Consider the following 41751-nt stretch of genomic DNA (forward strand, 5'->3'; position numbering starts at 1 on the left):
AACGAAGTGCAGGTTGTCTGCACCGTCGTTTCCACCAGCAAGAAGACCGATCCGGACATCGCTGCGATGATCGGTACCTCGGCTGCCCTGGCCATTTCCGGTATTCCTTTCGATGGCCCGATCGGCGCTGCCCGTGTTGCGTTCCACGAAAGCACCGGCTACCTGCTGAACCCGACTTACGAACAACAGAAAGCTTCGAGCCTGGACATGGTCGTTGCCGGTACTTCGGAAGCCGTTCTGATGGTTGAATCGGAAGCTAAAGAGCTGACCGAAGACCAGATGCTGGGCGCAGTACTGTTTGCTCACGACGAGTTCCAGGTTGTGATCAACGCGGTTAAAGAACTGGCCGCTGAAGCTGCCAAGCCAACCTGGACCTGGGCTCCTCAGCCAGAAGCCACCGCACTGCTGGGCGCTATCCGCTCCGAGTTCGGCACCGCTATCTCCGACGCCTACACCATCACCATCAAGGCCGACCGTTACGCTCGCCTGGGTGAGTTGAAAGACCAGGTTGTTGCCAAGCTGTCCGGCGAAGAAGGCCAGCCTTCTTCCAGCGAAGTCAAAGCAGCGTTCGGCGAAATCGAATACCGCACCGTTCGCGAAAACATCGTTAACGGCAAGCCACGTATCGACGGCCGCGACACTCGCACCGTACGTCCGCTGAACATCGAAGTCGGCGTTCTGCCAAAAACCCACGGTTCGGCCCTGTTCACCCGTGGCGAAACCCAGGCTCTGGTTGTTGCAACACTGGGTACTGCCCGTGACGCACAGCTGCTGGACACCCTGGAAGGCGAGAAAAAAGACCCGTTCATGCTGCACTACAACTTCCCTCCGTTCTCGGTAGGTGAGTGTGGTCGCATGGGTGGCGCTGGCCGCCGCGAAATCGGTCACGGCCGTCTGGCCCGTCGTTCGATTGCAGCCATGCTGCCTGCCGCCGACGTGTTCCCGTACACCATTCGTGTTGTGTCGGAAATCACCGAGTCCAACGGTTCCAGCTCCATGGCTTCGGTCTGCGGTGCTTCCCTGGCTCTGATGGACGCCGGTGTACCGATGAAGGCACCGGTTGCCGGTATCGCCATGGGTCTGGTTAAAGAAGGCGAGAAGTTCGCCATCCTGACCGACATCCTGGGTGACGAAGACCACCTCGGCGACATGGACTTCAAAGTAGCCGGTACCGCCAAAGGTGTTACCGCGCTGCAGATGGACATCAAGATCAAAGGCATCACCGAAGAAATCATGGAGATCGCTCTGGGCCAAGCCCTGGAAGCGCGCCTGAACATCCTCGGTCAGATGAACCAGATCATTGGTCAGTCCCGTACCGAACTGTCGGAAAATGCTCCGACCATGATCGCGATGAAAATCGACACCGACAAAATCCGTGATGTTATCGGTAAAGGCGGCGCGACCATTCGTGCGATCTGTGAAGAGACCAAGGCTTCGATCGACATCGAAGACGACGGCTCGATCAAGATCTTCGGCGAAACCAAGGAAGCGGCTGAAGCGGCACGTCAGCGCGTCCTGGGCATCACCGCTGAAGCCGAGATCGGCAAGATCTACGTCGGTAAGGTTGAGCGCATCGTCGACTTCGGCGCATTCGTCAACATCCTGCCTGGCAAGGACGGTCTGGTACACATCTCCATGCTGAGCGATGCTCGCGTTGAGAAAGTGACCGACATCCTGAAAGAAGGCCAGGAAGTGGAAGTGCTGGTACTGGACGTGGACAACCGCGGCCGTATCAAGCTGTCCATCAAGGACGTAGCAGCAGCCAAGGCGTCGGGCGTTTAATCACCCCGTTGCTGTAAGCTGAAAAAAGGACTCTTCGGAGTCCTTTTTTTATGCCCGTAGGAAAGTGTCGCGAAATCAGGCGTTTAGCCAATCTCAAAAACCGCAACTTGCATGCAGTTACGGTCGTCTTCATGCAAGTTGCACGATTCCGAAAATTGCCTGTTTTCATAACATGTTGTTTTATAAGGATTTAATTGCTAATCTCGAGTTGGCACACTGCCTGCAATATCCCTGTTAACGCTGCAGCATCAAGGTTTACGTACTGCAGACTTTTAATAAAACAGGAGTTACTCGTATGAAGAAGTTCGCTCTCGCTACTGCTACCGCTCTGACCCTGGCCATGGGTGCTAACGTAGCCTTTGCTCAGACTTCCCAAGCCCCAATGACCTTGGCGGCCGGTGAAGTCACCAAGGCTAAAGAGTCCACTTCGGATACCTGGATCACCACCAAAGTCAAAGCTGACCTGCTGACCGAGAAAGGTATTCCTGGTTCGGACATTAAGGTTGAGACCAACAAAGGTGTGGTTTCCCTGTCCTCGACAGTCGCTATCTCCGACGCGCAGAAAGCCACTGCTGTAGCGATCACCAAAAAAATCAAAGGCGTAACCGCAGTATCGGCTGACGGCCTGATGGCTGGCGGCGCTACCAAGGCTGATAACGTAGACAAAACCAAAAGCGCAGCTGCTGATGCCAAAGAGTCCACCTCGGACACTTGGATCACCACCAAAGTGAAAGCTGACCTGGTAACCGAGAAAGGTATTCCTGGCACCGACATCAAAGTCGAAACCAACAAAGGTGTAGTTTCCCTGTCGTCGACCGTCGCAGTGACTGAAGCGCAGAAAACTACCGCGGTGAACATCACCAAGAAAATCAAAGGCGTTAAAGCTGTATCGGCCGACGGCCTGAAAGCAGAGTAACGCTTAACGAATCGCCTGAGCTAGGCGGAGGCGGCCACGAGCGAGTTAGATATCCGCTCAATGCACCTCACAGGTTCATGCGACCGACCACACGGATGTGGTCATTACAGGCCCCGGCACTTGTGTCGGGGCCTGTTCTATTGTGGGCGGGAAATTGTAGGAGCGAGCTTGCTCGCGAAAAACCTGAGAGCGCCACGGTAACTCAGAAAGCACCCGTTATCGTTGACGCCCTTCGCGAGCAAGCTCGCTCCTACAGGGGATGTACACCGTTTGAGTTATTCGGCATCCAGATGCATCGGGGTCACCACCCGACCATCTTTCTCCGCCTGTCCAAGATTGGCGTCGATAAAGTAAACCCGATCATCTTCCAGTTGGCCCTTGTCCACCAGGTAGTCCTTGATCGCACTGGCGCGGTCCTGGCCCAGTTGGCGCAGCAACACGTCACTGCCACTCCAGAACTTGATCACACCGTCCCGTAGCTTGGCGGTGCGCTCGTCATTGCTCAGGTCTTTCCACTCGGCCGGCGGCTGTTGTTTCAGGCGGGTACGGTAGATGCCTTCCAGCAGCGGCGCCTTTTCCTTTTCCGGGACTTCAAGCAGTGACGCCTGGGCCGGGACCTTATCGCCACGGCGCTGGAGGATCTTGTAGTAGTTGTACTGGTATTCGCGTTCCAGCCGCTGTGCGGCCAACAATGGGCCGTCACTGCTGGCAGCGGCGGTGCCTTCGATCTCCAGGCGCAGGGCAGGGCGCTCCTTGAGGGCCTTGGCCAGGCTGTCCAAGGCCGACTGGGAGTCCTTGCTCAACTCGCTGGAACCTGCGGCGAACGACACGTTGCCAAGGTCTTGCGCACCACCACCGCTAATCAACCCGCCAATGAACTTGAAGGGCGCTGTGGCCGCGCGTACCACCAGGTTGCGCAGGGTCTGCCAGACAATCGGCATCACGCTGAATTGCGGGTTGTTCAAGTCGCCGGTCACCGGCAGCTCAATGGAGATCTTGCCGTCGGAATCCTTGAGCAGCGCAATCGCCAGGCGAATCGGCAGGTCCACGGCATCCGCACTGTCGACCTTCTCACCCAGTTGCAGTTGCTCGACCACCACCTTGTTCTCGGCCTTCAACTGGCCCTTGGTGATGACGTAATGCAGGTCCAGGTTGAGCCGGCCCTTGCGGATACGGAACCCGGCGAACTTGCCCGAGTAGGGCGTCAGGGTGGTCAGTTCGACACGTTTGAAGCTGGTGGCGATGTCCAGCGCGGCCATTGGGTCAAACGGGTTCACGCTGCCCTTGATGGTCACCGGCGCATAACGGTCGACCTTGCCCTTGATGTCGACGCTCGCTGGCTTGGCCTGGCGACTGTCGATGGTGCCGATCTGGCCGTTGAGCTGTTGAATCGCCGTGGCGAAGTTCGGGGTCAGGCTGAAGTCGGCGAAGTTGGCCGAACCGTCGTTGATCGCAATTTGACCAATATGAATACCCAGCGGCTTCTCTTTGCTGGCCGCAGGTTTGGCCGCGGACTTGGTGCCGCTGTCGGCCGGCTGTGGGATCAGCAGGTCATCGATGTTGGTGGTGCGGTCATCGTTGATCATGAAGCGCGCATAGGGTTGCAGCAGGTTGACCTTGTCGATCGACAGGCTGTCGCCATGTTGATAATTCACGCCTTCCAGCACCAGGCGCTGCCATTTCAGGAAGTCGCGGGTCTTCATGGTGTCCAGGGTGTGCAACTGATCGACCTGTGCCCGGCCAGTCACTTGGAACGCCAAAGGCTCGGTGCTTTTCAGGTTCACGTCGAGGTTGCTGCCGAGCATGCCGCTACGCAGTTCCAGGCGGATAAACGGGCTGATGTAGGACTGGGCGACGCGCAGGTCGATGTCCTTGGTATCCACTTTCAGCTTGGCGTTGACCGGGTTCAGGTTGACCTGGCCGGTCGCCTGGAGCTTGCCCTGTTTGCCTACGCCGGTATCCAGCTTGAGGGTAAACGGGCTTTGGTTGAGGCTGTCGAAATCCTGCAGGTCAAGGTTAAGCGGCCCCACTTCCAGGGCGACGGCCGGCTTGGCGGAACGGTCCGCCAGATGCACTTGATAGTTGCGCAGTTGCACGTCCTTCAGCAGCACTTGCCATGGTTTGCTCGGCGCTGCCGGTGCAGGCTTTGGCGAGTCGGCGGTGGCGGGTGCGGTGGCTGGCTCGGCGGCGGGTGCAGGCTTGCTCGGTTGGCTGGCGAACAGTTTCTGCCAATCCAATTGGCCGTCTGCTTCAAGGGCTGCCCAGGTTTCGAGCTTGTTGCTGCGGATCTTGCCGACTATTACCTGCTGCTTGGCCAGGTCTACAGTGGTGTCGCTGACGTCCAGCTTCTCCAGGCGCGCGAGTGGCCGGCCGTCCGGAGCCTTGATCGCAAACGGCGCGACACTCAGGGCAACGTTGGTCAGGTTCAGCTCGGTTTCCTTGGCCAGGCTCATCTTGTAGTCGGTGCTGAAGTTGAGGATGCCGTCTTCCAGAACCAGCGGCACCGCATCACGTACATACGGCCACCAGACTTTCATCTTGCCGTCGGTAACCTTGAGTTTGCCCTCGGAGGCAATCGGGATGAGGCTGAAGTTACCGGTCCAGTCGATCTGCCCACCTTCAGGTCCGGCCGCAACCAGGGTCATATCAGCGTTGTCTTCGGGCAGCGTGCTGAGGTTTTTCAGCTCGAAATCCAGCTTGTCGTAGAGAAACTCGATCGGTTCGCTGGGGCGCAAATCCTGGAAGTGCACATAGCCGGCTGCCAGCTTGATGTTGTCGATGCGCAGCGGGAACGGCTTGGCGTTGGGATCGGTGGGCGTCGGCTCGCTGGCTGGCAATTTGAACAGTTGCGCCAGGTTGAGTTGGCCGGACTTGTCGAACAGCAGCTCGGTCTTGGGCTTGTCGAGCTGTACGTCAGCCAGGTGCAGGGCGCGGGTCCACAGGCTGTCGATCTGCAGGTTGGCATAGAGGCGTTCAAAGCCCACTTGCTCCTTGCCAGGCTCACCGATATTCAGGCCCCACACGGTCAATTCGAGGCTGAACGGATTGAACTCGATACGCTCGATACGCGCCGGCACGGTGGCGTAATTGGCCAGCTGTTGGTTGGCCACGCGAAGGGCGATGCCGGGGAGAATAAGGAAGCCCAGCAAACTGTACAGAGCAAGGGCGGTCAGCAAGGCGCCAGCGGCGCGAATCAATCCTTTGGGCATATGTGACGCCATCTATGTCATTCAAGAGTGCCTTGGAGTATGGCACGGGTTTACGGTTCCGAAGAACCGGGCCTTTATTCCTGTGGCCAGGCGCTTTTAGGACAGATCTTACAGCTGCAGGATCAGCGTCTTCAGCGGGGGCTGCTGGTCTTGCGACGGGAAGTCTGCGCCAGGGGGCATGATCTGCCAGTCACGGACCGGGCGGCCGGCCTTTTCGGCGCAGCGCAGGACCTGGTCGCGCCAGTCGTCCATGCTGACTTTTGCCAGGTTGTTGCAGCAGATCAGCACGCCGTTGTCGGCGGTGGCCAGCAGTGCAGGCTTGAGCAGGCTCTGATAGTCGCGCAGCAGGTCGACGGTGCCGAAGGCGCTCTTGGCCCAGGCCGGAGGGTCAAGCAGTACCAGGTCGTATTGGCGTTGCTCCAGGCGTGGATAACTCGGCAGTTTCTGGCCGCGACGCTGGCTGATGGGCAGGCCGGCCAGTTGGCGGATTGCCGGGAAGTAGTCGGACTGCACGAATTTCATCGTCGGCAATTTCGGATTGAGCAGGCCGTTTTCGCGACCGACCGCGAGGTTGCCCTCGGCAAAGTCCAGGTTGCACACCTCACGGGCGCCACCGGCAGCCGCGCTCAGGCCGACGCCACAGGTGTAGGCAAACAGGTTCAGCACGCTTTTACCGGCGCTGTGTGCCTTGACCCAACCACGGGTGTTGCGCAGGTCGAGGAACAGCAGCGGGTCTTGCCCTGCATGGCGGCCGCGTACGCGGTAGTTGAGGTCCCATTCGTGGCCGATCAAGTCTTCCAGAGCCGCAGGTTCGGCGCGGTACACCGTGTCTTCACGGTCGATGCGCGAGTTGCCCCGGGAGCGGTCGTTGTAGACCAGCAGCAGTTCCAGCCCCAGGTACTGGTTGATCGACTGGTGCAGTTGCAGCAGGTCGTCGCTCTCCAGCGACTGGTGAAAGCTTTGCACCAGCAGTTGCGGGCCATAGCGGTCGATTGTCAGGCCGCCGGCGCCTTCCTGGCTGCCGTGGAACAGCCGATAGCAATCGGTGCCTTGGGCATGCAGCTCAGCGAGCAGGTCTTGGCGATGATCGAGGGCGGCGCGCAGCGCCTGATTCAAGGAAGACATGTTGCGCGCCTTGCAGAGTAATGGGGGCGCGGGAGTTTAACAGTTATGGCTCCAGCAGGCCCATTCGCCTGTGGGCCCGTTGCACCGAACCGTTGCGCATGGCCCAGCGTAGCAACGGCGCGCTGCGCTTGACCCCGGCGCGAATCATCTGGCGTTGCAGCGGGCGTTGCTTCTGCCCGAGCATGTCGCTGGCCCAGTCCGGCAGCAGGTCGATGCCGGCCTGCATCATCAGCGAGCCAAACGGCTTGGCCAAGGTGCTGGGGGACGGCGCATTGAGCAGCAGACGCAGCACTTCGTGGCTGCGGTCGTCACACAGTAGTTGCGGGCGAATGCGCTCAAGGTAGTCGGAAATTTCCTGACGTGAGCGCGGCACATGGCGCGCCCCCAGTTGCTCAGCCACCAGGGCGATTTCGCTGTAGTACCGGTCTTGATCCCTGGGGGATAGATCCGGGTTGCAATAACGCAGGTGGGCCGCAAGAAAGTTACTGACCTCTGCCACATGCACCCACGTCAGCAACTCCGGATCGCTGGCCGCATACGGTCGGCCATCAGGTGCATGGCCGACCACTTGCAGATGAATGGTGCGCACTTTCTCGATCAGCCATTCGGCGTCGCGGCGCGAACCGAATGTGGTCCCGGAGATGAACTGCGAGGTACGCCGCAAACGCCCCAGCATGTCTTGCCGAAAGTTCGAATGGTCCCACACGCCGGCCAGGGCCAGCGGGTGCAACGCCTGCAACATCAGCGCGCTGATGCCACCAATCAACATGCTGCTGAAGTCGCCATGGACCTTCCAGCTCACCGAGTTCGGGCCAAAGAGGCCTGGATCGCCCTTGGGGTTTTCCAGGTCGAGTTGGCCGAGCGACAAGCCAGTCAGGCTCATCAGCTGGTTTTCGATGCGGCTGCGAATGAGTTCCATGGGATCCTATCGGTTGAGGCGTTTATCGATCAGGCCATCCACCACGCTCGGGTCGGCCAGGGTGGAGGTATCTCCCAGGCTGTCCAGTTCGTTGCAGGCAATCTTGCGCAAAATCCGCCGCATGATCTTGCCTGAGCGGGTTTTCGGCAAGGCCGGTGCCCATTGAATCAGTTCGGGCTTGGCGAAGCTGCCGATTTCCTTGCTCACCAGGTCCAGCAAGTGTTTTTTCAGCGCATCGTCGGGCTCGACCCCATTCATGGGCGTGACAAAGGCATAGATACCCTGGCCTTTGACGTCGTGGGGATAACCCACCACGGCGGCTTCGGCGACCTGATCATGCAATACCAGGGCGCTTTCCACCTCGGCGGTGCCGATACGGTGCCCGGACACGTTGATCACATCATCGATGCGCCCGGTGATCCAGTAGTCGCCGTCCTCGTCCCGCCGCGCGCCGTCGCCGGTGAAGTAGTAGCCGGGGTAGGGTTTGAAATAGGTGTCGATCATCCGCTGCGAGTCGCCGTACACGCTGCGAATCTGCCCCGGCCAGCTGGATTTGATTGCCAGCACGCCACTGCCTGCGCCGCTGATTTCCTTGCCTTGCTCATCAAGCAGCACCGGCACTACGCCAAACATCGGCTGGGTAGCGCAGCCGGGTTTGATGCGCTGGGCGCTGACCAGCGGGCTGAGCATGATGCCGCCGGTTTCGGTCTGCCACCAGGTGTCGACAATCGGGCAGCGTTGTTCGCCGACCGCGTTGAAGTACCAGTCCCAGGCCTCCGGGTTGATCGGCTCGCCGACACTGCCCAGCAGGCGCAGGCTGGCGCGAGAGGTATTTTCCAATGGACCGTGGCCTTCACGCATCAGCGCGCGCAAGGCGGTAGGCGCGGTGTAGAAGATGTTGACCTTGTGTTTGTCGATCACCTGCCAGAAGCGCGAGCTGTCCGGATAACTCGGCACACCCTCGAACATCAGCGATGTGGCGCCATTGGCCAGCGGCCCATAGACGATGTAACTGTGGCCAGTGACCCAGCCGACATCAGCGGTGCACCAGAACACTTCGCCGTCGCGGTAGTCGAGGACGTACTTGAAAGTCATCGCGGCCTGCAACAGGTAACCACCGGTGGTGTGCAGCACGCCTTTGGGTTTGCCGGTGCTGCCGGAGGTGTAGAGGATAAACAGCGGGTCTTCCGCGTCCATCGGCTCGGGCGGGCAGTCATCGCTGGCTGCGTCCAAGGCCTGTTGATACTTGAGGTCGCGCCCTTCAGTCCAATTGACCGCCGCGCCGGTGCGCTGCACCACCAGCACCGTGCTGACGCCTGGGCAACTGGCCAGGGCCTTGTCGACATTCTGTTTCAGCGCCACAGGCTTGCCACCGCGTACGCCTTCATCGGCGGTGATCACCGTGCGGCAGTCGGCGTCGAGAATGCGGTCGCGCAGGGCGTCCGGCGAGAAACCACCAAACACCACCGAATGCACCGCGCCGATCCGCGTACAGGCGAGCATCGCGTAGGCCGCCTCGGGAATCATCGGCATGTAGATACACACGCGGTCGCCTTTCTTTACGCCACGGCTTTTCAGCACGTTGGCCAGGCGGCTGACGTTTTGGTGGAGTTGGCGGTAGGTGATTTTGGAAGACTTTGCAGGATCATCGCCTTCCCAGATGAAGGCCGGCTGGTCGGCACGTTGCGCCAGGTGACGGTCGATGCAGTTGTAACTGACGTTCAGTTGGCCACCGGCAAACCATTGGGCGGCGCCGGTCTTGATGTCGGACTTCTGAACGGTCTGCCAAGGCGTGGACCAGTCGAGAAAGCGCTTGGCCTGTTCGGCCCAGAAGGTATCGGGTTGTTCGACGGATTGGCGATAGAGGCGCTGGTAGTCCTCTTGACTGAGTTGCGCAGCCCGGCGGACGGCATCGGCGGTGGGGAACGTGCTGATATCGAACATGAGGGATCCTTATTCTTGTTTTTGCGACAAGCAATAAAGATGCACCCTGTGGCAGGCGGGTTCAAGGCCAACGTCCAAACGGACGTTGGCCTTGCGGGCATTACATCAACCGCGGTGACGGCCGCGGAAGTAGTTGATCAACCCTTGGGTGGACGCGTCGTCCGCAGGCTGTTCTTCAGTGCCGGTCAGGCGGTTGTAGACGCCTTTGCCCAGCTCCTTGCCCAGCTCCACGCCCCATTGGTCGAAGGCGTTGATGCCCCAGATGACGCTTTGCACGAACACTTTGTGCTCATACATCGCCACCAGCGCGCCGAGGCGGCGAGGGCTGATGCGTTCAACCACAATGGTGTTGCTCGGACGGTTGCCCGGGATCACCTTGTGCGGTGCCAGCTTCTGCACTTCGGCCTCGTCCATGCCTTTGTCGCGCAGCTCGGCTTCAGCTTCGCTGCGGGTCTTGCCGAGCATCAGCGCCTGGCTCTGTGACAGGCAGTTGGCGTACAGCCACTGATGGTGGTCGGAGACCGGGTTGAAGCTGACGATCGGCACGATGAAGTCGGCCGGGATCAGTTGGGTGCCTTGGTGCAGCAGCTGGTGGTAAGCATGCTGACCGTTGCAGCCTACGCCGCCCCAGATAACCGGGCCGGTGTCGGTGGACACCGGCGTACCGTCCTGGCGCACGCTCTTGCCGTTGGATTCCATATCCAGCTGTTGCAAGTGCTTGGTGATGTTGCGCAGGTAGTGGTCGTACGGCAGGATCGCGTGGCTCTGCGCGCCCCAGAAGTTGCCGTACCACACGCCCAACAGGCCCAGCAGTACGGGCATGTTCGCTTCGAACGGCGCGGTCTGGAAGTGCTGGTCCATGGTGTAGGCACCGGACAGCAGTTCCTTGAAGTTGGACATGCCGATGGCCAGCGCGATCGGCAGGCCGATGGCCGACCACAACGAGTAACGACCGCCAACCCAGTCCCACATCGGGAAGATGTTTTCTTCGCGAATACCGAAGGCCACGGCGGCGGCGTTGTTGCTCGAAACGGCGATGAAGTGGCGATACAGCTCGGCTTCCGAGCCACCCTGGGCCAGGTACCAGGCACGTGCGGCCTGGGCGTTTTTCAGGGTTTCGAGGGTGTTGAAGGATTTCGACGAAACGATGAACAGCGTGGTCTCGGCGCGCAGCTTCATGGTCAGCTCGTGGAACTCGCTGCCGTCGATGTTCGCCAGGTAATGGCAGCGCACGCCTTTGTGGGCGTAGGACAGCAGCGCTTCAGACACCAGCTCCGGGCCGAGGAACGAGCCACCGATGCCGATGTTCACCACGTCGGTGATCGGCTTTTCGGTGTAGCCACGCCACAGACCGTCGTGAATGCGGCCGACCAGGTCAGTGATCTGGTTCAGCACCTTGTGCACGTCCGGCATGATGTTCACGCCGTTGACCGACAACTTGTCGCCGACCGGGCGACGCAGCGCGGTGTGCAGCGCCGGGCGGCCTTCGGAAGAGTTGACCGGCTCGCCGTTGAACAGTGACTTGATCGCGCCCTGAAGGTCGACTTCCTTGGCCAGGCCTACCAGCAGGTCGCGGGTTTCGCTGGTGATCAGGTTTTTCGAGTAATCGAGGAAAAGTCCGCAGCTGCTCAAGGTGAACTGTGTAAAGCGCTGGGGATCGGCATTAAAGGCTTCGCGCATGCTGAAATCCTGCATGGCTTGGCGATGTTGATTGAGCGCTTGCCAGGCGGGCAGAGCGGTAACGTCATGAGGAGTGCGGTAGTACGCCATCGCTGCGGGTTTCCTTTTTATTGCTGGGACTGCTGGTAGGACACTTCAAAGCCGGAAATGTGCTGTCTTTGTGAAGATGACAGGCTCCGGTCGACGCCAACGAATAGCGTAGGGCGAATACATTAAACCTAGCGTGTCGATCTGTCTTGGCTTTGTCTGCGCTGTGGCCGGTACTTTTTTATACCGGCCGATCAGGCAGTGCAACAGGCGGGGTGTGCGGCGGGGTCAGTTCAGGTGCAAATGCAGGTTGTCGATCAGCCGGGTGGCGCCCAGGTAGGCGGCGACCAGGATCACCAGATCCTTGTCTTCAGCGGTGGCCGGACGCAGGTGCAGGCCCTGGCGGACCTCCAGGTAGTCCATGCGAAAGCCCGCGGCTTCAATCTGCTGGACCTGTGCCGCGCGCAGTTTGGCGAAATCGCGGTCGCCCGCTTCAATGGCGGCAGCCATCTGGCTGAGGCTGCGGTGCAGCACCGGCGCGATGGCGCGCTGCTCTTCGGTGAGGTAACCGTTGCGCGACGACAGCGCGAGGCCATCGTCGGCGCGAACGGTCAGCTCGCCGATAATCTGGATCGGCATGTTCAGGTCATGGACCATGGCGCGAATGACTGCCAGTTGCTGGTAGTCCTTCTGGCCAAAGATCGCCAGGTCTGGCTGGACCATGTTGAACAGCTTGCTGACCACCGTGGCCACGCCTTCAAAATGCCCGGGACGGCTGGCACCGCACAGGCCTTCGGACAGTTGCGGCACGCTGACGCGTGTCTGGCCGGCCATGCCGTCGGGGTACATCTCGTCGACGGTCGGGGCGAACAGCAGGTTGCAACCGGCTTGCAGCAGCTTCTCCTGATCAGCTGCCAGGGTGCGCGGGTATTTGTCCAAGTCCTCGCCGGCGCCAAATTGCAGCGGGTTGACGAAAATGCTCGCGACCACGAAGTCCGCTTGTTGCGCAGCCTTGGTCACCAGCGTGGCATGGCCGCTGTGCAGGTTGCCCATGGTGGGCACGAAGCCGATGCGTTTACCCGCGCTGCGGGCATGGGCGACGGCGGCGCGCAGTTCGCGCACGGTTTTGACGGTGTTCATGCAGAGAATCCGTGTTCAGCGCCGGGGAAGGTAACGGCTTTGACTTCGCTGACGTAGGCGCCGAGGGCCGATTGAATGCTGTCCTGGCCAGCCATGAAGTTCTTCACGAACTTGGGTACGCGACCGGTCAGGGACAGGCCCAGCATGTCGTGCAGCACCAATACCTGGCCGTCGGTGCCGGAACCTGCGCCGATACCAATCACCGGGATTTTGACGGCCTGGGTGATTTCCGATGCCAACTCGCTTGGCACGCACTCCAGCAAAATCATGCACGCACCGGCCTGCTCCAGGGCGATGGCATCGGCGCGCATCTGGCGCGCCTGGGCTTCGCCGCGGCCTTGCACCTTGTAGCCGCCGAGGATATTCACCGACTGGGGCGTAAGGCCCATGTGCGCGCAAACCGGCACACCACGTTCAGCTAGCAGGCGAATCGACTCCGCGAGCCAGGCGGCACCTTCAACCTTGACCATGTGTGCACCGGCACGCATCAGTTGAGCGCTGTTGGTCAGGGTCTGTTCGATGGTGGCGTCGGCCATGAAGGGCAGGTCGGCGACGATGAAGGCGCCCTCGTTGCCACGTTTGACGCAGGCTGTGTGGTAAGCGATTTCGTCGTTGGTGACCGGCAGGGTGCTGTCATTCCCTTGTAGAACCATGCCCAGAGAGTCCCCCACCAACAACACTTCAACTCCTGCCTGGCAGCTGGCCTGGGCAAAAGTGGCGTCGTAGCAGGTCAGCATGGTGATCTTTTCACCTTTGAGTTTGAGGCTCTGCAAGGTGCTCAGGGTAACGTTTGGCATGAAAAGGGTCCTCATTCAGGCGCTTGGAAACAGCGAGTAACGCGCGTGAGTCTTCGTTTATACAGGCGCACTTTCTTAAGGATCAGTGCTTATAAGGCCTGGATTGCGCCCTTTAGCGCCGGGTAGGCGGCAGCGGGACGCCTATAGTCGTGAGGAGGACTCTGGAAGTCAATTGGATGTGTTACCGCATTGTTACGGCCGGGGTGTTACCGCTGTTACTGATGCGATTCAGCAGTAAATGATGCGTAGGAGCGAGCTTGCTCGCGAAGGTCGTTAACGATGATGCGGGAAGCCTGACACCCAGCGGTGTTCTCAGGTTGTTCGCGAGCAAGCTCGCTCCTACAGGTGTGAAGGCAGGCGTTCCAGGCCGACAAACGGGCAGGCGTCCAGCAGGTCGCTGAGCAGGCGGCCATCGGCGAGTTGCAGGCGGGTGGGGGCCAGTTCCGCCAATGGGTAAAGCACGAATGCACGCAGGTGCATTTGATAGTGCGGCACCTTCAGGCGTGGTTCGTCGATAAGCCGGTCGCCAAAGATCAGGATATCCAGGTCCAGGGTGCGTGGGCCCCAGCGCTCGAGGCGCTCGCGGCCCTGGTCATTCTCGATGGCCTGCAGGGCATCAAGCATTTCCAGAGGCGCAAGTGCGCTGTCCAGGGCCGCGACCGCGTTGGTATAGCGCGGTTGGCCCGGGAGCAGGGAATCACTTTGATAGAAGGCGGATACGCCCGCCAGCGTAGTGCTCGGCAATTGCGCCAAGGCCTCGATGGCATGGCGCAATTGTTGTTCAGGGGCCGCCAGGTTGCTGCCCATGCCGATGTAGAGACGTTCCACGGGCTTACTCGCCAGACGCGCTCGAGGCGTCGCCAGCGCTACGTTTGCGCTTGCTGCCACTGCTGCGGCGACGTTTTTTCGGGCCATCGCCGGTGGCTTCGCCTTTGCTGCTGAGCTCTTTGATCATCTCGCGGCGCTGGCTGTCGTTGGCGTCCTGGTAGTCGGTCCACCATTCCCCCAGGCCGTCGGTCTGCTCACCGGCGCTTTCACGCAGCAGCAGGAAGTCGTAGCCGGCACGGAAGCGCGGGTTGTCCAGCAACAGGTCGGCACGTTTGCCGCTGCGGCGTGGCAGGCGCTCCTGCATGTCCCAGATCTCGCGGATCGGCATGGTGAAGCGTTTCGGGATGGCGATGCGTTGGCATTGTTCGGCGATCAGCTCATGAGCCGCTTCCTGCATGGCCGGAATTGCCGGCATGCCGCGATCCTGCAAGCGCATCACGCGCTTCGGCAGCGCAGGCCACAACAAGGCGGCAAACAGGAACGCCGGGGTGACCGGTTTGTTTTGCTTGATGCGCAGGTCGGTGTTGATCAAGGCTTCGCTGATCAGCGTGTGGGTGTAGGTCGGGTTGTACTCCAGTGCTTCGGCGCTGGCCGGGAACAATGGGTCGAACAACTGCAGGTCTACGAGCATTTCGAAGGTGTCGGCGGCATAGCCGGAGAGGAACAACTTGAGCACCTCTTCGAACAGGCGTGCCGACGGGATTTCCCGCAGCATCGGCGCCAGGTCGCGAATCGGCGCGGCCGTGTGCTTCTCGATGCCAAAGTTCAGCTTGGCCGCGAAACGCACGGCCCGCAGCATCCGCACCGGGTCTTCCTGGTAGCGTTGCGTCGGGTCGCCGATCAGGCGCAGCAGGTTGTTGCGAATGTCGTGCACGCCGTTGGCGTAATCGAGGATGCGCTCGCTGACGGGGTCGTAATACAAGGCATTGATGGTGAAGTCACGGCGTTGCGCGTCTTCTTCCAGGGTGCCGTAGACGTTGTCCCGCAGGATACGCCCGCTTTCATTGCGGGAAGACTGGTTAGTGTCTTCTTCTTCATCGTTTTGCGGGTGGTTGGCGCGGAAGGTCGCGACCTCGATGATCTCGCGACCAAAGTGGATATGCACCAACTTGAAGCGCCGACCAATGATCCGCGCATTGCGGAATTCGGCACGCACTTGTTCCGGCGTGGCACTGGTGGCGACGTCGAAATCCTTGGGAGTGATATTGAGCAACATGTCGCGCACGCAACCGCCAACCAGGTAAGCCTGGTAGCCGGCGTTCTGCAGGCGTTCGACGATGTTCACCGCATAACGGCTGAACTGGGCACGCTGCAACGAATGCTGGTTGGCATTAAGCACTTCAGGCGTGCTGCGGATGTGTTGCGTACGACGCAAGGGAGAACGGAATGACTGGAACAACTTCTTCAGCATGGGATGCACTGTTTGAAGGAATGTTCGGCCATAACGAAGAATGACCGGATGATGGGCGGGGATTCTAGCATTTAGTCAGGGGATGGTGTAGGAACTAGCTGCAAGGCTTGAGCCAGAAGCTTAAAAGAAGGGTGGCAGGTGCCAAATCGCGGAAACTACAAGGGGAGCCGAAGCTCCCCCAGAAGTAGTTGCGTGCTCTATTTTTATTATTGGTTTCGGGCTTCTTGTTTTTGTTGATCGCCCTCGCCATGAAGCTTCACCTTCATGACACTCCCAATCGGGAGCCAAGAGCAAACGGATTGCTTTGGTCGCTGTGTTGCTGATCTACGATCCAACCAGTTCAGGCTCTGCCTTAGGGCAGTTTTTGTTGTTCTCGGCCTGGTTGCGGGGCAAGCCCCAAATGCAACGCCTCTCCAAAAGAATCAGTTAGCTGCGCCTCCGCCGTGTTGTTTTTGTTATGCGTGAGTCGATTCGTCTTATTTTTATTGTCTTGTACATTTGCTTGTTATTGTTTTTGTACTAAGCATATAGCAGGGTGCGTGCCAACTTTTGCGAGGCCCAGCAAAATAAGGGGTTCGGAGCGTTTTCGGGTTTTTTGAAGGCGAAAAAAAGCCGGGGCTTCGTTACCGTAAGCCCCGGCTTTTGTTACGTGAAAAATCAGCGGTAACAGTTTTTTCACATCTCAGAGTGTTACCTGTGGAGGCGCCCCCACTCAGCTTTCGCTGGCAACCCCGGTTTTGCGCCGTGGGATGCCCAGGCGCTGGCGCCGTTCCCACAGGCATTTACGGCTGACGCCCAGCTTGCGCGCCAGTTCGGTCTCGGTCATATGGTCCTGATGCTCGAGGACGAAGTGCTGGAAGTAATCCTCCAGGGACAAATCTTCCGTCGGCTCGTGGCTGTTGTTACTGCCACCCTGCTGCGGCGGCAGGCCGATGAAGTCGTCGTCATCCAGGTCGCTGAGCTCGATATCGATCCCCAGCAGCTCGGCGGAAATCTCCGGGCTCTCCGACAGAATCACCGCGCGTTCTACCGCGTTCTCCAGCTCCCGCACGTTACCCGGCCAGGAATAGTGACGGATTGCCTGCTCGGCATCGGCAGCAAACTTCAGGTCGGTACGGTTGATCCGCGCACTCTGGCGCGCCAGGAAGGCCGTGGCGATTTCGTTGACGTCGGCACCACGCTCGCGCAGGGCGGGTAGTTTGAGCGCGATCACGTGCAGGCGGTAATAAAGGTCTTCACGGAACTGGCCGATCTTGGCCAGGCTTTTCAGGTCTCGGTGCGTGGCCGCGATCAGTCGTACATCGACCTTCTGCGACTGTACCGAGCCGACGCGGCGGATTTCACCTTCCTGGAGTACCCGCAGCAAACGTGCCTGAGCTTCCAGTGGCAGTTCGCCAATCTCGTCGAGGAACAACGTGCCGCCATCGGCGGCCTCAACCAAACCCGCACGGCCAGCGCTGGCGCCGGTAAAGGCACCTTTTTCATGGCCGAACAATTCGGATTCGATCAGGGATTCGGGGATCGCCGCGCAGTTCACCGAGATCATCGGTGCCTTGGCGCGTTTGGACAGGTTGTGCAGGGCGCGGGCCACCAGTTCTTTACCAGTGCCGGATTCGCCCTGAATCAATACATTGGAGTCAGTGGGCGCCACTTTGCGGATCTTGCTGTACAGGTCCTGCATCGGTGGGCAGGAACCGATAATGCCGATTTCGCCATTACTGTTATCCACGCCGGGCTTTTCAGCGCCGTTGACGGCCTTGCCCGCTGCCGGGCGTTCAGCCGGTGTGCTGCTGGCGGATTGACGGTCACGCAGGATGCGGGCCACAGCCTGGAGCATTTCGTCGTGGTCGAAAGGCTTGGCGATGTAGTCCACCGCGCCCATCTTCATCGAGTCCACTGCCGAGCGCAGGCTGGCGTAGCTGGTCATGATCAGCACCGGCGTGCCTTGGCCGAGTTTGATCAACTCGGTGCCAGGGGCACCGGGCAAACGTAGGTCACTGACGATCAGGTCGAACGTGGGAATGCTGAAACGCTCTTGGGCTTCCTGCACCGAGCCGGCTTCGCTGACCTGGTACTGATTACGTTCAAGCAGGCGACGCAAGGCAGAGCGGATAATGGTTTCGTCTTCGACGATCAAAATGTGCGGCATTGATTCAACTCTCTCGACGGTCTCAGTTCACAGCGGACGTCGCTTCGACATGACGCGGCAAGGTCACCCGAATACGGGTGCCGCGTTGGCTTTCGGTGTCAGCCGGGCTGTCGATGGTGATTTGTCCATAATGCTCTTCAACGATGGAATAGACCAGTGCAAGGCCCAGACCGGTACCTTCACCCGGATCCTTGGTGGTGAAGAAGGGTTCGAACAATCGATCCATGATGTTCTGTGGAATGCCGCTGCCTTCGTCCTCGACGATCAGGTCGACCGTGTGCTCGAAAGCCTCGCTCTTGACCCGAACTGCGCTGCCGGCCGGCGACGCGTCGCGGGCGTTGGACAGCAGGTTGATCAGCACTTGGGCCAGGCGTTGTGAATCACCGTCGACCCAATGTTCCGGGTCGCACAGGTTAAAGAACTGTACTTCGAAATTGCGCCGGTTCAAGGCCAGCAGCCCAATGGCATCCTGGGCGACTTCGGCCAGGCACACCGCTTCGTCGTGATTCTGATGGGCACCCGCGTGGGCAAAGCTCATCAGCGACTGCACGATGCGCGAGACGCGTTTGGTCTGCTCGAGAATCTGCCCGCTGATTTCGATGATCTCGCCGTCTTCCTCGCGCTCTTCCCGCAGGTTTTGCGCCAGGCAGGCGATACCGGTGATCGGATTGCCGATTTCATGGGCCACACCCGCCGCCAGACGACCGATGCTGGCCAGGCGCTCGGAATGCACCAGTTTGTCTTCGAGCATCTGGGTGTCGGTCAGGTCTTCCACCAGCAATACCAGGCCGCTGTTGCCGGGAGCGAGGGGCTCGTCGATGGCGGCCTTGTGCAGGTTGAGCCAGCGGGTCTGGCCGTCCAGCGCCAGGTGCTGTTTGTGCAAGTGTTCGTCGGGCAGGTTGATGAAGCCCTGGAGCAGTTCTTTCCATGGGTCGCCAATGGTATTCAGGCGCGAACCCACCACGCGCTGGGCGGCGATCCCGGTGAGTTCTTCCATGGCCTTGTTCCACATCAGGATCTCTTGATCCTTGGCCAGGGAGCAGACGCCCATCGGCAACTCTTGGAGCGTCTGGCGGTGATAGCGGCGCAAGGCATCGAGTTCGGCGGCAAGGCCGGTGAGGCGCGAGTGGTAATCCTCCAGCCGGCTCTCGATGAAGTGGATGTCTTCGGTCACGTAGTTTTCGCCGCCGGCCTTGTAGGGCAGGAAGGTCTCGACCATGTCCTGGGACACACTCGGGCCCATCAAGCCGGAAAGGTTGGCCTCGATACGGTCGCGCAGGCGGCGCAACGCGTAAGGCCGGCGTTCGTCGAATGGCAGGTAAAGGTCGCGCAGGGCCTGCTCGACTTCCTTTTGCGCAGCCTTGGCGCCCAGGGGCTTGGCCAGTTGCGTGGCGAACTCCTGGGGCGAGGCCGCGTGCAGTTCGCGGCGTTGCGGGCGGCGCACGTTATCCACAGCGCAGGCTTCGGCGGCGCTGGTTTCTTCGGGGCTGGCGTTGGTGAACAGCGAGATCAGGGTGAACATCAGCACGTTGGCCGCCAGCGAAGCAATCGCCGCCATGTGCCAACTGGTGTCATCCAGCACGTAGATCATGTTCAGCAGCGGGATGTAGAAACCCTGCAGATTGCCCACCAAGGGCAGCAGCATGGTGACGGTCCACACCAGGATGCCGGCCAGCAGCCCGGCGATAAACCCACGGCGGTTAGCGGTCGGCCAGTACAGCACCGACAACACCCCCGGCAGGAACTGCAGCGTGGCGACAAAGGCCACGATGCCCAGGTTGGCCAGGTCCTGCTCGGCACCCAGCATCAGGTAGAAGCCATAGCCAGCCATGATGATTGCGACGATCAGCGCCCGGCGGGTCCATTTCAGCCAGCGGTAGATATTGCCTTCGGCTGGCGGCTGGTAGAGCGGCAGTACCAGGTGATTGAGCGCCATCCCCGACAGGGCCAGGGTACTGACGATGATCAGGCCGCTGGAGGCCGACAATCCGCCGACATAGGCCAGCAGGGCCAGTGACTTGCTGTTGGCGGCAATGCCGATGCCCAGGGTGAAGTATTCCGGATTGGTGGTGGCGCCAAGCTTCAGGCCCGCCCAGAGAATCAGCGGCACCGCCAGGCTCATCAGCAGCAGGAACAACGGCAAGCCCCAGCTGGCGCTGACCAGTGAACGCGGGTTGAGGTTTTCGGTGAAGGTCATGTGGTACATGTGCGGCATCACGATGGCCGAGGCGAAAAACACCAGCAGCAGCGTGCGCCATGGGCCTTCCTGCAACGGCGTGTGCAGGGCAGCCAGGGCGGTCTGGTTTTGCAGCAGCCACAGTTCCAGCTGTTGCGGGCCGTCGAATACACCGTAGAGCGCATACAGGCCAACGCCGCCAATGGCGATCAGCTTGATCACCGACTCAAATGCGATCGCGAACACCAGGCCTTCATGCTTCTCACGGGTAGCGATATGCCGTGAGCCGAAGAAGATCGTGAACAGGGTGATCAGCGCACAGAAGCTCAATGCAACGCGGTGCTGCACCGGCTCGCGGGTGAGGATGCTGATGGAGTCGGCCACCGCCTGGATCTGCAACGCCAGCAACGGCAGCACGCCGATCAGCATGAAGATCGTGGTCAGTGCACCGGCCCAGGTGCTGCGAAAGCGGAACGCAAACAGGTCGGCGAGTGACGACAGCTGATAGGTGCGGGTGATTTTCAGGATCGGATACAGCAGCACCGGCGCCAGCAAGAACGCCCCGGACACCCCGAGATAACTCGAAAGAAAGCCGTATCCATACTGATAGGCCAGGCCCACCGTGCCGTAAAACGCCCAAGCGCTGGCGTACACGCCCAAGGACAAGGTGTAGGTCAACGGATGGCGAATGATCGCCCGCGGAATCATTCCGCGCTCACTGATCCAGGCTACCCCGAACAGCGCGGCCAGGTAGGCGGCGCTGATCAGCAGCATCTCGGTCAGGCTAAAGCTCATCGGCATCTTTTTGGCTCTGCAGGATGAAAGTCACGACGATCAGAATCAGCCAAAGCAGATAGGGCCGGTACCAGGCGCCTGTGGCGTCGATCCACCAATCCATGATGGCGGGAGAAAACAGGTAGATCCCGACGACCAACAGCAGGACCAATCGATAGATGTACATGTTGGCCCTTGATTGAAATTGCGGAAATATAACGATTTTTTGTATGAGCGATGGTAACGGATGGCTCGCAAGCTGCAAGCGCCTTCAGCGCAATTGCGCTTCGGCCAGCGTGAGTGTGCGCGGGATCTGTGTGGCGTCCCAGTGCGCAATGCCCCAATCCAGCAGTTCCCGTGGGCTGGCGTGGTTCAGTTCGTCGCCCGCTGGCTGGCCCAGGGCACGCAGCGCTCTTAACAGCAAAGGCGTGGCCTGGCCGGTGGGCAAGGGCGGTGAGCGGTAGGATTTGCCCAGCTTGTTACCGTCCGGCTGGATGATCAGGGGCACATGCAGGTAACGCGGTTGGCGCAGGCCCAGCAGTTCTTGCAGGTACAGCTGGCGCGGCGTGGAGTCGAGCAGGTCGGCGCCACGCACGATGTCGGTCACACCTTGCCAGGCGTCATCGAGGACTACCGCCAGTTGGTAGGCATACAGGCCGTCGCGACGGCGGATGATGAAATCGCCTACGTCACGACCCAGATGCTGTCGGAATTCGCCTTGTACACGGTCGGTAAAGTGGTAGTCCAACTCCGGCACCCGCAGACGAATGGCGGCATCTTGCTGGTCGTGCCCGGCATTGCGGCACAGGCCGGGATAAATCCCGTTGTAGGGTTCCAGTTGCTTGCGCGAACAGGTGCAGGCGTAGGCCAGGCCCTGATTGAACAGGCGGTTGAGCACTTCGGCGTAGGCATCGTGCCGCTCGCTTTGTCGGACCAATTCCCCGTCCCATTCGAAGCCGTAGCGTTCAAGGGCATTGAGGATTGCGGCCTGGGCGCCGGGTTCTTCCCGTGGCGGATCGAGGTCTTCCATGCGCATCAGCCAGCGGCCTTGATTGGCGCGGGCGTCGAGGTAGGAGGCGAGGGCTGCGACCAGGGAACCGAAATGCAGGTGTCCGCTGGGCGTGGGGGCGAAACGCCCGATATAGGAGGAGGCTGTCATGGGCCGGATATTACTGGAAAACCAGCAAACGCCAGAAACAAAAATGGAGCGTTCGCACGCCCCATTTGTACAGCTCGGCGACGATTACTTACCGACCTGTTTTTCCTTGATTTCAGCCAAGGTCTTGCAGTCCACGCACAAGTCGGCGGTAGGACGCGCTTCCAGGCGGCGAATACCAATCTCGACGCCGCAGGACTCGCACCAGCCATACTCTTCGTCTTCGATGAGTTGCAGGGTCTTGTCGATTTTCTTGATCAGCTTGCGCTCGCGATCACGGGCGCGCAGTTCAAGGGCGAACTCTTCTTCCTGGCTGGCACGGTCTGCCGGGTCAGGGAAGTTGGCCGCTTCGTCCTTCATATGGTCAACGGTACGGTCAACCTCTTGCATCAAGTCCTGTTTCCACTGCTTCAGGATCTTGGAGAAGTGTTCGCGCATGGGCTTGCCCATGTATTCCTCACCCTTCGATTCGACGTAGGGTTGGAAGCCGCTGATGCTCTGTTGCTTTGCTTGGGTGGGCATGAATGGACCGCCTCTCACTCTTCTAATCCATTGCGCAGGATTGCAACATCACCGACACCTGCCGGCCCTGCGGCTGCAAGCGGGCGAACTTACCAGATAGATTCAGGGTGCGCCACTCCCGGTTGTCGAGGCACCTTCTCTTGAGGGTTGAAAACCGCCGCAGGCCCCAGCGGGGCGGGCTTGTACGGTCTCGAATGTTGATTTTAGCTGTTTTGCAGGTAGTTGCTCGCCGTGGGTGCTACATGGCTTCGGGCAATAGAGCAGGTTTTGTGCGGCGGGTTGGGTAGAATCGGGGTTTGTCCTCACAGTTAAGGAAGGCTAATGGCTCAGCCCTACAGTGCGCGCAGTCGCGCTATCGAACCTTTCCATGTCATGGCGTTGCTGGCGCGGGCCAATGAATTGCAGGCCGCCGGTCACGACGTGATTCACCTGGAAATCGGCGAGCCGGACTTCACCACCGCCGAGCCCATCATCAAGGCCGGGCAGGCGGCGCTGGCCAATGGCAAGACCCGCTATACCGCGGCCCGAGGGCTGCCGGAGTTACGTGAGGCTATCAGTGGTTTCTACCAGCAGCGCTACAGGCTGGATATCGACCCTGAGCGAATTTTGATCACCCCCGGTGGTTCAGGTGCCCTGCTACTGGCGAGCAGCTTGCTGGTGGACCCCGGCAAGCACTGGCTGCTGGCAGACCCCGGTTACCCGTGCAACCGTCACTTCCTGCGGCTGGTGGAAGGCGCGGCGCAATTGGTCCCGGTCGGCCCCGACGTGCGTTATCAACTGACCGCCGACCTGGTGGCTCGTCACTGGGATCAGGACAGCGTGGGCGCGTTGGTCGCTTCGCCCGCCAACCCTACCGGCACCATCCTGACGCGCGACGAGATGGCCGGACTGTCGAGCGCCATCAAGGCGCGCAATGGGCATTTGGTGGTGGATGAGATCTATCACGGCCTGACCTACGGCACCGATGCCGCCAGCGTGCTGGAGGTGGACGATGAAGCTTTCGTTCTAAATAGTTTTTCGAAGTATTTCGGAATGACCGGCTGGCGCCTGGGCTGGCTGGTGGCGCCGCCGGCTGCTGTGGGTGAACTGGAAAAGCTCGCGCAGAATCTCTACATCAGCGCACCGAGCATGGCCCAGCATGCGGCCCTGGCCTGCTTTACCCCGCAAACCTTGAACATTCTTGAAGATCGCCGGGCCGAGTTTGGTCGTCGTCGCGACTTCCTGCTGCCAGCCCTGCGGGAGCTCGGCTTCGGCATCGCTGTCGAGCCGGAAGGTGCGTTCTATTTGTACGCCGATATCAGCAAATTCGGCGGCGATGCCTTTGCCTTCTGCCGACACTTCCTCGAAACCGAGCACGTCGCGTTCACTCCAGGCCTGGATTTCGGTCGCTATCAAGCCGGTCATCATGTGCGTTTTGCCTACACACAAAACCTTGATCGCCTACAGGAAGCCGTCGAACGGATTGCCCGTGGCTTGCGGAGTTGGCAAGGCTGATGCGCTTTAATCCTCCCCTCGAAGAAGGCCGGCTGATCCGCCGCTACAAGCGTTTTCTCGCCGATATCGAAACCGTTACCGGCGAGTTCCTGACCATTCACTGCCCGAACACCGGCTCGATGTTCAACTGCATGATGGAAGGTGGCCAAGTCTGGTTCAGCCGCTCCAATGACCCCAAGCGCAAGCTGCCCGGCACTTGGGAAATCAGCGAAACCCCGCAGGCACGCCTGGCGTGTGTGAATACCGCGCGGGCCAATCAGTTGGTGGAAGAGGCGCTGCGGGCCGGGGTTATCACCGAGCTCAACGGCTTTACGGCGCTGAAGCGCGAAGTAGCCTACGGCCAGGAAAACAGTCGGATCGATTTCCGTCTGGATTACCCATTGGGCGCGGCGTATGTCGAAGTCAAAAGCGTCACCCTCGGGTTTGATGGGACTTCGACAGCAGCGTTTCCCGATGCCGTAACCCAGCGCGGGGCCAAGCATTTGCGAGAACTGGCGCATCTGGCGCGTGAGGGTGTGCGGGCGGTGCAGTTGTATTGCGTCAACCTCTCGGGGATTGATGCGGTGCGTCCTGCCGAAGAAATTGATGCCGGTTATGCGGCTGCATTGCGTGAGGCCAAGGCGGCGGGCGTCGAGGTGCTGGCCTATGGCGTGCGGGTGACGTCAGAGGAAATCTGTGTCGACCGCCGTCTGGAAGTATTGCTCGGCGATTAGAGTTGCACCCACAGGCCCTGTTCGTCCTCGCGGCCGGGCAGGGCTGTCAGGCTTTGACCGGCGCAAGGCCCGGCGACGCACTCACCGCTTTCGATCAGGAACAGTGCGCCATGGGTGGCGCACTGGATCATGCTCGCGCTCGGGTCGAGAAACTGGTGCGGCTGCCATTCCAGCGGCACCCCGCGATGTGGGCAACGGTTGATATAGAAGTAGGCAATGCCTTCGCGGCGCACGGCAAACAGCTTGCGGCCGTCGATATCGAAACCGAGGCTGGCGTTGGGTGCGAGTTCGCTGGAGGTGCAGAGAAACTTCATATCGGTCCTTAAGTGCCGCCGTTTGCGGGCTGCAAGGCTATCCTGATTTGGCCGAAGAGCCCGGCGCTTGACGTGCAAATGCAAACAATTATCAAATGCCGGCTTCGCCCGTTAGCTGACTGGGCGCTCTGTACGATGTCGGGCAGCCTTGATCTGTCACATTGCGAGTGTTTCAGCGGGCTCACCCCTTGGAAGGAAACCCTTTTATGCGCCTGAGTGCCAGTGCTATCGCGCTCGTTGTCGGACTGCTGGTCAACACTGGGGCCCAGGCCTCTGAACTGCCACAACGTTGGGTCAGCGCCGGTGGTGCGTTGTCAGAATGGGTGACGGCCCTGGGCGGTGAGTCAAAGCTGGTGGGTGTGGATACCACCAGCCAGCATCCTGAATCCCTCAAGGCGTTACCGAGCATTGGTTACCAGCGTCAGTTGTCGGCGGAGGGCATTCTGAGCCTGCGCCCGCAAATCCTGGTCGGTACAGAGGAAATGGGGCCGCCGCCGGTATTGGCGCAAATCCGCAATGCTGGTGTGAAAGTGGAGCTGTTTTCGGCTGAGCCGAATCTGCCGACGCTGCAGGGCAACCTTCAGCATTTGGGCAAGTTGCTGGGCAGTGAAGCCAAGGCTGCGGAGTTGTTCAGCGACTATCAGCAACAACTGGATCAACAAAAGAACTGGGTGACCAAGGCCCAGGCCACGCAAAAAGCGCCTGGAGTGCTGTTGCTGTTGGGGCATGCCGGCGGCAAACCGCTGATCGCCGGCAAAGACACGGCGGCTGACTGGATGTTGCAGCAGGCCGGCGGCCATAACCTGGCAACCCACAATGGTTACAAACCGTTTTCCGTGGAGTCCCTGGCGGGTCTGAATCCTGAAGTGCTGGTGTTTGCCGATCGTGCCCTGACGGGTGATGCGGCCCGTACAGCATTGTTCAAGGAAAATCCGATCCTGGCGTCGACGCCGGCGGCCAAGAATGGACGCGTCTATGAACTGGACCCGACGCTGCTGGTGGGCGGGCTTGGGCCGCGCTTGCCGCAAAGCCTGGTGAAGCTGTCTGCCGGGTTCTATCCGTTCCAGGCTAATACCGCCCCATGACCACTCTGGTTAAACCGCGAACCCTGTTTATCGGCTTGAGTCTGCTGTGTGTATTGGCGATTTGGCTGTCATTGGCCCTGGGGCCGGTCAGCTTGCCGTTGATGGACACACTCCGGGCGGCGTTGCGCTTGTTGGGTGTGCCCATCGACGCGCACGGCCTGGAACAGGCGGAGTTGATCCTCGGGCAGATTCGACTGCCGCGTACGTTGCTGGGCCTGGCCGTCGGCGGGGTTCTGGCACTCTCCGGCGTTGCGATGCAGGGCCTGTTTCGTAATCCCTTGGCTGATCCTGGGTTGGTAGGGGTGTCCAGCGGCGCGGCGCTGGGCGCGGCGATTGCGATTGTCGGTGGTTCGTTTTTTGGCGGATTACCGGATGCCTTTGGGCCTTATCTGCTGTCGCTGTGTGCTTTCCTCGGTGGTCTGGGGGTAACCGCGCTGGTCTATCGTCTGGGGCGGCGCAACGGCCAAACCAATGTTGCGACCATGTTGCTGGCGGGGATCGCCCTGACGGCGCTCGCCAGTTCGGCGGTGGGCCTGTTCACCTACCTGGCAGATGACGCCACCTTGCGCACCCTGACGTTCTGGAACTTGGGCAGCCTGAATGGCGCCAGCTACTCGCGGTTATGGCCGCTGCTGCTGGTGAGCGCTGGCGTCGCCCTTTGGCTGCCGCGCCGGGCCAAGGCGCTGAATGCACTCCTGCTGGGTGAGTCGGAAGCCAGCCACTTGGGCATTAATGTTGAAGGCCTCAAGCGCGAGCTGGTGTTCTGCACCGCGCTGGGCGTGGGCGCCGCGGTGGCGGCGGCGGGGATGATCGGCTTTGTCGGGTTGGTGGTGCCGCATCTGGTGCGCCTGCTGGCGGGGCCCGATCATCGGGTGCTGCTGCCAGCCTCGGTGTTGGCGGGGGCGAGTTTGCTGTTGTTTGCCGATCTGGTGGCGCGCCTGGCCTTGGCGCCGGCGGAATTACCTATCGGCATTGTTACCGCGTTTATCGGTGCGCCGTTTTTTCTCTACCTGTTGTTACGAGGGCGCGCGTGATGCTGCGAGTAGAAGACCTGCAGATCCGCCGTGGGCGCAAAACCGTGTTGGCGGACGTCACCCTGGACCTGCTGCCAGGTGAAGTGCTCGGCGTGCTGGGCCCCAACGGTGCGGGAAAAAGTACATTGCTCGGTGCGTTATGTGGTGAGTTACAGCCCGACCAAGGCTGTGTGTGGCTGGATGAGCGAGAGTTGAAAGACTGGGGCGGAGCGCAGCGTGCCCAGCGCCTGGCGGTTTTGCCGCAGACCTCGACCCTGGACTTTGCCTTTCGCGTCGAAGAGGTTGTGGGCATGGGTCGCTTGCCTCATCAGACTGGCCGGGTGCGTGACGATGAAATCATCAACGCAGCGTTACAGGCTGCCGACGTCGGCCACTTGAGCGGGCGCAGCTACCTGGCGTTATCGGGCGGCGAGCGGCAGCGTGTGCACCTCGCACGAGTGCTGGCGCAGCTCTGGCCAGGTGAGGCGGGGCAGACCTTGTTGCTGGATGAGCCGACGTCGATGCTTGATCCGTTGCACCAGCACACGACCTTGCAGGCGATCCGCAGCTTTGCCGACCGTGGTGCGGCCGTGCTGGTGATCCTTCACGATCTGAACCTGGCGGCACGTTACTGTGATCGCATTTTGTTGTTGGAGGATGGGCGACCCCATGCGTTGGATACGCCTGAGCAGGTGCTGCGGCCTGAGCCGCTGAAGGCGGTATTCGGGTTGGATGTGTTGGTGCAGCCGCATCCGGAGCGCGGCCATCCGTTGATCATTGCACGCTGAAATCGCCGCCGTTTTTTACAGGCAAAAAAAGACCCGGCAAGAGCCGGGTCAAATAACCGTGATTAGCCTGATGAGGAGATAATCTGAGAGTCCGAACCAATGGTCTTTCAGTTATCGGCTGATCTCGCGACCAGTTGTGATAATCATAACGATTCTCATTTAAGAGTCAACATTTGTTTTTGCGACCTTTTTGAATTTCCTCAAACATTCGTTTGGAATCCCCGGAAACGTGGGGGCAAGTTGCCGTCTCAATTCTTTTGGCGTGCCGAAAGAGCGTCCAGCTGACGGTTCAAAGCCTCCTTGCGTTCAGCGGGAATGTCATTCCAGTGCACATCCATCAGCGCGCCTTCAATGGCGTACAGCAATACCTTGGATGCCCTGAAGCCACGGGTGCGTACGGCACGGTACGCGTCTACTGCCCCCAGACGGCGTAAGTCGGACGCACTGTGGATGCCCACCGCATGCAGCCATTGTGCCGACGTCTTGCCAAGGTTTTTCAGGTGTTGCAGCTCATCATTCATCAAGCCTCCTTGCGACGGCCGAATGGTTCGGTGGGTATCGTGACCAGGCAAGCCTGAAAGGAGTGTAGCGCTCAGTAGGAAAAGCGTAGTTCTTTGGTCGGCAACGACCTAAAGCTTCTAAGGCAGGCGGGGATTTTGGCGTAGGAAAGGGTGAAGCCCCGGTACGCCTTGGGCGTAACCGGGAGGCGATACAGCGGTTTTACCGTGTGCGGTAACGTAGGCGCGTGCCGAAATTGACGGACATCAGGATCTCGTCAGCGCTCAATTCAGGGGGGAAATAAGTGCCGGAGATCTGGGCATGCGCCAGGCTCGCGCCTTCCAGTGGGCAGTCACGCAAATCCAGGCCGCGCAAGTCGGCGGAGCGGAAATAAGCGTCGGTGAAATCCACGCCCTGGGCGTTCAGGTCGCGCAGGTCCAGGCCGCGAAAGTCGCCGCCGCGCATATCGATCGGACCGTCTTTTGGACGCTCCTGGTTGAAGCCGCGGATGTCATCTTTATGCAGAAGCGCGTACAGCGGGGTATCAAGTAGCTTCGGATGGCTCACAATGGCGACTCCCGTGTTGGAATTATGACGCCATTATAGTGCCACTATTGCTCGGCCGTGAGCCCCGGAAGGCTACACGACCAAGAAATATTTCTTACAGGCCCGGCAGGCGTTGGCGGATATGTGCCACCAATGCGTCGAGGGTTCCGCTTTCATTGGTTTCCACGCGTTTGCTCAGCAGTAGCTCTTCAGCGCTGAGTGGGTCACGGGTGGCCTGCTGCTCTTCGATGATGGTCAGGGTGGCGTCGGACGGATCATTCTTGTCCGCCTGACGTTGTGCCAGCCAAGCGGCGATAACAGCCTGTGGCGCATTGCAGTCGAGGATCAGGAACGGTGCGCCGGTAGCCTCGGCGATCTTGGCCGCAGCGTCGCGTTGTTCACGCTTGAGGAAGGTCGCGTCCAGTACCACCGGGAAACCTGCGCGCAGCACGGTGTCAGCGATCTCGTTCAAGCGCGCATAGGTGGCGGCGCTGGCGTCTGCGGCGTAGATCCCGGCCTGTGGCGTGTTCTCGACCTTCTGCTCACCGAACAGGCGCTTGCGCTCCACGTCCGAACGCAGGCGAATTGCCCCCAATGCTTCTACGAGGCGCATGGATACATGGCTTTTACCCACGGCAGATACGCCGTGGGTGATGGCCAGGAAGCGCGATGGGATGGTGCTGTAGCTTTCCGCAAGGTTGGCGTAGTTGCGGTACTGGCGCAGGGTGGTAGCACGCTGCACGGCGTCCGCCTCGGAAGGCATGCTGAACAGCGCGACCTTGGCGCGTACCAGGGCGCGGTAGGCTTTATAGAAGTTCAGCACTTCCAGGCCTTGATAGTCGCCGGTCAGCTCCAGGTACTGGCTGATGAAGCGTCGCGCCAGGCTTTTGAGGCCACGGTCTTCCAAGTCCATCGCCAGGAAACCGGTGTCGGCATATACGTCGGTGAAGCGGAATGGCTCGTTGAACTCGATGCAGTCGAAGATCACCACGTGGCCATCAATCATCGTGGCGTTACCCAGGTGGATATCACCGTGGCATTCGCGGGTAAAGCCGTTGAGCTTGCGCTGTTCGAACAGGGGCTTGAGGCGTTCGAAGCTGCTTTCGGCCCAGGCCTGCAAGGCATCCAGTTGAGCCAGGTCGGCTTTGTCGCTGAGGAACGGGCGGATCTGCTCGAAGTTCTGCAGCACCGGCGCCATGACGTCGTGCGGGGTGCCGGCGGAGTGGGTGGCCGGCACTTTCGGGGCGTTCAGGTGAAAGTGCGCGATCTGTCTGGCCATTTCGTCGATGTGCGCGTTGGTCAATTCGCCGTTGGCTTGCAAGGTGCTGAGCAGTTGGCTCTGCGGGAACTGGCGCATTTTCAGCACGTAGTCGACCACCGGCCCGTCGCCACCCACTTGCGGTGCTTCGGCGCTGCCGGTGATTGGCAACACTTCAAGATACAAATCATCGGTCAGGCGCTGGTTGAGGCGCAGCTCTTCATTGCAGAAGTGGCGCCGTGCTTCCAGGGTGGTGAAATCGAGGAAGCCGAAATTCACCGGTTTCTTCATCTTGTAGGCGTAGTCACCCGTGAGCAGGACCCAGGAAATATGGGTCTCGATGACTTGGAACTGATCCACCGGATGGGGAAACAGGGCCGGGTTTTGCAGGGCAGCAATCAGGGACTGGCTCACGGGCGATCCTTCAGAGTCTGGGAAAATTCATGGCGGGCATTATGGCGGCTACAGACGGTCATGCAAACCGCTGTCCGGCTCATGTTGGTCATCAATAAAGTGCGTATAATCCGCCGCCATGACTCGTACCCGATCTCCCCGTTCCCGTAAAAAACCTCCTTCCCGCGGCCTGCGCCCTTGGCTGGGCTGGGCGCTTAAGCTCGGCCTGGTAGGGCTTGTAGTGATCGCCGGCTTCGCGGTTTACCTCGATGCCGTGGTCCAGGAGAAGTTCTCCGGCAAGCGCTGGACCATTCCGGCCAAGGTATACGCGCGCCCGCTGGAACTGTTCACCGGCCAGAAGCTGAGCAAGGATGACTTCCTCACCGAACTCGATGCCCTGGGCTATCGCCGCGAACCCGTGAGCAACGGCCCCGGTGCCGCTGCCGTCTCCGGTAACACCGTCGACTTGAACACCCGCGGTTTCCAGTTCTATGAAGGCCTGGAAAAACCCCAGCCGGTGCGCGTGCGTTTCTCTGGCGACTATGTAGCCGAACTGTCCTCGCTCAACGGCTCGAAGCTGCCGGTGGTGCGCCTGGAACCCTTAATGATCGGTGGGATTTATCCGAAAAACCTGGAAGACCGCATCCTGATCAAGATCGATCAGGTACCGCCTTACCTGCTGGATACCTTGATTGCCGTAGAAGACAGGGATTTCTACAGCCACTGGGGCGTATCACCGAAGTCCATCGCTCGCGCCGTGTGGGTCAACACCTCCGGCGGCAAGATGACCCAGGGCGGCAGTACGCTGACGCAACAATTGGTCAAGAACTTCTACCTGACCAACGAACGCAGCCTGACCCGTAAGCTGACCGAAGCCATGATGGCGATGTTGCTGGAGCTGCATTACAGCAAGCAGGAAATTCTTGAGGCCTACCTCAATGAAGTGTTCGTCGGGCAGGACGGCCAGCGTGCGGTGCACGGTTTCGGTCTGGCCAGCCAGTTCTTCTTCGGCCAGCCGTTGTCCGAGTTGAAACTGCATCAAGTGGCGCTGTTGGTGGGCATGGTCAAGGGGCCGTCCTACTACAACCCGCGCCGTAACCCGGAGCGCGCGCTCGAACGGCGCAACCTGGTGCTTGATGTACTTGAGCAGCAAGGCGTCGCCACTCCTGAACAAGTCGCTGCCGCGAAGAAAATGCCACTGGGTGTGACCACCCGCGGCAAGCTTGCCGACAGCTCATTCCCAGGCTTCATCGACCTGGTCAAACGCCAGTTGCGTGAAGACTACCGTGACGAAGACTTGACCGAAGAAGGCCTGCGGATCTTCACCAGTTTTGACCCGATCCTGCAAATGAAGGCTGAAGCTTCGGTCAATGACACCTTCAAACGCCTGGCAGGCCGTAAAGGTTCTGACGACGTCGAGGCGGCGATGGTGGTGACCAACCCGGAAACCGGTGAGGTCCAGGCCATGATCGGCAGTCGCCAGGCCAGCTTTGCCGGGTTCAACCGGGCGCTGGACGCGGTGCGGCCGATCGGCTCGCTGGTCAAGCCGGCGGTATATCTGACTGCTTTGGAAAAACCGAGCAAGTACACGCTGACCAGTTGGCTGTCCGATGACCCGTTGTCGGTCAAAGGTGCCGATGGCCAGATGTGGACGCCGCATAACTTTGATCGTCGCTCCCACGGTACGATTTTCCTGTACCAGGGCCTGGCGCATTCCTACAACATCTCGACCTCCCGTCTTGGCCTTGAGCTGGGCGTGCCGAATGTTCTCAAGACACTCGGTCGGCTGGGCATCACTCGCGAGTTCCCTGCGTTCCCGTCGATGCTGTTGGGTGCGGGTGCAATGAGCCCGATGGAAGTCGCGACCATGTACCAGACCCTGGCCAACGGTGGTTTCAATACGCCGATGCGCGGGATCCGCAGCGTTTTGACGGCTGAAGGCGAACCGCTCAAGCGTTATCCGTTCCAGATTCAGCAGCGCTTTGACCCGGCTTCGATCTACCTGATCCAGAACGCCATGCAGCGCGTTATGCGTGAAGGTACCGGACGCTCGGCCTACAACGTGTTGCCGGCCAATCTGACACTGGCTGGCAAGAGTGGTACCAGTAACGATTCCCGGGACAGCTGGTTCGCTGGTTTCAGCCAGGACCTGCTGGCGGTGGTCTGGCTGGGGCGCGACGACAACGGCAAGACGCCGTTCACCGGTGCCACCGGCGCATTGCAGGTGTGGACCAGTTTCATGAAGAAGGCCGATCCACTGCCGCTGAACATGCCGCAGCCGGACAATATCGTTCAGGCCTGGATCGATCCGCATACCGGGCAGGGTTCCGATGCCAACTGTCCGGGCGCGGTGCAGATGCCGTATATTCGCGGCAGCGAACCGCCACCCGGTGCAGCGTGCGGTGCCAGTGCACCCGCGAGCGCTGAATCGGTGATGGATTGGGTCAAGGGCTGGATGAATTAAGCAAAGAGGGTTTCACGTGAACAAGTTGTTGATTCCAGCTATTACAGTTTTGGCATTGCTCGGTGGTTGCGCCAGCGTGGAGCGTGGCTCTATTCCGGTGGTGGATTCCAGTACAACGGTGTCCAACAACGACCGGATCTCGGCCAATGGCGGCTTCCGTCAAACCGTCACCAACCGCCCGGCCCAGGCTAAGGCGCAAGCCGTGCCTCAGGATTCGGGCGTCGTGGTGATGATCCCGGGCGCCGGCGCAGCGACCTCGGCGCCGATCAGTACTCAGCCGTGGACTCCAGGCCCGAGCACCTCGGGCCCGGCGGACTCTGCGCCGATTCAAACGGCGCCAATCAACCAGGGCACCTACAACATGCCGTCGACGCCAAGCGGGATTCCGTCCGCCAGCAGCGCCGGTGGCTTGTCGGCCGATGAACAGTTGGACGGCCCGGTTCTGGCGTTGCTGACTACTGCTCAACAGCAGCAGTCGGGTGGCGACTTGAACGGCGCATCGTCGAGCCTTGAACGCGCCCAGCGCGTAGCGCCTCGCGAGCCACAAGTGCTTTACCGCCTGGCTCAGGTGCGCATGGCCCAAGGCGATGCCCCGCAAGCAGAACAATTTGCCCGCCGTGGCCTCACCCTGGCCAATGGCCGTCCTGATCTGCAGGCCAGCCTGTGGAGCTTGATCGGTGATGCCCGTGAGAAGCAGGGCGATGCTGCCGGTGCAGCCCAGGCTCGGCAAAAAGCCAAGGTAAGCCTCTGATGGATGCACGCTTTCCGGCGATTGCCGAACAGTTGTTGTTGATCGAGCGCGAGCTGCGCTTGCAGGGCTGGTGGGACGAAGTGTCCCCCAGTGCTGAAGCCTTGAGCAGCGTTGAACCCTTTTCCGTTGACACCCTGGACTTTCACCAGTGGCTGCAATGGATTTTCCTGACACGGATGAAGCAGATCCTTGAGCAGGACCTGCCATTGCCCAATGCGTCGGGGATTCTGGAAATGGCCGAGATGGTTTACGCCGATCGTCCGCTCGAGAGCCTTGGCCTACGGACTGCGCTGAAAAAGTTCGATCAACTGATCGTCGACGCTCGTTAATTGCCTGGCTGCCGGTTTTTCCGGCAGTCTTGCGCATATTTCTACCGCTTTGCGCCATTCAGGCGAGTTTTATCCCTCCTCAAGCCCCTTTCTTCTACGTTCTCATGCGCTTAGTTGGAAAAAAGCGCAATTATTGCTTGACTTGGAGAGGCTGAAACAGAAGAATCCAAAGTCCGCTGTAGAGGGACTGCCAGAAGCAGACCCACTCAGCAGATCATGAGGCGCACACCCGCGCCGACCTGTTACACCCGCAACGCGTTACCTCGCGCTGGGTGGGAAAATCCCGCAACACTTGGGACGCTCCCAATACTTGCTCAGTCAGTGCTGACGTAGTCGGCGACCACCGTCGCTCATGCTCTGCTGAGAAGTAAACCTATTAAGACCCGTCGGTTTTTAACGGACGGTATTCTGGCGTTTTAGAGGTGAACAACGTGGAGCTTTTATCTGGCGGTGAGATGCTCGTCCGCTTTTTGCGTGACGAAGGCGTCGACTATATCTACGGGTACCCAGGCGGTGCTCTGCTGCATGTCTACGACGCACTGTTCAAGGAACCGGCTGTTACCCACATCCTGGTTCGCCACGAACAAGCTGCTACCCATATGGCTGACGGTTACGCCCGTGCCACCGGTAAAGCCGGTGTAGTTCTGGTGACTTCCGGCCCTGGCGCGACCAATGCCATCACCGGCATCGCGACGGCTTATATGGACTCCATCCCGATGGTGATCATTTCCGGCCAGGTGGCGAGCACCATGGTTGGTACCGACGCATTCCAGGAAACCGACATGATCGGTATCTCCCGGCCGATCGTGAAACACAGCTTCATGATCAAGCATGCCTCGGAAATCCCGGAAGTCATGAAGAAGGCGTTCTACCTCGCACAGTCCGGTCGCCCGGGTCCTGTGGTGGTCGATATCCCGAAAGACATGACCAACCCGGCGGAAAAATTCGAATACATCTTCCCGAAGAAAGCCAAGCTGCGTTCCTACAGCCCGGCGGTTCGCGGGCACTCGGGGCAAATCCGCAAGGCGGCAGAAATGCTGTTGGCGGCCAAGCGTCCGGTGCTCTACTCGGGTGGTGGCGTGATTCTGGGCGGCGGTTCTGCACCGCTGACCGAGCTGGCCAAGATGCTCAACCTGCCAGTTACCAACACTTTGATGGGGCTCGGTGCTTTCCCGGGTTCGGACCGTCAGTTCGTCGGCATGCTCGGCATGCACGGCAGCTACACCGCCAACCTGGCCATGCACCATGCTGACGTGATCCTTGCTGTCGGTGCGCGGTTCGATGACCGGGTGATCAACGGCGCGAGCAAGTTCTGCCCGAATGCCAAGATCATCCACATCGATATCGACCCGGCATCCATCTCCAAGACCATCAAGGCCGACGTGCCTATCGTAGGTCCTGTGGAAAGCGTGCTGACCGAAATGGTCGCTGCGCTGAAGGAAATCGGCGAAGCCCCGAACAAGGATTCCGTCGCCAGTTGGTGGAAGCAGATCGACGAGTGGCGCGGTGATCGCGGCCTGTTCCCTTACGACAAGGGCGACGGCAGCGTCATCAAGCCACAGACCGTGATCGAAACCCTGTGCGAAGTGACCAAGGGCGATGCCTTTGTGACTTCCGACGTGGGCCAGCACCAGATGTTCGCGGCGCAGTACTACAAGTTCGACAAGCCTAACCGCTGGATCAACTCCGGTGGCCTGGGCACGATGGGCTTTGGTTTCCCTGCGGCCATGGGTGTGAAGCTGAGCTTCCCGGACACCGACGTTGCTTGCGTCACCGGCGAAGGCAGTATCCAGATGAACATCCAGGAACTGTCGACCTGCCTGCAATATGGTCTGCCGGTGAAGATCGTCTGCCTGAACAACGGCGTACTGGGCATGGTTCGCCAGTGGCAGGACATGAGCTACGGCAGCCGTCACTCCCATTCCTACATGGAGTCTCTGCCCGACTTCGTCAAATTGGTTGAAGCCTATGGCCATGTCGGCATGCGCATCACCGATTTGAAGGATTTGAAGCCGATGATGGAAGAGGCGTTCGCCATGAAGGACCGCCTGGTGTTCCTTGATATTCAGGTCGACACCAGCGAGCACGTCTATCCGATGCAGATCAAAGACGGCTCCATGCGCGATATGTGGCTGAACAAGACGGAGCGTACCTAATCATGCGGCACATTATCTCCCTGCTTCTGGAGAACGAACCGGGCGCTCTGTCACGTGTGGTCGGACTGTTTTCGCAACGCAACTACAACATCGAAAGCCTGACCGTGGCGCCGACCGAAGACCCGACCTTGTCGCGTCTGACGTTGACCACCGTTGGCCATGATGAGGTGATCGAGCAGATCACCAAAAACCTCAACAAGCTGATCGAAGTGGTCAAGCTGGTCGACTTGTCGGAGAGTGCCCACATCGAGCGTGAGCTGATGCTGGTCAAGGTCAAGGCCACGGGTGCACAACGGGCCGAGATCAAGCGCACTACCGACATTTATCGCGGGCAGATCGTCGATGTGAGCGCCAGCGTTTATACCGTTCAACTGACCGGTACAAGCGACAAGCTGGACAGCTTCATCCAGTCGATCGGGACGGCCTCGATTCTGGAAACTGTACGCAGTGGCGTCACCGGGATTGCTCGTGGCGACAAAGTACTCAGCATCTAACTCAAATTTAGCGAATGGCCTTAAACGGCCTGGATATATAGAGGAACCTCATGAAAGTTTATTACGATAAAGATTGTGACCTGTCGATCATCCAGGGCAAAAAAGTCGCCATCATCGGCTACGGTTCCCAGGGCCACGCTCAAGCGTGCAACCTGAAAGATTCCGGCGTTGACGTGACTGTTGGCCTGCGTAAAGGCTCGGCCACTGTTGCCAAGGCTGAAGCTCACGGCCTGAAAGTGACTGACGTTGCTTCCGCTGTTGCTGCTGCCGACCTGGTCATGATCCTGACCCCGGACGAGTTCCAGTCCGCGCTGTACAAGAACGAAATCGAGCCGAACATCAAGAAGGGCGCCACCCTGGCCTTCTCCCACGGCTTCGCGATCCACTACAACCAGGTTGTGCCGCGCGCTGACCTCGACGTGATCATGATCGCGCCGAAAGCACCGGGCCACACCGTGCGTTCCGAGTTCGTCAAAGGCGGCGGCATCCCTGACCTGATCGCGATCTACCAGGACGCCTCGGGCAACGCCAAAAACGTTGCACTGTCCTACGCCGCTGGCGTTGGTGGCGGTCGTACCGGCATCATCGAAACCACCTTCAAGGACGAGACTGAAACCGACCTGTTCGGCGAGCAAGCCGTTCTGTGTGGCGGTACCGTTGAACTGGTTAAAGCCGGTTTCGAAACCCTGGTTGAAGCTGGCTACGCGCCAGAAATGGCCTACTTCGAATGCCTGCACGAACTGAAGCTGATCGTTGACCTCATGTACGAAGGCGGTATCGCCAACATGAACTACTCGATCTCCAACAACGCCGAATACGGCGAGTACGTGACTGGCCCGGAAGTGATCAATGCCGAGTCCCGTCAGGCCATGCGCAACGCCCTGAAACGTATTCAGGACGGCGAATACGCCAAAATGTTCATCAGCGAAGGCGCAACCGGCTACCCTTCGATGACCGCCAAGCGTCGTAACAACGCCGCTCACGGTATCGAAATCATCGGCGAGCAACTGCGCTCCATGATGCCGTGGATCGGTGCCAACAAGATCGTCGACAAAGCCAAAAACTAAGTCGTACGTACCAAGGGAAAACGCGGCTTAGGCCGCGTTTTTTCGTTTGCGGGGCAGGTTCTGGTATAAAGCTGCATCGTTTGCGGGCGAACACTCGCCGCAAGTTTCTGTCGAAATTTTTCACACCGTTGCAAGGTAAAGTCCATGAGCGAACGTCCCGAAGAGCCAAACCAGGCCTCTGACGCCGAAAGCCTGCTACCGATCGATGAACATGTCGAAGAAGGGCACGATGCTGAAGGTCGTAAAGTCCGGCATCGTGGCATCTATCTTCTGCCCAATCTGTTTACCACTGCGAACCTGTTCGCGGGGTTCTACTCCATCATCAATTCCATGAGCGCCCAGAGTGCATTGGCGGCCGGCGATGCTGCCGGGGCCAGCAAGTACTTTGGTTTCGCCGCAATTGCGATCTTCGTTGCCATGGTCCTTGATGGCCTGGATGGGCGTGTGGCGCGCATGACCAACACCCAGAGTGCCTTCGGTGCCGAGTATGACTCGCTGTCGGACATGGTTGCCTTTGGTGTGGCGCCGGCGTTGCTCGCATTCGCCTGGGCGCTGGGTGACATGGGCAAGGTCGGCTGGATGGTCGCCTTCATCTATGTGGCTGGCGCGGCATTGCGTCTGGCGCGCTTCAATACTCAGGTAGGGACCGCCGACAAGCGCTACTTCATTGGCTTGGCCAGCCCGGCTGCGGCGGGTGTGGTAGCCGGTATTGTCTGGGCATTCAGCGACTACGGTATCCAGGGCTCGAAGATGTCGTTCCTGGTGGCCTTGATGGTCGCGGCGGCCGGCATGCTGATGGTCAGCAACATCAAGTACAACAGCTTCAAGGAGCTGGACCTCAAGGGGCGCGTGCCGTTTGTGGCCATCCTGGCAGTGGTGCTGGTGTTCGCCGTGGTGTTCAGTGACCCGCCGCGAATCTTGCTGTTGGCGTTCCTCGTCTATGCCGCGTCCGGCCCGGTGCAGTACTTGCTGCATCTTCGTCAGCGCAAAACGTTGCCTTAATGTAATTTCCCCCATACTCCGCAGTCTATTGGTGCATCTGTCCTCCAAAGCTGCGGAGTTGCCATGTTAATCAAGTTCCCCAAAGCGTCTGATTGCAAAGAATCGGACGTCACGCCTGAATCCCTCTATTTCTCTCGCCGCAGCTTGCTCGGTGGTGCGCTTGCCGGTCTTGCTGCCAGCAGCCTGCCGCGTTGGGCCAGTGCGGATGATGCTGCGCGTTACGCGGATGTCGAACCGGGCAAGGCGCCTGGATGGTTTGCCGAAAAGCTGCCGGGTACGAAATGGCAGGCGGTAACCGTCAAGGATGAGGCGATCACTCCGTTCAAGGATGCGACCCATTACAACAACTTCTATGAGTTTGGTACGGATAAGGGCGATCCGGCGGCGAATGCCGGGTCTCTGAAGACTGAGCCGTGGAGCGTGGTGATCGATGGTGAGGTCGCCAAGCCCGGGCGTTACGCGCTTGAAGACTTCATGAAGCCGTATCAGTTGGAAGAGCGAATCTATCGACTGCGCTGCGTAGAGGCGTGGTCGATGGTCATTCCGTGGATAGGTTTCCCTATTTCGGAATTGCTCAAGCACGTCGAGCCGACGTCCAAGGCCAAATACATCCGCTTTGAAACCCTGCAGGATCCCAAGAGCATGCCGGGGCAGCGCTCCAACTTCGCTTTGATCGACTGGCCTTATGTAGAAGGGCTGCGACTGGATGAGGCGATGAATCCCCTGGCGATTCTGGCGGTAGGGATGTATGGGCGGGAATTGCCAAATCAGAATGGTGCCCCGTTGCGGTTGGTGGTGCCATGGAAGTATGGATTCAAGAGCGTGAAGTCGATCGTGCGCATCAGCCTCGTCAGTGAACAGCCGAAAACCACCTGGCAAAGCATTGCGGCGAGTGAGTACGGGTTTTATGCGAACGTGAATCCTACCGTCGACCATCCGCGCTGGACTCAGGCGCGGGAGCGGCGTTTGCCCAGTGGGCTGTTCAGTCCCAATGTGCGTGAGACGCAAATGTTCAACGGCTACTCCGATGAAGTCGCCTCTCTATATACGGGCCTTGATCTGCGGAAGAACTATTGATGCGCTACCCGGTATGGCGCATAAGCGTCTTTATAGCGGCGGCGGTGTGGCCGCTGTTCTGGTTGTACGAGGCCTGGAGTTTTGCGTTGGGGCCTGACCCGGGGAAGGTGCTGATGGATCGGCTCGGGCTTGGGACCCTGATTCTGCTGCTGATCACTCTGTGCATGACGCCGCTGCAGAAGCTCAGTGGTTGGGCGGGGTGGATTGCTGTGCGACGGCAGCTGGGGCTGTGGTGCTTTGCGTATGTGGTTTTGCATCTTGCCGCTTACTGTGTATTTATCCTTGGGTTGGATTGGTCGCAGTTGGGTGTCGAGCTGCGGAAGCGGCCTTACATTATTGTGGGTACCTTGGGGTTCCTTTCTCTATTAGTGCTGGCAGTCACCTCAAACCGCTACAGTCAGCGTCGCCTTGGGGCACGCTGGAAGAAACTGCATCGTTTGGTTTATGTGATTCTCGGGCTTGGTTTGCTGCATATGTTGTGGATCGTACGGGCTGATCTAAAGGAGTGGGCTATCTATGCATCCATAGGAGCGCAGCTTCTAGTGCTGCGTGTGCCGCCTGTAATGCGCCGGATTCCCCGTCTTATTGCTAAAAAACCATCTTCTGCAACAAAAGCGTAATTAACCCTTGACGGCAGATTCTGGAAGTCTATAATTCGCCCCACTTCCGGCGCAGTCGAAACGGAAAACTCCTTGGTAAACAAAGAGTTATGTAGGTTTCGACAGCGAGCTGCTTCAGATCATCGAAGCCCAGAAGGAGTTAATAAGGCGGTGTTGTTTAGCCCTATTAACGGTTCGATCTTCTCGGTCGAAAGCGGAGAAAAAGAGGTGTTGACAGCAGCGTGTAACGCTGTAGAATTCGCCTCCCGCTAACGAGAGATCGGAAGGGCAAGTGGTTGAAGTTACAAAGGAAACTTTGAAAGCTTCTTAAAAAAACCGCTTGACAGCAACAGAGGCTGCTGTAGAATGCGCGCCTCGGTTGAGACGAAAGATCTTAACCAACCGCTCTTTAACAACTGAATCAAGCAATTCGTGTGGGTGCTTGTGGAGTCAGACTGATAGTCAACAAGATTATCAGCATCACAAGTTACTCCGCGAGAAATCAAAGATGTAACCAACGATTGCTGAGCCAAGTTTAGGGTTTCTTAAAAACCCAAAGATGTTTGAACTGAAGAGTTTGATCATGGCTCAGATTGAACGCTGGCGGCAGGCCTAACACATGCAAGTCGAGCGGTAGAGAGAAGCTTGCTTCTCTTGAGAGCGGCGGACGGGTGAGTAATGCCTAGGAATCTGCCTGGTAGTGGGGGATAACGTTCGGAAACGGACGCTAATACCGCATACGTCCTACGGGAGAAAGCAGGGGACCTTCGGGCCTTGCGCTATCAGATGAGCCTAGGTCGGATTAGCTAGTTGGTGGGGTAATGGCTCACCAAGGCGACGATCCGTAACTGGTCTGAGAGGATGATCAGTCACACTGGAACTGAGACACGGTCCAGACTCCTACGGGAGGCAGCAGTGGGGAATATTGGACAATGGGCGAAAGCCTGATCCAGCCATGCCGCGTGTGTGAAGAAGGTCTTCGGATTGTAAAGCACTTTAAGTTGGGAGGAAGGGCAGTAAATTAATACTTTGCTGTTTTGACGTTACCGACAGAATAAGCACCGGCTAACTCTGTGCCAGCAGCCGCGGTAATACAGAGGGTGCAAGCGTTAATCGGAATTACTGGGCGTAAAGCGCGCGTAGGTGGTTCGTTAA

34 protein-coding genes, 1 rRNA gene and 1 pseudogene (2 of these 36 cut by a window edge) are annotated in these 41751 nt (G+C 59.4%); 17 read left to right on the top strand and 19 right to left on the bottom strand.

All coding sequences use genetic code 11. The annotated features are described in order from the left end of the window. On the top strand, positions 1 to 1782 hold the 3' portion of the coding sequence (gene pnp, locus NVB75_RS23990) for a polyribonucleotide nucleotidyltransferase (RefSeq protein WP_003212180.1). The gene continues 324 nt to the left of window position 1, outside the view; the window shows 1782 of its 2106 coding nt (coding positions 325-2106); its start codon lies off the left edge, out of view; it ends in the stop codon at positions 1780 to 1782. 295 nt (positions 1783 to 2077) lie between these two features. After that, complete coding sequence (locus NVB75_RS23995; RefSeq protein ID WP_258343624.1) at positions 2078 to 2698, top strand: BON domain-containing protein; 621 nt, start codon at positions 2078 to 2080, stop codon at positions 2696 to 2698. 152 nt (positions 2699 to 2850) lie between these two features. Here NVB75_RS23995 and NVB75_RS24000 read toward each other — a convergent pair. The 15 genes and pseudogenes from NVB75_RS24000 to dksA all read right to left on the bottom strand — a co-directional run. Next, positions 2851 to 2940, bottom strand: a pseudogene (locus tag NVB75_RS24000) (outer membrane lipoprotein carrier protein LolA); the annotation flags it as partial. A gap of 33 nt (positions 2941 to 2973) precedes the next feature. After that, positions 2974 to 5907, bottom strand: coding sequence for a DUF748 domain-containing protein (locus tag NVB75_RS24005; RefSeq protein ID WP_258343625.1), 2934 nt, complete (start codon positions 5905 to 5907; stop codon positions 2974 to 2976). Positions 5908 to 6015: 108 nt separating this feature from the next. Continuing rightward, the gene (locus NVB75_RS24010; RefSeq protein WP_258343626.1) at positions 6016 to 7032 is read right to left on the bottom strand and encodes a class I SAM-dependent rRNA methyltransferase; all 1017 of its coding nucleotides are present in this window, start codon (positions 7030 to 7032) and stop codon (positions 6016 to 6018) included. A 43-nt stretch (positions 7033 to 7075) separates the two neighbouring features. Continuing rightward, positions 7076 to 7951: an oxygenase MpaB family protein gene (locus NVB75_RS24015; RefSeq protein ID WP_258343627.1), complete on the bottom strand. Its 876-nt coding sequence runs from the start codon at positions 7949 to 7951 to the stop codon at positions 7076 to 7078. A gap of 6 nt (positions 7952 to 7957) precedes the next feature. Further along, positions 7958 to 9895 carry an acetate--CoA ligase gene (acs, locus tag NVB75_RS24020; protein ID WP_258343628.1) on the bottom strand — a complete coding sequence of 646 codons (1938 nt, stop codon included), beginning with the start codon at positions 9893 to 9895 and terminating at the stop codon, positions 7958 to 7960. Between the two features lie 105 nt (positions 9896 to 10000). Then, positions 10001 to 11665, bottom strand: coding sequence for a glucose-6-phosphate isomerase (pgi, locus tag NVB75_RS24025; protein WP_076013744.1), 1665 nt, complete (start codon positions 11663 to 11665; stop codon positions 10001 to 10003). A gap of 225 nt (positions 11666 to 11890) precedes the next feature. Then, a complete protein-coding gene (panC, locus tag NVB75_RS24030; RefSeq protein WP_258343629.1) occupies positions 11891 to 12742 on the bottom strand; it encodes a pantoate--beta-alanine ligase in 852 nt (283 codons plus the stop codon). Next, positions 12739 to 13539: a 3-methyl-2-oxobutanoate hydroxymethyltransferase gene (gene panB, locus NVB75_RS24035; protein ID WP_258343630.1), complete on the bottom strand. Its 801-nt coding sequence runs from the start codon at positions 13537 to 13539 to the stop codon at positions 12739 to 12741. The genes panC and panB overlap by 4 nt, the downstream gene beginning before the upstream one ends. Before the next feature lie 339 nt (positions 13540 to 13878). Then, positions 13879 to 14367 carry a 2-amino-4-hydroxy-6-hydroxymethyldihydropteridine diphosphokinase gene (gene folK, locus NVB75_RS24040; protein WP_258343631.1) on the bottom strand — a complete coding sequence of 163 codons (489 nt, stop codon included), beginning with the start codon at positions 14365 to 14367 and terminating at the stop codon, positions 13879 to 13881. A gap of 4 nt (positions 14368 to 14371) precedes the next feature. Next, positions 14372 to 15778, bottom strand: coding sequence for a polynucleotide adenylyltransferase PcnB (locus tag NVB75_RS24045; protein WP_258343632.1), 1407 nt, complete (start codon positions 15776 to 15778; stop codon positions 14372 to 14374). Between the two features lie 712 nt (positions 15779 to 16490). Then, positions 16491 to 17927: a sigma-54 dependent transcriptional regulator gene (locus NVB75_RS24050; RefSeq protein WP_063033203.1), complete on the bottom strand. Its 1437-nt coding sequence runs from the start codon at positions 17925 to 17927 to the stop codon at positions 16491 to 16493. Positions 17928 to 17949: 22 nt separating this feature from the next. Next, complete coding sequence (locus NVB75_RS24055) at positions 17950 to 20904, bottom strand: sensor histidine kinase (protein WP_173860361.1); 2955 nt, start codon at positions 20902 to 20904, stop codon at positions 17950 to 17952. Next, on the bottom strand, positions 20888 to 21064 hold the full coding sequence (locus NVB75_RS24060; RefSeq protein ID WP_003176118.1) for a hypothetical protein: 177 nt from the start codon (positions 21062 to 21064) through the stop codon (positions 20888 to 20890). The genes NVB75_RS24055 and NVB75_RS24060 overlap by 17 nt, the downstream gene beginning before the upstream one ends. 84 nt (positions 21065 to 21148) lie before the next feature. Further along, entirely contained in the window at positions 21149 to 22036 is an 888-nt protein-coding gene (gene gluQRS, locus NVB75_RS24065) for a tRNA glutamyl-Q(34) synthetase GluQRS (protein WP_258343633.1), read from the bottom strand. An 84-nt stretch (positions 22037 to 22120) separates the two neighbouring features. Beyond that, positions 22121 to 22555 carry an RNA polymerase-binding protein DksA gene (gene dksA / locus NVB75_RS24070; protein ID WP_010174401.1) on the bottom strand — a complete coding sequence of 145 codons (435 nt, stop codon included), beginning with the start codon at positions 22553 to 22555 and terminating at the stop codon, positions 22121 to 22123. Between the two features lie 321 nt (positions 22556 to 22876). Between dksA and NVB75_RS24075 the strand changes: the two genes are divergently transcribed. Continuing rightward, positions 22877 to 24049, top strand: coding sequence for a pyridoxal phosphate-dependent aminotransferase (locus tag NVB75_RS24075; protein ID WP_258343634.1), 1173 nt, complete (start codon positions 22877 to 22879; stop codon positions 24047 to 24049). Then, on the top strand, positions 24049 to 24762 hold the full coding sequence (gene sfsA, locus NVB75_RS24080) for a DNA/RNA nuclease SfsA (RefSeq protein ID WP_258343635.1): 714 nt from the start codon (positions 24049 to 24051) through the stop codon (positions 24760 to 24762). The genes NVB75_RS24075 and sfsA overlap by 1 nt, the downstream gene beginning before the upstream one ends. Here sfsA and NVB75_RS24085 read toward each other — a convergent pair. Beyond that, complete coding sequence (locus NVB75_RS24085) at positions 24759 to 25076, bottom strand: Rieske (2Fe-2S) protein (protein ID WP_258343636.1); 318 nt, start codon at positions 25074 to 25076, stop codon at positions 24759 to 24761. The two genes, sfsA and NVB75_RS24085, sit on opposite strands and share 4 nt — an antisense overlap. Positions 25077 to 25282: 206 nt before the next feature. Between NVB75_RS24085 and NVB75_RS24090 the strand changes: the two genes are divergently transcribed. From NVB75_RS24090 to NVB75_RS24100, 3 genes are read left to right on the top strand one after another with little or no spacing between them, the layout of a single operon-like run. Next, on the top strand, positions 25283 to 26161 hold the full coding sequence (locus NVB75_RS24090) for a hemin ABC transporter substrate-binding protein (RefSeq protein WP_258343637.1): 879 nt from the start codon (positions 25283 to 25285) through the stop codon (positions 26159 to 26161). Continuing rightward, on the top strand, positions 26158 to 27195 hold the full coding sequence (locus tag NVB75_RS24095) for an iron ABC transporter permease (RefSeq protein WP_258343638.1): 1038 nt from the start codon (positions 26158 to 26160) through the stop codon (positions 27193 to 27195). The genes NVB75_RS24090 and NVB75_RS24095 overlap by 4 nt, the downstream gene beginning before the upstream one ends. Further along, on the top strand, positions 27195 to 27962 hold the full coding sequence (locus NVB75_RS24100; RefSeq protein ID WP_258343639.1) for a heme ABC transporter ATP-binding protein: 768 nt from the start codon (positions 27195 to 27197) through the stop codon (positions 27960 to 27962). Before NVB75_RS24095 ends, NVB75_RS24100 begins: the two co-directional genes overlap by 1 nt. A gap of 248 nt (positions 27963 to 28210) precedes the next feature. Here NVB75_RS24100 and NVB75_RS24105 read toward each other — a convergent pair whose 3' ends face one another. The 3 genes from NVB75_RS24105 to NVB75_RS24115 all read right to left on the bottom strand — a co-directional run bounded on the left by NVB75_RS24105 (position 28211) and on the right by NVB75_RS24115 (position 30678). Then, positions 28211 to 28483: a TfoX/Sxy family protein gene (locus tag NVB75_RS24105; RefSeq protein WP_010206563.1), complete on the bottom strand. Its 273-nt coding sequence runs from the start codon at positions 28481 to 28483 to the stop codon at positions 28211 to 28213. Positions 28484 to 28682: 199 nt separating this feature from the next. Next, complete coding sequence (locus tag NVB75_RS24110) at positions 28683 to 29027, bottom strand: pentapeptide repeat-containing protein (protein ID WP_258343641.1); 345 nt, start codon at positions 29025 to 29027, stop codon at positions 28683 to 28685. A gap of 94 nt (positions 29028 to 29121) precedes the next feature. Then, positions 29122 to 30678, bottom strand: a complete 1557-nt coding sequence (locus NVB75_RS24115; RefSeq protein WP_258343642.1) for a bifunctional aminoglycoside phosphotransferase/ATP-binding protein — start codon at positions 30676 to 30678, stop codon at positions 29122 to 29124. A 118-nt stretch (positions 30679 to 30796) separates the two neighbouring features. Between NVB75_RS24115 and mrcB the strand changes: the two genes are divergently transcribed. The 10 genes from mrcB to NVB75_RS24165 form a co-directional block, all read left to right on the top strand. Beyond that, positions 30797 to 33121 (top strand): penicillin-binding protein 1B, encoded by a 2325-nt coding sequence (mrcB, locus tag NVB75_RS24120; RefSeq protein WP_063033193.1) that lies wholly within the window; start codon positions 30797 to 30799, stop codon positions 33119 to 33121. Between the two features lie 16 nt (positions 33122 to 33137). After that, on the top strand, positions 33138 to 33872 hold the full coding sequence (locus NVB75_RS24125; RefSeq protein WP_258343643.1) for a M48 family metallopeptidase: 735 nt from the start codon (positions 33138 to 33140) through the stop codon (positions 33870 to 33872). Next, positions 33872 to 34201: a YqcC family protein gene (locus tag NVB75_RS24130; RefSeq protein ID WP_003212129.1), complete on the top strand. Its 330-nt coding sequence runs from the start codon at positions 33872 to 33874 to the stop codon at positions 34199 to 34201. Before NVB75_RS24125 ends, NVB75_RS24130 begins: the two co-directional genes overlap by 1 nt. 431 nt (positions 34202 to 34632) lie before the next feature. Further along, a complete protein-coding gene (locus NVB75_RS24135; RefSeq protein WP_003212127.1) occupies positions 34633 to 36357 on the top strand; it encodes an acetolactate synthase 3 large subunit in 1725 nt (574 codons plus the stop codon). Between the two features lie 2 nt (positions 36358 to 36359). Continuing rightward, complete coding sequence (ilvN, locus tag NVB75_RS24140; protein ID WP_003176102.1) at positions 36360 to 36851, top strand: acetolactate synthase small subunit; 492 nt, start codon at positions 36360 to 36362, stop codon at positions 36849 to 36851. A gap of 50 nt (positions 36852 to 36901) precedes the next feature. Continuing rightward, on the top strand, positions 36902 to 37918 hold the full coding sequence (ilvC, locus tag NVB75_RS24145; RefSeq protein ID WP_003212125.1) for a ketol-acid reductoisomerase: 1017 nt from the start codon (positions 36902 to 36904) through the stop codon (positions 37916 to 37918). 144 nt (positions 37919 to 38062) lie between these two features. Then, entirely contained in the window at positions 38063 to 38920 is an 858-nt protein-coding gene (pssA, locus tag NVB75_RS24150) for a CDP-diacylglycerol--serine O-phosphatidyltransferase (protein WP_003212123.1), read from the top strand. A gap of 63 nt (positions 38921 to 38983) precedes the next feature. Next, complete coding sequence (msrP, locus tag NVB75_RS24155) at positions 38984 to 39997, top strand: protein-methionine-sulfoxide reductase catalytic subunit MsrP (RefSeq protein WP_258343644.1); 1014 nt, start codon at positions 38984 to 38986, stop codon at positions 39995 to 39997. Beyond that, complete coding sequence (msrQ, locus tag NVB75_RS24160) at positions 39997 to 40617, top strand: protein-methionine-sulfoxide reductase heme-binding subunit MsrQ (RefSeq protein WP_258343645.1); 621 nt, start codon at positions 39997 to 39999, stop codon at positions 40615 to 40617. Before msrP ends, msrQ begins: the two co-directional genes overlap by 1 nt. A 544-nt stretch (positions 40618 to 41161) precedes the next feature. Then, positions 41162 to 41751: ribosomal RNA gene (locus NVB75_RS24165) — 16S ribosomal RNA — on the top strand; it runs 947 nt beyond the window's last position.

The organism is Pseudomonas sp. CBS, assembly GCF_024734645.1.
Lineage (GTDB): Bacteria > Pseudomonadota > Gammaproteobacteria > Pseudomonadales > Pseudomonadaceae > Aquipseudomonas.

Coding starts and splice junctions, on each gene's coding strand:
- NVB75_RS23995 (WP_258343624.1), top strand. CDS start 2,078: ATGAAGAAGTTCGCTCTCGCTACTGCTACCGCTCTGACCCTGGCCATG.
- NVB75_RS24005 (WP_258343625.1), bottom strand. CDS start 5,907: ATGCCCAAAGGATTGATTCGCGCCGCTGGCGCCTTGCTGACCGCCCTT.
- NVB75_RS24010 (WP_258343626.1), bottom strand. CDS start 7,032: ATGTCTTCCTTGAATCAGGCGCTGCGCGCCGCCCTCGATCATCGCCAA.
- NVB75_RS24015 (WP_258343627.1), bottom strand. CDS start 7,951: ATGGAACTCATTCGCAGCCGCATCGAAAACCAGCTGATGAGCCTGACT.
- acs (WP_258343628.1), bottom strand. CDS start 9,895: ATGTTCGATATCAGCACGTTCCCCACCGCCGATGCCGTCCGCCGGGCT.
- pgi (WP_076013744.1), bottom strand. CDS start 11,665: ATGGCGTACTACCGCACTCCTCATGACGTTACCGCTCTGCCCGCCTGG.
- panC (WP_258343629.1), bottom strand. CDS start 12,742: ATGAACACCGTCAAAACCGTGCGCGAACTGCGCGCCGCCGTCGCCCAT.
- panB (WP_258343630.1), bottom strand. CDS start 13,539: ATGCCAAACGTTACCCTGAGCACCTTGCAGAGCCTCAAACTCAAAGGT.
- NVB75_RS24045 (WP_258343632.1), bottom strand. CDS start 15,778: ATGCTGAAGAAGTTGTTCCAGTCATTCCGTTCTCCCTTGCGTCGTACG.
- NVB75_RS24050 (WP_063033203.1), bottom strand. CDS start 17,927: ATGCCGCACATTTTGATCGTCGAAGACGAAACCATTATCCGCTCTGCC.
- NVB75_RS24055 (WP_173860361.1), bottom strand. CDS start 20,904: ATGCCGATGAGCTTTAGCCTGACCGAGATGCTGCTGATCAGCGCCGCC.
- NVB75_RS24060 (WP_003176118.1), bottom strand. CDS start 21,064: ATGTACATCTATCGATTGGTCCTGCTGTTGGTCGTCGGGATCTACCTG.
- gluQRS (WP_258343633.1), bottom strand. CDS start 22,036: ATGACAGCCTCCTCCTATATCGGGCGTTTCGCCCCCACGCCCAGCGGA.
- dksA (WP_010174401.1), bottom strand. CDS start 22,555: ATGCCCACCCAAGCAAAGCAACAGAGCATCAGCGGCTTCCAACCCTAC.
- NVB75_RS24075 (WP_258343634.1), top strand. CDS start 22,877: ATGGCTCAGCCCTACAGTGCGCGCAGTCGCGCTATCGAACCTTTCCAT.
- sfsA (WP_258343635.1), top strand. CDS start 24,049: ATGCGCTTTAATCCTCCCCTCGAAGAAGGCCGGCTGATCCGCCGCTAC.
- NVB75_RS24085 (WP_258343636.1), bottom strand. CDS start 25,076: ATGAAGTTTCTCTGCACCTCCAGCGAACTCGCACCCAACGCCAGCCTC.
- NVB75_RS24090 (WP_258343637.1), top strand. CDS start 25,283: ATGCGCCTGAGTGCCAGTGCTATCGCGCTCGTTGTCGGACTGCTGGTC.
- NVB75_RS24095 (WP_258343638.1), top strand. CDS start 26,158: ATGACCACTCTGGTTAAACCGCGAACCCTGTTTATCGGCTTGAGTCTG.
- NVB75_RS24100 (WP_258343639.1), top strand. CDS start 27,195: ATGCTGCGAGTAGAAGACCTGCAGATCCGCCGTGGGCGCAAAACCGTG.
- NVB75_RS24105 (WP_010206563.1), bottom strand. CDS start 28,483: ATGAATGATGAGCTGCAACACCTGAAAAACCTTGGCAAGACGTCGGCA.
- mrcB (WP_063033193.1), top strand. CDS start 30,797: ATGACTCGTACCCGATCTCCCCGTTCCCGTAAAAAACCTCCTTCCCGC.
- NVB75_RS24130 (WP_003212129.1), top strand. CDS start 33,872: ATGGATGCACGCTTTCCGGCGATTGCCGAACAGTTGTTGTTGATCGAG.
- ilvN (WP_003176102.1), top strand. CDS start 36,360: ATGCGGCACATTATCTCCCTGCTTCTGGAGAACGAACCGGGCGCTCTG.
- ilvC (WP_003212125.1), top strand. CDS start 36,902: ATGAAAGTTTATTACGATAAAGATTGTGACCTGTCGATCATCCAGGGC.
- pssA (WP_003212123.1), top strand. CDS start 38,063: ATGAGCGAACGTCCCGAAGAGCCAAACCAGGCCTCTGACGCCGAAAGC.
- msrP (WP_258343644.1), top strand. CDS start 38,984: ATGTTAATCAAGTTCCCCAAAGCGTCTGATTGCAAAGAATCGGACGTC.
- msrQ (WP_258343645.1), top strand. CDS start 39,997: ATGCGCTACCCGGTATGGCGCATAAGCGTCTTTATAGCGGCGGCGGTG.